We start from the raw sequence: 56183 nt of genomic DNA, 5'->3' as shown, positions 1-56183 counted from the left end.
CCGTCGGGGGGTGAGCACCACCCCCCGGCCCGCCCCCCCCGCCGCCCCCCCCCCCCGGCGGCCCCCCCGCCGGGGGTGCGGGCGACTGCGGCCGCACGGCGAGGAATGAGAGAACCGGCCCGGGGCAACCGCTCGTGAGGCCGACGACAAGGAAGGGGCCCGTGATGGACGGGATCGTACTGCTCCGGGACGACCACAAGACCGTGGAGAAGCTGTTCAAGGAGTTCGAGCGGGCGGACGACGACGCGTACGCCCGGAAGCGGGAGATCGCGGACGAGGTGATCCGGGAACTCACCACGCACGCGTGGATCGAGGAGAAGGTCTTCTACCCCGCCGCCCGGGAGGCCGCCCCGGACACCACGGATCACGTCCTCGAAAGCGTCGAGGAACACCACGTCGTGCTGTGGATGCTCTCGGAACTCGCCGGCCTCGACCCCAAGGACGAGCGGTTCGACGCCAAGATGTCCGTACTCATGGAGAACGTGCGCCATCACGTCGAGGAGGAGGAGCAGGAGTGGTTCCCCGACGTGCGCAAGGCCATGGGACGCAACCGCCTGCTCGAACTGGGTGAGCGGATGGAGGCCGCCCGGAAGGACGCTCCGAGTAACCCGCTCGACGTGCCGAGCGCCGACGAGTAGCGCCCGGCAGCGGGGAGAGTCGCGGCGGGCCGCCCCCGATCGGGGGCGGCCTCGGCGGGTCGCGCTCGATCGGCGGGGCCTCGGCGGGTCGCGTTCGACCGGCGGGGGCACCGGCGCTGATCGGCGGGTCGTCGCCCCGGGCCGCGGGCCGGGCTCAGCGGTCGGGCGCCCGGCTCACCAGGGGATGTCGGCGGCGTCGACGATCCGCCCGCCCATGTTCCGCTCCACCATCCGCAGGGCCGCGTCCGCCAGGTCCTTGTGGATGTGGGCCACCGCGTCACGCGGGATCGTGACGCCGAAGTGCCGGATGTGGGCGTCCAGGGCGGAGTAGAGCACGCACTGCTCGGTGACCTGCCCCGTGAGCACGAGCGCGTCGACGTCCAGGCTGCGCAGCAGGTACGCCAGGGGCGTCTCGTAGAAGACGGAGTGGCGCGCCTTGACCACGAACAGGGACTCGTCGTCGGGCCGGACCGGCTCGACCAGTTCCGGGTGACGGCCGGAGAGCGCCAGGTCGAGGATCTGGCCGTGGTGGGAGCGCCAGCGGCCGAAGTTGTCGTTCGCGTAGACGACCGGAACGTCCGCCGCCCGGGCGCGCCGCAGCAGATCGACGATGGCCGGAAGGGCGCTCTCCACCGACGGGACGAGCTGCTCGGCGTCCTCGTGCCGATAGGTGTTGATCATGTCGATGACCACGAGCGCGTGCTGTGCCATGGCCGACTCCCGGTTCTCCGACCGGCCGCGGCGGTACGGCCCGGTCCGTCCCCCAGGATGTCCACGCTACCGGCCCGCTCGCGACTCGCCAGACGAGAGGCCCGCCGGTACGAGGGCTCCGCGGCCGGCCCGCGGGCGAGGACGGCGGAACGGGGCTGCGGGCCCGTCCCTCATCGCCCGTCCGGACGAGTATCCGGCGAATGGCCCGTTTCAGGCAGGCCCGCCGTGGCAAGTCGCGGGGCATGATGCGTATCGGCTACACGATGATGACCGAGCAGGCCGGACCCCGGGAGCTCGTCGGGCACGTGGTCGAGGCGGAGCGGATCGGCTTCGACTTCTCCGTGATCTCCGACCACTCCTTCCCGTGGCTGGAGGAGCAGGGGCACGCCCCGTACGCGTGGAGCGTCCTCGGAGCGGCCGCGCAGGCGACCTCCCGCATCCCGCTGATGACCTTCGTGACCTGCCCGACGTTCCGCTACCACCCCGTCGTGGTCGCGCAGAAGGCCGCGACCCTGCAACTGCTCTCGGAAGGCCGCTTCCGGCTCGGCCTCGGCTCCGGGGAGAACCTCAACGAACACGTCGTCGGCGAGGGCTGGCCCTCGGCCCGCGTCCGCCTCGACATGCTCGACGAGGCCGTCGAGATCATCCACGCCCTGTTCAAGGGGGAGTACGTGACACGTCACGGCCGGCACTTCCAGGTCGACGACGCCAGACTCTGGGACGTCCCCGACACCCCGCCACCCGTCGGCATCGCCGCCTCGGGCCCCCGCTCCTGCGCGCTTGCCGGACGCCACGGCGACCTGCTGATCGCCACGGAGCCGAAGCGTGAGCTCGTGGACGCGTTCGACGCGCAGGGCGGCGCGGGCAAGCCCCGGATCGGGCAGCTTCCCGTGTGCTACGACACCGACCGGGAGGCGGCGGTGGCCCGCGCCCACGAGCAGTTCCGCTGGTCGCTCGGCGGCTGGCGGCTCAACGCCGAGCTTCCCCTGCCGGCGGGCTTCGCCCAGGCGACGGAGCACATCCGTCCGGAGGACGTGGCGGAGAGCATCCCCTGCGGGGACGACGTCGACGCCGTCGTGGAAGCGGCCCGCCCCTTCGCCGAGGCCGGGTTCACCGACCTCGCCCTCGTCCAGGTCGGCGGCGCGCACCAGACGCCCTTCCTCCGCTGGGCGGAGACGAAACTCCTGCCCGCGCTCCGAGCGATGTAGGACAGCCCGCAGGGCCCCGGGGACACCGTCAGGTCGTCGCGGTCGGTCGCACGTCCACACGGCCGCTCGGCAGTCCGGACCTTCGCACCTCGCAGGGAGATGAACGGTATGACCAGACCGAGCAACGCCGACCCCGACCCCCGGGACTTCCCCGACGGCGGAACGACCCGAGCGGGCGAGACACCGCCGGCGGAATCGGGCACGGGCACCGGGACCGGGCCGTACCGGCCGCTTCGCCGGGGCTGGGGCAAGGGCCCCCTGGTTCTCCTGTGGGTCCTGGTCGTCGTGTGCGCCCTGTTCTTCCTCGCGTACGCGATCATCCTCGCCACCGACTGACGGGGCCCAGGCCCCCCGCCCCCCCCACGACCGAGACGAAAGGGAACATCTTCATGACGAGCAACGAATCCGCACCGGACGAGGCGCGTGGCGACGACGTGTACCAGCCCACCCACTCCGACGCGGACAACCGGCCCTCCGGCGCCCTCGATCCGGACAACGCGATCGTGACGGACCCGATCGACGACCTGTCCGTCCCCGGATACTCGCCGCCCGACCGCCCCCGTGGCGTCAACCGGTACGGCACCACGCAGCGCGAACAGCAGGAGGGCGAATCGCTCGACCGCCGGCTGGCCCAGGAGATCCCCGAGGAGCCGCCGCTCGAGGGCGACGGCATCGGGGACCTCCCGGGCGGGGACGGAGAGCCCGTCGACGAACAGGCCGGCGCCACCCGGGCCGGGCGCCTCGCACCGGTCGACACGCCGCCGGGCGGGGGCGACCACGCGGTCGCCAGGGACGTCGGCCTGGACGACGGCTCCGCGCCCGCCGAGGAGGCCGCGATGCACGTGGACACGGCGGCGGACGGGGCCGAGGACACGAGTCCTTAGGAACACCCTGGAGTGGAGGACCCCATGAGCGAGCGCATGAACGAGCGGGGGCACGACAGCGGGAACGAGCGTGGGAGGGAGCCCGCCGAGCACGCGTCGGACGGCGATGACGTCATGCGGCAGAGCACCCCGTCCCAGGCGGAGGGCGAGCGCGGGAAGGAGGAGGACGAGGAGCAGCAGCCGAAGAGGGGCCACGGCGTGTGAGAGGAAGCGAGACCGCGCCTCCGCGACAAGGACCCCGCCGAGCGGCATCGGCGGGGTCCTTGGCGGACGTCTGCTCGCGACGGCTGTGCCGCCCGCCTCGCTCGGCCTGCGGAGGTGTCGTCAGACGTCACTGACGGACGCAGCCCGCGAGGTCCTCCGTACTGGAGATCTCCTTGTCGAGCGTGTTCAGGTGCGGGATGACCTGGTCGAGCGCGGCCGGAGCGTTCATGTTCCGGTCCAGACGGTCCATGGCGACGTCCAGCTTCTGGAAGGCGGCCTGGAGCGCGTCGGTGTTCACACCCGCGTCACCGGCGGCGTCCCTGATGCTTCCCATGTCGTCCACCATGTCGGCCCGGACGTCCTGGATGCCCTGAACCGTCTCGGACGAATCGATGTTCCGCATCTCGCTGCTGTGGTCGCGGAGGCCGGCCAGTTCCTCGCAGACGGCCGCCGTGGCGTCCGCCCGTTCGTCCGCCGCGCCCTCGGTCCCGCCGTCGCTTCCGGAGCATCCGGCCAGGGCGAGCAAGGCCGCCGCGCCCACGGCCACCACGGTGCCCGACGCCGCCCGGCGCCACCGGCCATGGGGCTCTCGTACGGTCCTGGGGGGCATCTCGCACCACCTCCTCGGTACGCACGTGTCGTGCGTGGGACGTCTCGCGGCGGCGGCTACCCGCTGCCGGGGTCCGCACTCGCCCGGACCTGGGTTCCTGTCCACGCCCCCGTGCCCCCCCCCGCGCCGACGGTGGCCGCGCCGATCTCCCGATCCCCCCGGCCCGCGGCGTCAGCCGCGACTCACGGTGCGAAGAGGATCTTCACGGCTCCGTCCCGCTTCGCCTGGAACATGTCGTAGGCCTCCGGCGCCTGCGCGAGCGGCAGGCGGTGGGTGGCGAAGTCGTCCACGCCCAGCGGATCGTCGTCGGTGAGCAGCGGCAGCAGCTCGTCGACCCAGCGCAGGACGTTCGCCTGGCCCATGTGCAGTCGGATCTGCTTGTCGAACATCGCGAAGAGCGGCATCGGGTCGACCGCGCCCCCGTACACCCCCGCGAGGGACACCGTGCCTCCGCGGCGCACCAGCTCGACCGCCAGATGCAGGGCGGAGAGCCGGTCGACGCCGTAGCGGCGCATCATGGGGCGGGCCAAGGCGTCGGGCAGGTGGCCGACCAGCGTCTGCAGCCCCTGGGCGACCGGCGCCCCGTGCGCCTCCATGCCGACCGCGTCGATGACCGAGTCCGGACCCCGGCCCTCCGTCAGGTCCCGTACCCGCTCGACGAGTCGGCCGTCGGACTCGGACGGATCCAGGGTGTGTACGCCGCGGGCCGCGGCGCGGTCGAGCCGCTTCCGCACCGGATCGATCCCGATGACGAGTCCGGCTCCCTTCAGGAGGGCGATCCGGCAGGCCATGTCGCCGATGGGGCCGAGGCCGATCACCGCGACCGAGCCGCCGGGCGGCACGTCCGCGTAGTCGACGGCCTGCCACGCCGTGGGCAGGACGTCCGAGAGGTACACGAAACGGTCGTCCGGGGGCCCCTCCGGCACGGGTATCGGGAGGCTGTTGCCGAACGGCACCCGCAGGTACTCGGCCTGCCCGCCCGGCACCTGGCCGTACAGCTTGGTGTACCCGAACAGCGCCGCGCCCGTGTCATGGGCGTGCACCTGCGTCGTCTCGCACTGGGACTGCAACCCGCGGGCGCACATCGCGCACGTGCCGCACGAGACGTTGAAGGGCACCACGACACGACTGCCGGGCCTGAGCCGCCGCACCTCGGGGCCCACCTCCTCGACGACACCCATCGGCTCGTGCCCGAGCACGTCCCCCGGATCGAGGAACGGGCCCAGCACCTCGTACAGATGCAGGTCGGATCCGCACAGCCCGGTCGAGGTGATCCGTACGATCACGTCGGTGGGTTCCTGGATGGTCGGGTCCGGCACCGTCTCCACCGAGACCCGCCGCCGGCCCTGCCATGTGACGGCCTTCATCACTGCCACCTTCCCGTCTGTTGCCGGGCCGGGCGCCAGTGCCCCGACGCGCCCGCCCGAAGCCCGGTCGGGCGGTTACCCGAGCCCGGCGGCGCTACTCCCCGGACGGGTACATTTCCGGCGAACCGATCGCGCATGGGTGTTCCGGGGCCGGGCAGCCGCCGGGTGCCGCTGCCCGGCACGCTTCCCCTCCAGCCGGGCAGCGGTCCGACGCGAGCCGCTTCCGCTCCCGGCTCGGCATACGGCCCCGGCGGCACAGAAGTGATGCGCGCCCGCGGAGGGCGGGAGGCGGTGTGAGGAAGGCGAAACAGGGCCCCACGGCTCCGGCATACTTACCATTCAGTAACAACCCCCGTCCGCCACCCGTCCACGTTCGTCCCGCACTCCCGCTCCGCCGCGCCCCGGCCCTCCCCTCGAAGGAATCCGATGCCCTCGCCCGCTCGCTCCGCGCTCCTGCTCGCCGGTCTGCTCGCCTCGGCGGGCGTGGCCCATTTCGTGGCCCCCAAGCAGTTCGACGCCGTCGTTCCGCGCTCCCTGCCGGGCGATCCGCGCACCTGGACTGCCGCCAGCGGCGCGGTGGAGCTCGCCCTGGCCGCAGGCCTCGCGCTTCCGGCGACGCGACCAGTGAGTGCCCAGGCCGCGGCCCTGTTCTTCGTGGGGGTGTTCCCGGCCAACGTCAAGATGGCCTACGACTGGCGGAACCGCCCGGCACCCGCCAAGGCCCTCGCCTACTCCCGGCTTCCCCTCCAGATCCCCCTGATCCTCTGGGCCCGCAGCGCCGGCCGCACGGACAAGTAGACCTCCGTACCCGATCCGTACCTCCCTCGTACGCCCTGTACCCCCGCACCCGTGCACGTCCGCACCCGGTCGTACGCGGCGACCTCAGCCCGCACCGTCGAGCAGCAGGCGCGCCGCCACCGCCGCCCCGTCGGTGCGGACCGTACCGGCCACGGCGGCCACCCGCGCCCGGGTCCCGGGGGCCAGGGCCGTGTCCAGCGCTGCCGACAGGGACTCCACCGTCGGCATCGGGCCGTCGTGCGCCACGCCGATGCCCGCAGCCCCCACCCGCTCGGCCCAGTACGGCTGGTCCGCGCCCTGGGCCACGACGACCTGCGGCACCCCGGCGAGCGCGGCGGTCGTCGTGGTGCCCGCGCTGCCGTGGTGCACGACGGCGGCCACCCGCGCGAACAGCTCTTGATGGTTGACCTCGCCGACCGAGAGGCAGTCGTCCCGGTCGTCGACCGGAACCAGATCGGCCCAGCCACGGGAGACGATCGTGCGCATGCCCCGCGCGCGGACCGCCTCGACGGCCACGCGGACGACATCCTGCAGGCCGCCCGGGGGCATGCTGCCGAACCCCACGTACACCGGTGGCTCGCCGGCGCCCAGGAACGCCTCCAGTGCCGGTGGAAGGGGACGCGCGTCCGGCCGGATCCAGGCGCCGGTCTGCACCACGTCGAGGTCCGTCGACGGCCACGGGCTCAGGGCCGGGTCGGTGGCCAGCCACGGGCGCGCGGTGAACGCGTAGTCGCGGACGTCGTCCACCGGGGGCAGCCCGATCGCGGTCCGGTGAGCGTTGACCTCCGCGCCGAACATGTCGTTCGCGTTCCGCGCGTCCGCGTCCCACAGCGCCCGGTTGTCGCTGACCCCCGGGGGCAGGGGACGGCCCCGCCGCGCCGGCGGCGGCTGGTGCGGCGACGGCAGGATGACCGGCTGGTGGCTCGCGTGCACGTAACGGATGCCCAGTCTCTCGGCCACCGACCGCGCCCCGGCGGTGACGGGCAGAGGACCGGTCGCCACCAGCGCGTCACACCCCTCGGCGGCCGCGGCGACGGTGGTGAACTGAGCGGTGATCAGATCGGCAGCGCGCCGCGCGAGTCCGACCGCGGAGCCGGGTCGTACCGAGGCCACCAGGGGGCGCACCGGCTGTCCCACCGGCACCATCGGCACACCGGCCCCGGCCAGCAACGTCCCGAACTCCTCGTCCGGCGGCGCACACATCCACACGTCCGCGCCGAACTCCCGCAGCCGCACCGCGAGTCCCACCATCGGTTCGACGCTTCCGCGCGACCCGTACGTCGACAACAGCACGCGCACTTCGCGGCCCCCATGTTCGGCATGTCACGACCAGGCCGCCCATTCTGCGCCACGCCCCGGTTCTCCCCGCGAGCGCCCCCGGCCGCGGCCGGTCAGGGGCGCCGCCAGTCGTTCTCCCGCGGGTGGGACCCGGCCATGGGGCCCATGCGCAGCATCCCGCCGTCCACCGCCCAGGACGCGCCCGTGACGTAGGAGGCGTCAGGACCGGCCAGGAAGGCGATCACGGCGGCGACCTCCCGGGCGTCCCCGGGACGCCCCAGCGGGACCCCGGGCCGGGACTCCCGCCGTACGTCCGTGTCCTCCTGACCGGTCATCGGGGTGGCGATCTCGCCCGGCGCCACCGAGTTGACCGTGATGCCGTGCTCGGCCAGCTCCAGGGCCATGACCTGGGTGAGAAGCCCCAGTCCGCCCTTGGCCGCGCAGTACGGTCCCGCGCCCACGCGCGGCTGGTGCTCGTGGACGGACGTCACGTTCACGATCCGGCCACCACCGCCCTGGGCGATCATGCGCCGGGCCGCACGCTGGGAGCAGAGCAGCGGACCGACCAGATCCACGTCCAGGACCTGGCGGACGGTCGCCAGGTCCAGGTCGAGGACCGGCGTGGCGGTTCCGGTCCCCGCGTTGTTGACGAGGACGTCGATGCCGCCGAGTTCCTCGGCGAGCCGGTCGACGACATCCGCCGCCTCGGGGAGCCGGGTGAGGTCCAGATGCTCCACCACGGCGCGGCGGCCGTGCCGCCGCACCTCGTCGGCGGTGGCGTGGGCACCCTCGGCGTCACTGTGCCAGGTGATGCCGACGTCCAGACCCTGCTCGGCCAGCCGGACGGCGACGGCCCTCCCGATGCCAGAGTCCGCACCGGTGACCACGGCGGTGCGGGCCCGGAAGGTGAGATCACCGGGAACGGCGGACCTCGCCTCAGCGTGCTGTGCAGCCATGCCCTGTTCTCCTCCTCCGGTCCTTCCGCCGCCCCTGTGGGCCCTGACCGGCTCAGTGGGTCCAGCAGGTGTCAGAGCGACGCGGGGAACCGCTCCCACACCCGGTGAGCGCCCAGCAGGCCCGTCAGCTCGGACAGCACCTGCCCGGCGTCGTCGCCGACGACGACCCCCGGCGCGTCCACGGGCAACCGGGCCGCCTCCAGGGCCGTCGCCCCCTCGCCCGTCGCACAGACGGCCTTGCCATGGCGGTACGCCTCGGAGAGCAGCAGCACCACCCGCGGGTCCACGAGCGGGGCGTCCGTCGATACGTGACCGGCCTTCGCGTCCCGTACCCCCTGCGCGTCAAGGCCCGGAGCCGGGCAGGCGGCCACGTACAGGGCGTCGAACTCGACCGACCGCGCCGCGGCGAAGGTGCGCTGCACCGTGACCGCCTCGCCGTCGGCGTCCAGGGTGCCGCCGGTCGCGGCGATCACCAGCGGGACCATGCCGGCACTGAGGACGGCCTCGCGGAACGACCGCACGGCTTCCATGCCCCGGGCGTCGGTCTCGTCCGCGACGATGCCGATGACCCGTCCGTCCGGCGGCCAGGTCTCGCCGAGCTGGGAGAGCGCGGGGCTCGGCCGCACGTCGGCGAAGGGCACGGTCGCCGGCGGCACGGGAAGCCCGAGCCCCGTGGCGACGCCCTCGCAGAGAACCGGGTCGATGTTGGCGAGAACGGTCAGCGCCCGTTCCTTCACGGCCTGTTCGAAGCACTTGCTCAGCTCGAAGGTGTAGGCCGCGATGATGTGCTCCCGCTCCGTCGGCGTCATGCTCAGCCAGAAGAGCCGGGCCTGCCCGAAGTGGTCGTCGAACGACTGGGGCGCCTCGCGCACCTTCGTCGACGCCGGCACGGGGACGGGCGTCTCGATGTACGCGCCGGTGTCCGCCCCGGCGAGGAAGGGGCAGCCGCCGTCCAGGGAGTTGGGGTGGTAGGGGGCGACTCCGGTGTGGACGGCCGTCTGGTGCATGCCGTCGCGCAGCATGTCGTTGACCGGGGCGTGCGGACGGTTGATGGGGATCTGACCGAAGTTGGGGCCGCCGAGCCTGCTGATCTGGGTGTCCAGGTAGGAGAAGAGACGACCGGCCAGCAGCGGGTCGTCGGTGACGTCGATACCGGGCACGAGGTGGCCCGGGTGGAAGGCGACCTGTTCCGTCTCGGCGAAGAAGTTCTTGGTGTTCGCGTTGAGCGTGAGCAGACCGATCGGCTGCACGGGGGCGAGTTCCTCCGGCACGATCTTCGTCGGGTCGAGCAGGTCGATGCCCTCGAAGGTCTGCTCGGGGGTGTCGGGGAAGGTCTGGATCCCGAGCTCCCACTGCGGGTAGGCGCCCGCCTCGATGGCGTCGAAAAGGTCCCGCCGGTGGAAGTCCGGATCCATGCCCCCGATGAGCTGCGCCTCCTCCCAGACGAGGGAGTGCACGCCCAGCCGAGGCTTCCAGTGGAACTTGACCAGGGTCGTCCCGCCGTCGTGCCCGACGAGGCGGAAGGTGTGGACGCCGAAGCCCTCCATCATCCGGTAGGAGCGCGGGATCCCGCGGTCGGACATGTTCCACAGGGTGTGGTGGGTGGCCTCGGTGTGCAGCGACACGAAGTCCCAGAAGGTGTCGTGGGCGCTCTGCGCCTGCGGGATCTCCCGGTCGGGATGCGGCTTTGCGGCATGGATGATGTCGGGGAACTTGATGGCGTCCTGGATGAAGAAGACCGGGATGTTGTTCCCGACGAGGTCGAACGTCCCCTCCTCGGTGTAGAACTTCGTCGCGAAACCACGTGTGTCGCGGACCGTGTCGGCCGAACCGCGGGAACCGAGGACGGTGGAGAACCGCACGAACACGGGCGTCTCGACGTCGTCGGCGAGGAACGCCGCCTTCGTCAGGCGGCTCGCCGTCCCGTAGCTCCGGAACACGCCGTGAGCCGCCGCTCCGCGCGCGTGCACCACGCGCTCCGGGATGCGCTCGTGGTCGAAGTGGGTGATCTTCTCGCGCAGGTGGTGGTCCTGGAGCAGCACGGGCCCGCGGCTGCCGGCCTTGAGCGAGTGGTCCGTCTCGTACAGCCGGGCCCCCTGCGCGGTGGTGAGGTACGCACCGCTCTGGGCCGAACGGGCGGGGTCCTCCCCGGTGGCCTGACCCGTGGGGCTGACGGTCTCCGGCCCGCTCTGGTCCGGCTTCGGCGGCAGCGGGCCGTGGGGCTGTGTGGGCTCCTCGAAGGACGAGGGCTGGGCTCCGGGCCGCCCGGGGACGCCGGACTCGGGGGACGACGGGTCCGGGTTCGGGTTCGCTGTCATGGGGACGCTCCTGTTCGAGTGGGTGCCTTGCACTCCCACGTTTGCCCTGTCGCGAATGACCCGAACATACGAGATTGCGCGGATACGAGCGACTCAGCGCGAACGAGCCGGCCGGGGAGCGCGGGGAGACTCGGCAATTACGGACGACACGCGCAGACGGGTGACTCGGCGGCTCGGTCGCGGCACCGTGCGGAACCGTTCGAGGGCTTCGTCGTCACCGCGTCCTCAGCGGAACGGCCGGGATCGCAGCCGACGGGCCGCCAGGACCGGGCGGTGCGAGCGAAGGGCGGCGCGGGCGGCGTTGGCGCCGGGTGCGCCGTGGACACCGCCGCCCGGGTGGGCGGTGGCCGAGGCGACGTAGAGCGCGCGGATCGGGGTCCCCGGCCGCCCGGTTCCGGGGACGGGGCGGAAGACCAGCTGCTGGTGCAGATTGGTGGTGCCCTGGTTGACGGCGCCTCCGACGAGGGAGGCGTTGAGCCGTTCCATGTCGGGCGGCGCCAGGACGCGCCGAGCGAGGATGGACGCGCGGAAGCCGGGCGCGAGACGCTCGATGCCCGCCTCCATGCGGGCCGCGACCACGTCCTTCTCCCGTTCGTCCCACAGCCCGCGCAGGCCGTCGTCCCCGGCGTCGCCCCTGATCTCCTGCGGCACATGCGTATAGCCCCAGGCGGACTCCGTGCCGGCGGGGGAGCGGGTCGCGTCGGCCGTGGTCATCTGGCCGAGGACGGTGAAGGGCACGTCGGGTACGCGACCCATGGCGAGCTGGGCGCCGAAACGGGTGAGCTCGTCCACCCCGTCGGCGACATGGACGGTCCCGGCGCCGTACGCCCCCTCCGCCGTCCAGGGGATCGGACGCGCGAGGGCCCAGTCGACCTTCACCGTGGAGAAGTCCCACTGGAAGCGGCGCAGATCCGCGCGCAGCCCCGGCGGAACGTCCTCCGCCGCCAGCAGGCGCCCGTACAGCAGGGGAGCGGGCACGTCGGCGAGGACGGCGCGGAGCGCGGGTACCTCACTGCCGTCCTCGGTCCGGACGGCCACCGCCCGGCCGCCGCGTACGACGACACGGGTCACCGTACGACCGCAGTGGACGACCCCGCCGCGGGCCTGGAGCCGCCGGACGAGCGCACGGGTGAGGCTCGCCGCCCCGCCGGTCGGCACGGGGAACCCGTACGCCTGGCCGAGCATCGACATCAGCCAGCCGAAGCCGCCGCCGAGAGCGGATTCCGGCCCCAGGTCGGCGTGGAGGGCGTTGCCCGCGATCAGCAGCCTGCCGCCCTCACCGGCGAAATACTCCTCGCCGAAGCGCCGGGCCGGCAGCAGCATGGTCCGGGCCAGCCGGAGACCCCCGGAAGGACCGGTGCGGGCGGCGAGCCGCAGCCCGGAGACGACCGGAGGGAAGGGGGTGAAGAGGCACCCGAGCAGGTCGTCGCCGACCTGCCGCCAGATCCGGTGGAGCCCCTCCCAGGCGGCCCCGTCGGGCGCCGCGAATCCGGCCACGGACGCGATCGTGCTCTCGAGGTCCCGGGAGAGGACCGCGCATTGGCCGTCGGGGAGCGGATGGGCGAGGACGGTCGGGGCGTGCGTCCAGCGCAACCCCTGCTCCTCCAGCCGCATGGCCCGGATCACCGGGGAGGCGGCGGCCAGCGGGTAGAAGGCGCTGAACAGGTCGTGCACGTAGTCGGGATGGACTCCGCGGTCGCTGCGGACCGCTCCGCCCGGCTCGTCCTGGGCCTCCAGGACCACGACCCGCCACCCGGCGTCCGCGAGGACGTTGGCCGCCACGAGACCGTTGGGGCCGGCGCCGACGACCACCGCGTCAGGCGTCGACACGAGACCCGCCCTGACCGGAACCCGCCTCCGCGTCCGAGGGCCCGTGCCCGTGCGGATCCACCCCCGGATCCGACGTCGGTTCCGACTCCACGAGCCGGGCGAGCCGGGCCAGCATGGCGCGGTGCCGCAGCTGGATGGCGGCGTCGAAGACCGTGTTGTGCCAGCGGGCCACCGGCCCGGTCAGCGGGTGCTCGTCGACGATGACGAGGGTGTCCTCTCCCCACGGCTGCACCCGGATGGCGATGCGGACACTGCCCGACCTGCCGCCCATGGACTCGAGTTCGAGACGCTGCCCGGGCTCGAAGACGCGTGAGACCGTGCGGCCCTCGTACGCGAACGGACCCAGCCGAACGGTGTAACCGATCTCCGAACCCACGGCGGGCCATCGTCCGTCCCGGTTCCAGGAGTCATCGGTGCCGATCACCCATCGGGTGTAGAGGTCGCCGTCGCGCAGAACCGACCAGACGTCGGCCGGGGGCTTACGGATGAGCTGATGGCGCGCGGCCATGGGAGGCCTCCTGGTGGCTCGCGGGCGGCGTACCGGTCACCCGCCACGACCACCGCGCGACGCCGCAGCGGCGCCGGACGGGGCGTAGAGGGTGCCGGTCGGGTCGGCGGTCTCGCCGGGGGAGGGCGGTGACGGACAGCGAGGCCTCACAGGACGTCCGACGGACGGCGCGGACGAAGCCGGTGCCCCGCACGCCCTGAAGGAAGACGGAACCGCGCGCGCCGAGCACGACCCGGCCGCCGCACCGGGCGGCAACGAGCGGCACCGCGCGCCGGAGCCCATCCGAAGCGTCGGTGACCACGACGACCGGACCTCGACCCGGCTCCGAGCCATGCCTTCCCATGCCCCGGCGTCTGACCACTCCCGGGGCACTTCATGCACGGGGACAAGGCTTTCCCCGTGAACCGCCGTCTCCGAGCACCTCCGGCGACACCGCTGTCAGGCCCCGGGCACGGGCGTCGCGATCAACCTTCCGACACCGTCCCCGCCGAACTCGTCGAGGGCCACGGGCCGCCCGCAGACGCCGAGGAGCGCCGACTGTCGCCCGAATACCTCACCGACGAACACGCGGAAATCTATGTCGGCCACAGTAGACATTGCATGTCGGTCCAGCTATGGTTTCTGTCGTAGCGCAGAGACACCAGGGCCTGGCAGAGACGAACTGCCGGTCAGCAGTACCCAGCAGTATCTGTAGGAGTAGTTCGCAGGACGGTGCGGCGGTGGAGTTTCGAAGCCAGGGTTGTTGCAGGACGGCGACGAGGCTGACGGCCGGACCGGGTGGCCCGCAGTGATCAGGGGCGACCACGCGCAGGACCAGTGAAGTGAGTGAGCAGTACCTCGGTGCAGGCGCCGTTGCGGGCGCGGGCACCGGAAAGATGGGGACGGGGTCCGCTGAGCAGTTCGCAGTACCCCGTTCAGCAAGTAGTGGATAACCAAGGGAAGAAACGGAGGAGCCGAGCGCCATCAGGATCGCCCGGGTGGAGGTCAGAGCCCGGGTACCGCAGGACATCGACAGTGAGGTGGTCTCCGGTCAAGCAACCGCGATCCCCGCACTCCCGACAGCATCTGGGTCGGGTCTGCGGAACAGGAAGCCGGCGCAGCAAGCAGGACCGGCAGATGGTGTAGCAGTTCCTTCGGGGCCCTGGTGCCGTACGGCACCAGGGCCCCCTGTCGCGTTGCACGGAGAGATGCAGATGACTGCAGACGACTCGTACGGCCGTCTCGATGACGACGACTACCCCGCCTTCACGATGGGCAGGGCCGCCGAGATGCTCGGCACCACCCAGGGCTTCCTCCGCGCCATCGGCGAGGCCCGATTGATCACCCCGCTGCGCTCGGCGGGCGGTCACCGCCGCTACTCCCGCTATCAACTGCGCATCGCGGCCCGCGCCCGGGAACTCGTCGACCAGGGCACCCCGATCGAGGCCGCCTGCCGCATCATCGTCCTGGAGGACCAGCTCGAAGAAGCCCAGCGCATCAACGCCGAATACCGCCGCGGCACCGAAGCCACCGACCAGCCGACCGACGGCTGACCCGGTGTGCCGTTCCACGCTCACAGGGACGGCGACGGCCAGACCCCCAGCCTTCACGTACTGAAGGTGAGAACCAGCATTCGCGCGGGCGGTGAGGGGACCTTCGGGGCGGGCGTTGCCGCGGTGTTCGTACTGCGCGACAAACTCTGGCGGCCACTACGGAGCGCCGGCAGCGGAGCCGCACGCCGACTCATCTCGCCACACCGAGGCGCCTCCCAGGTCGTACGCCGCATTCGAGCCCATCACCCGGGCCTCCCGAGTCGATCGCGCAGCGGGACCGGTCCAGCTCGCCGTGGGCACCGAGCTCGTCGAGGGCCGGTCGGTGGAGGCCGACTCACACCCGAGCCTTCGATCACTCGCTGAACCGCCGATGAGGGATTGCCCTCACAACCGAAGGGCGAGGTCGGCAGTTGCCGGCACCTACAGCCTGATGTGGCTACGCATGCGATCGCCGCCAGCCTCTCCCGGTCGCCATGTCGACGCCGACCGCCGCCCTGAGGTCGCGCGGGCGTCTCCGGAACCGCCCGCTGGAACAGCTCCCAGGGCTCATCCGGCACCAGCCCCCAACCATCCTCATGAACTGCCGTCTACGCCTTGCTGGAGCAGATGGTCTCGATCCAGGTCGCCCGGAGGTCACGGCAGACAATGGTGAGCGTGCCGTCCCAGCAGGCGACCTCATGACGGCAGCCGTTCCTGTGTGGCAGGATCTCGTCGAGAATCACGGGCCCGAGGTCCGTTCCTCGGTCCTCGTCGGCGGGATCGATGATGAAGCTGGACACCCCTGCGTAGCGGATCAGCAGGTCTTGGTCGTGCTTCCAGCAGTTGTGCTGGAATTCGACCTCCATCTCCTCACCGTCGGCGCCCTGGACAGCCCGGACAGACCGGAGCGTCAGGTCCTTCACACATTGCCTACTGCGGAAGTCGTAGTGGTCCGTGTCGGTGGCGAAAGCCCGGGCGCCTGCCGGCAGGTCACCGGAGATCGAGGGGAGGTGGCTCAGGTAGCGAGCCGGGTCCAGGACCCCTGAGAGATCGCCGAGCTGTGCGTCGAGAGTGACGTACTCCATCGACCTTCACCCCCGCTCATGGTTTCCCACCGGCCGACGAATCGTCGCACAGACTCACCGAACGAGATGACGTCCAAGAGGTCACCGGACAAGCCCTCGGAGAAAGCGGCGCTGCGGGTGACGCAGAACCGGCGTCGGCATCCGCCGCGTACGGCTGAGGTACTACGCACATTGTCCCGGCCTCCCCGGGTACGCGAACGGCACCAGGCCCATCAAGGAGGAACCATGTCCGGACTGATCTCCCGTATCAAGCAGTTCACCCGCAGCCCCCAGGGCCGGCGGACGGTCGCGTCGGCCCGGCGCGCCGCCGCCGACCCCCGCAAGCGGAACCAGGCGCGCAGCCTGCTCGGGCGGCTGCGCGGCCGACGGTGACGGGCAGGCCGGAGGGCAGGCACTCGGCCGGGAAGGGGCTCTCGCGATGGGAACGAGCCCTGGAGCGCTGGCAGAAGAACCTGTTCTCCAAGGACCGCCACCGGGAGCACGTCGAGCTGCTCGATGCCTTGCACCAGGAGTGCGACGGCCACGCCGTGGTGTGCAGCGAGAGCAGAGTGGTCGTGCCGAACGCCTACGAGGTGGAACTGGACACCCAGGTGCACGAGGAGCTGATGCGTCGCGGCCGGGGCGACGTGGGCGCGGCCCTGACGGACGACCTGGCCCGTCACGGGGAGCGGAACGGCTACGAGTGGGCGGGACCGCTCACCATCCGTGTCACCCCGACCGAGCGCCCGCCCGGCGATCCGTACCGAGTGAGCAGCAGCCCCATGCCCCACGTACGGGCCGATGCCTTTCCGGCGGAGAACTGAACGGGCGCCGGGCAGGCGTGATCGTGAAGTACCGACCCGCTGCAGAGGGTCGCGGAGGGAAAGGAGCCGGGCAGGCCGCTACCGTACGGCCGCCTCTCGGCCGCTGATCGGCGACCCGGCCGAGCGCGTCACGACGGGTGCTCCGGCGAACCCGTCCTTCGTGCCATCCGCGACGTCGACGCGACGCGATACAGCTTTCCTGTCGGCGCCGCCCGCACGCTTCGGCACCGGGGCCGAGCCATGACCAGAGCCCACCGTGCGGACGTCGTCGGCTCGTCGGAGTCACCGGCCAGAACTTCTCCCTTGCTCCAGGGCTTCCGCCGCCCGAGCGGGGGCGATACTGATCGTGGCAGTCACCCCGCCGCCCCACCGGCTCCGGACGCGAGCCGGGCGGTGGGGGCGCACCATTGACGATGTCTCCGAGGGGAGCCGTTCATGACCACGGCGAAAGACCTGTTCATCATCGCCATGGACCCGAGCCCGGACCGGGCCGTGGGACAGGGGGACCTGTCGCTCGCGCTCGCGGCAGCCGAGCTGATCGACCTCCTCGGTACGGGCGTCATCACCGTGGACGGCGACCACATCGTGCCGGGTGGGCAACCGGCATCGGACGACCGGCTCCTCGAACAGGCTGCGGCAGGGCTCACCCGGCAGCTTCCCTACGAGCGGATCGAGGACTGGCTGTGGCGCCGGGGCCGCGATCTCTCGGCCGCGTACCAGGCCGCACTGGAGGAGGACGGTGAGCTGACGCGTAGGCGCAGCGGCCGGTTGCCCTTCGGCACGGAACGCGTGGAACCGGTCGACACGCCCACTCGCCGTCGAGCAACCGACCGCTGGGACGAGAGGGAGCCCGTCCTGGCCGCGCTCGCCGCGGTCGTGGGCATCGACAGCGGACGATCCGACGAGGAGCCCGGCCTCGATGACGAGGCGGTGACGACCGTGGTGGCCGCGGCCCATGACGCGGTGATGGAGCTGGAAGCCGTACGACAGAGGCGGACCATCGAGAGCGCGGCCTTCGCGAACCTCTGGCGCGGACCGTGAGTCGGGTCCGTGGCGAAGCTGCATTGCAGGAGTGGTGTTTCGTCCTCCTGCGGGCGGGGCCGTCATCCGCCGAGCCGGATGCGGACCGGAGGCCGTTGAAGTCGCCCGACCGGGGAGAGGCGGGGCGCGGTGTCCCAGGAAGAACGTGACGCCGGACTGGGCCTCACGGGTTTGACAGGGGCAGACAGAGAAGCCCGAGTACGGCTGCTGGCAGAGCAGTTGGAGCGGAAGGCCGCTGCGGCGACAGCAGCGCTGCAAGTACGGCGGGAAGCGCCCCGAGTGTCACAGAACGCTGCAGCGGCCTTCGAATCGCCGCCGCCGGGCGGAACTCCGGAGACCTCATGAAGCACGTCGGCAGCATCTGAGGAACAGCCCGCGGCCGGCACCGCCGCGGGCCTGCGGACGACCGCAGGAGCTGCCGCGACGGCCAGGTCAACCCCGTGGCCCACGGGCCGCGCAATCGAGCAGGCACGTCCCGTATACGGACTCAGCGCGATGAGTGCGACCCAACGAGACCTACCCGACCCCCGACGGTCGTTGGACTCCCGCCGGTCGGACATGACCCCGGCTTGAACGTGATGGCCGATGCTCCTCGGCGCGCCGCCCACCGAAAGCGACAATTCATCGCATAAGGTCCGAGCTCGGCAGGTTTCCCCACGAGCGACTCATGTCGAGTCCGATGACTGGAGATATTGTGCGCAACCTTCGCAAGGCCGCTGTCGTGGCTGTCATTGTCGGGAGTGTCGGCATGTTCGGGGCGGGTATGGCTTCCGCTGCCACCGACTCCTCCTACGGGAACGGCAACGGTGCCGACCCGGCGCTGTGTCACCAGGAGATCCACCAGGGGACGGTGCAGAACGGTCTCATCAACATCGGTGATCTCGGGCTGGGTCTCCTCGGCAACGGGTCGACGCCCGCAAAGGCGAACCAGCAGATCTGCGCCAACGGTCCCGTCATCGCCGGAGCCGGAGCCGACTCCGGGTCGAACGAGAACGGCCTCCTGCTCGACCTCCTGTAAGCACCCGCGCCCGATCCCTCCCGTCGGCAGGACCGGGCGTCTGTAAGCAGGTCCCTCGGGGCGCCGCACCGGATCCGGTGCGGCGCCCCGAGGCATTGGCCTCAGGGGGTGCGTCCGCATGCTGTGGCAGGCCCCACACGTGAGAGCCGCCTCCCACCCTCATGCCCGGCTGGCCGTTCATGGCAGGCGGATCCTGGTCGAACGTGTCCTGGGGGGTCCGTCCGGTCGGGCGCGTGGCGACGGATGGCGGACCCCACGAAGACCTCCGTGCACGGTGGGGAGCCTCGACATCTCCACCACACCGGAGGTCTTCGCCGTGATCAAGAGCAGACAGCGTGAAGGCGCTCGTGATCAATACATCTAGTTCTTGCGTGCGGTCACCAGAGCGAAGGAGAGAAACTCTCCGCCGTCCGCGGTGAGCATGTCGATGACCGGCTGGTTGGCGCTCCGGCCGTCCGGCTGATGCTCGGCGCATGCCTGGGTCCACAGCAGCCAGTCCTGCCAGGCACCGTGCTGTAGCCGCGCGGACGTGACCTCCACCAGTTCGGTGATCGCCCAGTGGAAGTGCCACCACTCCGCCGTGTGCCAGGCGACCGCTTCCCAGCCCACCACGTCCTTGATGTGGGACGGGATGGCTCCGAGTTCGCGGACGTCCCGTGTCATGGCGGGGGTCGCCATGGCCAGTTGTCCACCGGGGCGGAGGAACCGGACCAGGTAGGGCAGGTAGCTGTCTGCCGTACCGAAGTACTCGAACGCGTCGACGCTCACGATGGCGTCGAAGCTCTCCTCCTCGAACGGCAAGGCGTGTGCCTCCGCTCGCACAGCCTCCACCTGATCACCGACACCCGCGTCGGCGAAGACGGCGGCCGCCTCCTCGGGGGCGATCCACAAGTCGGCCGCGACGACCCGGGCGCCGTACTCGCGGGCCAGGAACACCGACGTGGCGCCCTTGCCGGAACCGAGATCGAGAATCCGCATCCCCGGGCGCAGATCAAGGTCCTGGGCGAGGTCCTCCAGCATCCACAAAGGGTTCGGCCCCATGGCGAGGTTGAGCAACCAGCCCGGGTCATAGCGGGAGGAGCGCGGGTAGCGGTCCGGACGTACGAGATCATTCAAGGCAGTCACGAGCACGAACCCAAGCCGATCATCGCTTCAGGCACAACCCGGTTTCCTCTCACTGCTCCGACTCCCCGCCCCTGTGCAGGCGCGGCAACGGTCGATTCCGGCCCTGAAGGACTATTCGGAGGAGGGCGGACCGGCGAGAGACAGCCGGTTTCGCGGCGCCGATGGAGACCTCGCGTGAGCCGGACCGGCGTGTAGTGGCTAGGCGGCGGGCTTCTTCAGGACCTCGATCAAGCTGGTCGCGCTGTCGTCGGCGTGGCCGGCTGCTGTGCCTCGCCGGAAGATCTCCAGGACCGCCGACGGCAGCGAGGTGTCGACCCCCGCATCCCTGGCCGTCTGGAGGACATGGCCGACGCTCGCCACACCCATGGCGAGCCTTTCGATGTCTCCCGGGTATGCCCCCGCGTCGATCCGCCGGGTGTAGAAGGCCAGGAAATCCGGCATTCCCGAGATGATGGATGATGCGGACGGCAGGATCTCCTCGGCCGAGACGCCGTGGGCGTCCGCCAGTGCGAGGGCGTGCAGCCAGCCGAGCACCATCGTCCAGAACAGGTCCATCCCGACCTGGTAGTACAACGCCGCCAGCCCCGGGTCCTCGCCACGGTAGTCCGTGCCGGTAAGCACCTCCAGAGTCTCCCGATGCGCGTCGAACACCTCCTTGGGTCCGCTGTAGAAGGTGGAGAACCCGGCCTGCCCGATATCCGGGGGTGACGCCTGCACACCTCCGGTGAGGTAGCGGGCACCGCGTCCTGACGCCCACCGCGCAGCTCTGCGGGCACTCTCGGGCGTGTCCGAGCTGAGATTGACGAGGACCCGTCCGGCCAGCGCCTCGGTGGCCGACTCAAGGACGGCGTACATCGCGTGGTCGTCGGTCAGGCTGAGGATCACCAGTTCGTTCGCCGTGAGCGCGTCGTGGACCGTGGCGGCCCGGTGCACTCCCGCACCCACCAGCTCGTCCGCCTTGCCCGCCGTCCGATTCCAGACGGTGACCTGATAGCCCTTGCCGAGGAACGCGCTCGCCATCGCACGTCCCATCGGCCCGAGGCCGATGACCGTTACCTCGTGCTTGCTCATGAAACCCCTTGACATCACATCGAAGCCTGAACGTTTTTACGGGCGAGGTGTGAACGGGCCGTTCCCTCGCCGAAGAACCCGTCTCGACACCTTCGAGGCCGGATGGCCGCCGCAGCCTGCCGCGGTCGGCATGACGGTGACCGAGACCCTGGACGCATCCGCGGGAACGTGCGCCTAGGAACAGTCGTCGCCTTACGCCTTCTGTGCCGGCTTCCTGAGTACTTCGGTCAGGGCCGAGATGCTGTGGTCGCCGTGACCCGCCGCAGCCGCCCGCTCCAGCAGGTCGTGCAGGGGTGCGAGCCAGGCCATGTCGACGTTCGCCTCCTCGGCCAGTTCCGTGTCGTGGGCCGCGCCCGCGAGGAAGAGGTTCACGGAGGAGGCGGCATCGGTGTAGTCGCCTCTGTCGATCTCCGGGGCGTAGACCGGCAGCAGAGACTTGATCATGTCCAGCCACTTCCCGGCGAACCGCACCATGCTGCCTGCCTCCAGCCCACGCGCCTGAACGGCCGCGGCCCCCTGGAAGAAACCGACGAGCGCGGGCAGCAACATGGCACCCACGGCCATCTCGTACAGGGCGGCGAGGTCGGTCTCCTCTCCGAGATGGACGGTGTCGCCGCCCAGTACCTTCAGCGTCGTCTCGTACTCGTCGAACACCGCCCTGTCTCCGCTGTAGTACAACAGCGTGTCCGGCGCTCCGACGGCCTCCGGTACGTTCTTGACCGCTCCGGCCAGAAACCGGGCGCCGCGGCCGGTCGCCCAGGCAGCCATGGCGCGGGCGCCGGCGGGGGAACCGCTGTTCAAAGTGACGAGGGCCCGCCCGGACAGCGCCTCCGCGGCCGGCTCAAGGGCCGAGTGAGTGTCTTCGAAGGTGGTCAGACACGTGATGATCAGCGGGCTCGCCTCGACCGCGGCCTCCACCGCCCGGGCATGGACGGCGCCCTTGGCCACCAACGGTGCGGCCTTGGCCGGCGTGCGGTTCCACACCGTGGTCGGGTGCCCCGCGTCGGCGAACGCTCCGGCCAGCGCCCGGCCCATCGACCCCAGCCCGACGACGGTCACGGGTGTGGGGGCATCCTTGGTCATGAGTCACTCCAGTCAGCAGTCGGATGGTCGAGCAGCACGCAATCGCCGATCAGCGCGTCAGGCGCAGCTGCCGATTCCATTCTGGAAGCCCCACATACATGTGATCAAGTACCTACAATTCTGTTCGGTACCCACACTTTTGTCAGGAGGAGTTCTGATGACCAAGCGGACCTATACCTGTGGGCTCGATGCCGCCATCGCCGTCATGGGCGGTAAGTGGAAGGGGTTAATCCTGTTTTCGCTGGGTGAGGACGGGCCTTTGCGTTTCGGTGAGTTGAGGCGGGCGGTGCCCGGTATCAGCGAAAGAATGCTGATTTTGCAACTCCGGGAGATGGAGGGCAGCGGACTGGTGCACCGCGAGGTCTACCACCAGGTCCCGCCCAAGGTGGAGTACTCGCTGACGGAGTTCGGTACCTCCCTCAACGCGGCACTCGCGCCGTTGGGGGAGTGGGGTGAGGAGCATTTGGAGCGCATTGAGGCCATCCCCTAGCCGGTGTTGGTGTACTCCCGAACCTGAGACTCATCATTTCCTGTACGGAGTCAGGATCTGGGCTTTGCGTTTCCTCACAGTCACTCATGGAACCAGCACGGGTGGCGCTACGCTGCTGTGTCGTGCAGGAAACGCGTCTCGACACTGCTCGGATCCGAGCGGCTCGCCAGGTAATCGACCCGGTCTTTCTCGACACTCCGCTCTACCGCTGCGAGGCACTGGAGCCCGTCCTCGGGTGCACGTTGAGCATCAAGTTGGAAACGGCGAACCCGGTCCGCAGCTTCAAGGCCCGCGGCACCGAGGTAGTCGCGAGCCTGCTGACCGACGAGGGCTCGCGAGCCGCGGTGTGCGCGAGCGCCGGCAACCTCGGCCAGGCCCTTGCGTGGTCCGGGCGCGGCCGTGGGCTCGACGTCACAGTCGTGGCATCCCGTTCCGCGACTCGGGCCAAGCTGGATCGCATCCGTGCGTTGGGCGCCGGGTTGGAGCTGGTGGACGGAGACCACGAGATGGCGCGTGAGCGGGCGGCGGCCATGGCGCGGTACGACGGCATACGGCTGGTCGAAGACAGCCTGGACATCGAAACCTGCGAGGGCGCGGCGACCATCGGCCTGGAGCTGGTGGGCACCGAGCCGTCGTTCGATGCCGTCCTGATCGCTCTTGGCGGTGGGGCCCTGGCCACCGGTGTGGGGCATGTGATGAAGGCCCTGGCGCCCCAGGTCGAGGTGATGTGCGTCCAGCCACTGGGTGCACCGGCGATGACACACTCGTGGCGGATGCGGCGAGTGGTCACGACCGAATCGACCGACACGATCGCTGACGGCGTCGCCGGCCGACGTCCCATCCCGGCCGTCCTGGACGACTTACTCCTCGTAGTCGACGACGCCGTTCTGGTCCAGGAGGCATCGATCGTCGCCGGTATGCGGATGCTCCTCGACCACGCCGGCCTCGTTGTCGAACCGTCGGCCGCGCTCGGCGTCGCGGCGATCCTCGAAGACCGTGACCGCTTCGCCGGACGACACGTCGCCACCATCGTGTGCGGCAGCAACGTCGACGTGGACGCCTACCACCGTTGGGTCGGCCCGGCTCCCCTCCACAAGTCCTGACAAGCACGCGGACCGAGGTGGAGTCGACGTTGCTCCCCCAGCCGAAGCCGTATGGGCTTCGGCAACGGCTCGAACGGGCTGGACCAGCGCCTGGGCGAGCACCGCACCGCACGACAACGCCCCTCATCGACAGCATGCAGCGACGGCGGTGGGGTCCTGGAGGGCAGCGCTTCCAGGACCCCACGCAATCAGCGCAGAGGGCGGTCCGGGTTCGAGACCCTGAACGTGACTACGTTCTCCCCGGTCGTCCAACGGCGGAAGCCGGCCTTCTCCAGTACTCGGACTGAGGCCGGGTTCGACATTTCCACGTCGGCGGACACCGTGTGGACATCCGGCAAGGTGAGCGCGAAATCGGCGAGGGTCCGGGTGGCCTCCGAGGCATAGCCTCGGCCACGCCGGGAGACTACGATGCCGTAGCCGATCTCGAGGATCCCCTCGCCGGGCGGCCAGAACAGGCCGATGGAGCCCACCACCAGGCCGCTGTCGCGCTCGATGACCAGACGGTGGCCGTAGGGGCCGAGCCAGTCGGGATACTGCTCGAAGAGGCCCGCGACCACACGATCGCCTTCGGCGGGAAAGTCGTCCGCCCAGTGTGAGGGCCGGGTGTCGTCGAGGACCGCGACGGCCTCGCTCCCGGTCCAGGGCCGCAGGATGAGGCGCTTGGTGACCACGTCGGCGTGGACGGGGGAGGAAGAGGAAGACATGTGTCTCTCCTGGTCGTTGAAACGACCGGCCGCGCTCTGTTATCGCACGAGCCGGATGAGGGCATGCTGATGACGGCCAGCGGCAGCCATATTCATCAACCTCCTCATCCCGAGATCACGCGTCTGTCGCGCTGGCGTGAGCGTAGTAGCCCCTCCTCTGCCCGGACAACTCCTTTACGTGCCGCGGACCGGAACCCTCGCTCGCTGAAGGCTGTATCCCTTCGCGCGGCAGCTCCGGGTGCGGGCGGCACGGGGCTCAAGGGTGTTTCCGCACGATGCGCTGGCAGGGCGGGCAGGCGACGGGGTCGGGTTCGTCCAAGCGGTCGACGTTCCGCTCTTCGAACTTGTTGTCACGTGCGGTGTGCACGAGAAGCCGGGGGCGTGGTGGGTTTGCTGCTGTGCTGATCCGGCGCTCGGGACCGCACGCCACGGGGGCCCTGCCCGGCCAGGGCGGTGAAGCATCAGGCGAGGGAAGCGCCGGGCGTACCAGTCTCCGCAGGCAGAGTCCCGCCCCACCGTCCATGCGACGGGCGGGCGGCACCTTCCGAGGCGACGGGGCTGACGGGGCACGGCCTCCGCCAGACGCCTGACCGGTCACGGCATCACGCCGTCGCCTCGCGGACATCCTTTCCCTGCTCGGCGAACGCCTTGAAGTCCTGCATGTGCTGTTGCGACTGCTGACGAAAGGCGCCGGGCATCAGAAGTCCCACCAGCTTCATGAGAAAGCCGCTGAACCGGTATTCGCTCTCGCTCTCCCAGAGCGTCGTCTCCGGACCGGCTTCGGTCAGCCGGTCTCGCACGGTGCTCCACATACCCTCGCCGACGATTTCGCGGTCGAAGTGAACGACACTCGTTTTCGGGATCACGCGCAGGTCTGCCGGTTCCCGGCGTGTGATGGTCTCGGTGCACTCGATCTTCCGCCGGCCCATCTGCATCACGACCCGCGACGTGGTGCCGAGCTGCCCGTGCTCCCCGTCCAGCCGCTCGTGCAGCACCAGGCCCCGCAGCCATTGGGGCAGGAGTGCCGGGTCGGCGAGCAGTTGCGCCACCTTCTCCCGCGGCAGGGCGATCTCGGTGGAGACGGTGTATTTCATGGTGCGCATCATTTCCTTTGGGGCAACGTGCTTTTGTACTGCTCGTCGTGCTCCTCGGCTGCGGGCACCGCATTCCTGCGCCCGCGAAGTCGAGGGTAGCGCGGTACGAGGCGAATAAAGGGGCGCAGCGGGGTACCGGTGCGCGCGGGGGTGGTGCTCCCGGCCCACTGATACGAGGGGGTTTACCTCTGCATAACGCCACCCCCAAGATTCAGACCGAGCGCTGCCTGCGCACCGAGCACTATCAGGACGGCGAGGCCGAACTGGCCCCGGTCGCGGTCACCCACTGATGCAAGTACAAGGGCGGCGACGAGGAGTGGCACTACGCCGACTGTGACGTCCAGGGCACCTACCGCCCCACTTCACCTTCCGGCACCCAGTACTCCGGCCCCTACCCGCAACTGACGAATGTCCGCGACCTGGTGGGCGAGGCCTACCCGTGCGAGACCGGGACCTGGACCCTTCGCAACTACCTCACCTACTCCCTGTCCATCACCCGCGTCGGCGGCAGTGTCAGACAGCTCGGGAGCGTCGAATCCCGCAAGCAGAGCCGGCTGGACATCACGACTGCTCCTGAAACGGCGCCGGGCAGGCAGAGGCCCCAGGCGGTACCTGAGGGCTTCTGCCTGTGGTGTCGACGGGCGGATGCCCGCGCTGGTCATGCTGTGCTGCGGGCGGCATCCGCTCGGCGTGCGGCTGGACCCGGAGCTCTCACCAACGGTGCGCACCCTGCCAACGCGATCAGGTCTCTGTCCAGGTCGTCTTGGGCATGCGGCAGGCCCTCACCCGTCGACCCGTGCACATCCTGCCGACCACGCGCGAACGCGCCCTGCCCGCTGCGCACCACCCCCGCCCCGGTCCGCGCCCGCGGGCCGCGCGGGCTGGTCTGCTTGCCCTGTTACCGCACATCTCACCGCCGTCCCGCCACATGCCCGGGCCACGACGGCGAGCGGGTGTGGATCGCCCCAAAGCACGGCCGTCCGAACCTGCTGCCCATGCGGCGGTCGTGACACACGGCGTCCACGTCATCGTGGGTCAGCGGCCAGCGGGCGGCAAGGAGGTCGGTCAGGAGCCGGGCGGAGTGCAAGCGTCGAATGCAGTCCAGCACCGTCCCCGGTTGTCCGCACTCCGCCTCCGCTCCACCCATGCTGTCCGCATCCGCTGTGCACTGTTCAGCCGCCGAGCGGGGCAGGGCGCCGAGAGGGTGTCCAGTTGGGCAAGGGGGTTACAGCGGGCCGCACAGTCCGCGGACCGTGCGGAAAGCGGGTTGCCGGAGCGTGGGCACGCGTACGGGGCTCGCGGAACACAGCCGCGAGCATCTCTAGGACGACGAACACACGATCGTGCAGCAGACGTTGCTCGGGTGAGGGCGAGGCTGGACGAGATGGAGACCGTTGAGGCCTCCCGCCAGGCAGTCAGCTGTCATCCGCTCGGGAGGTCCCGTTCTTGCGGCGACGAAGACGGAGAACGATCATCATCACGACAACTGCACTGACGATGGCGATGAGCAGCCAGGTGGGCGCAATGTCTGCACCGCGGTATGCCAAGGTCTGTAGGTTGTGCGTCATGTGGGTACCCCCTTCTGTGTACGGCCGGGTTGGAAGCTGCGGGGACGGTGATCCCACAATGGTCAAGCCGTAGGCCTGCTCCGGGACGTCTAGACCATCGGTTTCACTGAGACCAGCCGGTCACCCCAGGGGAATAACCTGGCCGAACGGCCGAGGACTCTTTGCCTCGCAGGGGACTGGCGCAGCGCTTGTTGCTGAGTTGTCCTGCGCCGTGAGGGCTGTCGGCGCGGAAGTACGCCCTCGTGCCCGACCCCGTGGGTGACCTACCGTCATAGTCCTCACGTGCCCATGAGCTTTCAGTCCAATCTCCCCCTCATGCCCGCGACTCTTGAGCGAAGGGCTGAGAAGGCCATCTGCAAGGTGTCCGAGGCCAGGGTTACCAGGTTGAAGCCGACACCGTCCGCGCCACCCGATCTGGGACGGGAAGAACGCCTGGCGTCGATGTCGCACACCTCGCGGTAGTGGATCCGGGAGCAGGAGCGGATCGCCGCCGACCCGGCCTGGGCAGCCCGGAAAGTATGGCGGCGGCTGGGGCGGCAGGAGTAGCAGACACTCGCCGGGGCGTTGGGCAACCCCGACGGCGACCGGCGAATGCCGTGCGGTTTCCAGGGTCCCTTGCGTATCAACCGATACAGCGCGTTTGCCGTTCGTCCTCTTGGCCCCTGACGGATGGGCCGGAGGAGCCGCGCGGGCGCGTCGCAGGGGATCGGTCCGCGATTCCTGGTAGGACGGCAGCCGTGAACTGGAATGACAGAACGGAAGCCCAGAACCGGACCCTGGCCGAGGTGGGCGCCCTGCTCGTCGAAGCCCGCCGCAAGGCCGCGGAACTCGTACGCGCCTCGGGCGCATACCTGTCCCCCGAAGAACGCGACTGGGTCGGCCGCCCCTGCCAGGCCGAACTGGACCCCCCACCGAACCCGCATTTTTGCGGCTGCGGCGACTACGGCGGCTCAGGCGGCGAAGAACCCTGCCTCAACACCTGGATCGACTTCACGGGACCGGACTTCGGCACGGGTTCGCCCACCAGGACCTGTGAGCACACGGAATCCGAGCACGCCCAGATCTGACCAGTCAGGAGGACGCAGATGTCCGAGTCGAAGCGGAACGACAGGTCTGACGCGCAGTCGCGGATGCTGGCCGAGGCCGCTGCGCTGCTCGTCGGAGCGCAGGACAAGGCCGCGGCGATGATCCGCGAGGCGGGGTTGGAGCTGAGCCCGGCGGAGCGGAACTCGCTCGAATTCGCGTGTTCCGGAGAGCTGCCGCCTCCGCCGACCCCACACTGGTGCCGCTGCCGACGCTACAGGGGTTCGGGAGGCGACGATCCCTGCCGGACGGAGTTCCCCGACCATGGCGGCGTGGGCGGAGACCAGTGGGTGAGATGCGGGCATCCCAAGGAGACGCACGGCGTGTTCTGAGTCGCTCGTCTACCGGAACGCCGACGCCGACGCCGACGCCGACGGCTCCGGGGACGGCTCCGGGGACGGCTTCGCGCCGGAGCCGTCGACCGGAGCGGCTCCGCCGGTGAAGTCCGTCAAGGCGTGGCCCGTGTCCGACGCCGCCACCGTCGGGTTCGCCGGCAACGCGGTGGATAGGTTCGGAGACGCGGACCGGCGCGTTCGGCGGCGCATCGCGCCGGCTTCACCTCGATGCCACCACTGCCCGCGCCATCAACCTGAGCCGAGGCCACGGCCGGCCGTCGCCGGCGCTTCCGTCTTCCGCGGAGAGGGCGGGCCCGCCGGCGTTCAGGACCGGTGCCGTACGAAGCTCACATAGGCGAAGCCCTCGCCCGCGCGTGGCGCCCGGGTCCAGGACCGGGTGGTGAAGGTACAGAGCCTGCCTTGGGTCAACGCGAAGCGGGGGAGTGAGAGCCCGAGTTCGGTATGCAGGGCCTCCAACACCCGCAGTTCGTTGTCCAGCTCAGTGCTCTTCGGGCGGAACAGCCGTGCGGGGTCCAGGGCTTCCGGTATCGCGCCGGAGCGCCGGATCTCCGTACCCCGCATGGTGAAGGCGTAGAGCTCCTCGCCACGTTCGGCCACCGACACATGGAAGACCGCCGGATCGTCCGGGGACGGGCGCCTCGGATCGCACCACACCACCACCGCGCGGCCGGACGAGGAGGCGGCCGCCGCCGGAGACAGGAACCGGTCGTGCAGGTGACGGTGCGAGGGCCCGTCGAAGGCGAAGGCCCACCCTTCAGCCGTGCGGCCGACGGCGACGACGGCCCGGTCCTCCCAGAGTTCCACGCCCTCCCGCTCGTGCGGCTGGGGCGCCCGCCGGAAAGACCTCGCCAGATCGACGGGCGCGCTCAGTTCGGCGCCCTCCTCACCGATCAGGGCGGGCAGGTCGGCGGGACCGGCCCCCTCGACCCAGACGCAGCGGTAGCCTTCGAGCGGCTGTCCGTACCTGAACGGCTCCACCAGCCAGGCGAGACCCGGCGGATCGAGATCGGGCACAGGCTCGGGAGCGGGTCCCGTCTCCCCTGCCCGCGGTGTCGCGAGCGTCTCCCGTCCGCGCTCCGGAGTGAGCAGTGGCCCCAGGACCGGGTCGGCGAGCAGGCCGAGCGGGACGACCATCAGCGGCCCCGGCGGCTCCCACAGCGGCAGCGCGTCCCGGAGCACGTGCCACGCGGCGTCGGTCGCACCCCAGCGGGCCTCCTCCCGGGCGTCGGCGACGGCCCGGCCCCACGGGCCGGGAGGCGCGTACTGGTGGGTGCCGTCTCGCACGGCGCCCAGCACGGCCTCGGCGACCTCCGGGGCGGTCCCCCGCGCGACCATCATCCGCAGCCACTGCTCGTCCCCGCCCGACCACCCCCGGCCGTTCGCCTGATCCATGGCCTCCAAGGGCAGGATCTCCGGCAGGTACAGCGGGTCCGCCACCAGGTGTCCGTAGCCTTGGGAGCGGCTCGGAGCGAGCAACTGCCTGAGCTGGTTCAACAGGACGGCGCTGCGCGGCCTCCCGAAGGCGAATGCCTCTTCCAGCAGGGGCAGGGCCTCCTCGTACCGTCCACGCAGGGCAAGCAGGCGCGCCTCGTCCACGTGGGCGTCCTGGGTGCGCGTGGTCGCGTTCACGAAGTCGGGTTGCGCCGCCCGGTCGGCGTGGAAGCCGCGGTACATGGCCTCCATGTACGCGCGGAACGAGGGGTAGCGGTCGGGCACCTCACCGCTCCAGCCCTTGTAGACGTAGAGCGCCCATTCGCCGTCCTCGTCGCTGTCGCCCGGGTCGAGAAGGGCGTGCGACATGTCGGAGTCCGTCTCGAGGCGCAGTGCCCGCCGCCACATTCCGGCCAGCAGGACCTCCTGCTCGCTCGGGTTGGCGCCCGGATCCGGCTCGTACATCGAGGTCATGCCGTACGGATCCCGAAACCAGTCGATGTCCGAGGCGCCGCCGAGCCGGTGGATCGCGGCCGTCTGGTCGACGTGCCACCCATCGCTCGCGGCCAGGAACTCCCGGTACGAGGGCGGCAGCCGCCGCCCCAGGCGCTCCTCGGCCACGGCGATCGCCGCCTCGTCCGCCCCGGGCAGGCCCGGGCGGACGAGGGTCTGTTCGCCGTCCTCGTCCTCGTCCGTGTCCGAGCGCGTAACCCACTCTTCCTGCCACCGTCCCAGGAACTCGTGCCAGTTGAAAGATTCGCTACTCATGGCCGGATGATGTCATCCGGTACTGACATAGCGGCGCCCTGCCCGGAAGGGCAATGCGTGGACGGTCCGACTGCGTGGAGAGAGTAGGACAGCCGCCCCCTTACGCCCGAAAACACTCGACAGATTCTGCCGCGGGCGCACGGCCCGCTCGACTTCGCCCGTCCGGAGACGTACCCAGCGTCGTTCCCGTGCTGCATGTCCTCCGGGGTGCAGGGGAACTTCCTTTTCGCGAAGCACAAGCGCCGAGCGCGGACCAGGCAATGTGTTGAGAGCGGTCTCCCCGGCACGCTCGTCGAGTTGCAGATCATGGCGATTCGCTGTCGGAGACAGGCCGTCCAGCCGGCCGTTGCACCAGCGGGCTGATCTCGCCCGGACGGCAGGGGGGGGCGCGCCGGTGGGACCGTTCAGGAAGGGGATCGGTCAGGCGCGGGGGGCGGTGGGCAGAGCTGTGGGGTCCACTCCTGACAGTTCCACGATGCGGTGGGCCGGTACGCCGGCGGCGAGGGCCTTGTGCAGCAGGGCGTCGCGACCCTCTTCGCTGTCACGATAGGACAGCAGCTCCTGCTCGACGACCGCCACCGGATCGGTGCCGCCGGCCCGGCGCACCAGTTCCAGCTCCTCCTCGCTCAGCGGGACCGGCAGGCGCTCGACTCCGTCGGGGATCATCCCGGTCTGCTCGGGCGGCGCGATGCGCAGTGCCGGAGAGGCCGCGTCGGTGTGGTGGGCATCGAGCCAGGCCCGTACGGCCGGTGTCTGCAGGCACTCCAGCTCTCCGGTGAGGGAGACGGGCGTGCCCTGCCAGCCTGAGCCAGGGACGGTGTCGGCGAGGAAGAGGTAGGCGTCGTCGGTCATGGTGGATCACTTTCCAAAGTCTGTCGTGCCGTTGTTGTGCTCCCGCCTACCCGCTTTCGCCCCGCCCTAGCCGACCTCGTACTGGACCGGGTCGACCTGCTCGGTCTGGATGAAGGCGACGATCCCGATCGCCTTCGCGGTCGGCAGCGGCATCCCCGCGAGGACCTCATCGGTGGTCGCCTTGACATGGTCCTTGCCGGCCTCGAACCACTGAAGCAGACGTGCCGCCCGTACCGGCGTGAACGTCGATCAGACGTCTGGCGGCGTGACGTGTCGATCTTCCCCTTTGCCCGTGGGCGACCTGTCGGTGGATCACCTGCCCGTGGGTGACCTGTCAGTGGATCACCTGTCCGTGCAGGACCTGCCCCGTGCGCGGCCGTCGGGGCAAGCTCCACCGGCGCTGCGGCGGCTGCCCGGCTCGCGGACGCCCTTCAGCGGACCGCCGCCCCGTCCCAGGGGCGGCCACGCCTCCCCGGTACCGATGGACCGCCGACTTGCCTACTGGGAAAGTCAGGGGCTACTTTCCCCACAGGAAAGTAATCGGGGGTGGAGGGCGATGACCGTGAGCACGTCGGTGGATGCCGAACAGGCATGGAAGGATCTCCAGCGCATCCGAGTGCCGCAGGAGCGGGTGGACGACGAGTTCGAGCGCTCCGCGTCCGGCGGACGCGGCGTGACCTACGGCACGGCCGCACTCATGTGGATGTTCCTTGCCGGCGTCGGCATGGAACTTCCCGGGTGGGGTGTCGGACTGTTCGTGGCCGCGTACGTCTGCCTGCTGAGCGTGCTGATCGTGATGAGCAGCCGCAGGAGCCGGATGCAACTGCACCACACCCGCTGCCCCGGGCGCATGTGGGCCGCGTTCGGTGCGGTGGCGGTGCTGGTCGGCGGGGCGATCGTGCTGGCGGACCACCTCACCGAACCGCTGGAACCGGTCTACGCCGGCCTCATCCAGGCCACGGCCGGAGTGGCCGTGTACCTGCTCTCCCTGGCCCCCGCCAACCGCTGGGCGGCCGACGCCGTGCGGAGCGGCGGCGTTCCGGCGGACGACGAGGATGCGGGCCGATGAGCACCCCCGCCGGCTTCGACGAGCTGATCCACCCCTCCACCCGACTGTCGGTGGTCGCGCTGCTCGCCGTCACCGAGTGGGCGGACTTCGCGTTCGTCCGCGACAGCCTCTCGCTCAGCGACTCCGCGCTCTCCAAGCAGCTCCACACCTTGGAAGGGGCCGGATACCTGGAGATGCAGAAGGAGGGCGGAGGCCGCAACCGCCGTACGAAGGTACGGCTGACAGACCGCGGTCGCACCGCCTTCGAAGGACACGTGGCGGCACTCCGCGCCATCGTCGACAGCGCCGCACCCGCGACCGGGGCGGCACAACAGCAGCCCCACGCGGAGGCGGGCCGATGACGACGGTCGAGCGCACCGACGGCCCGCTCGCGATCCAGGTACGCGATCTGACCATGGCGTACGGCGATGTCGACGTCCTGCGCGGCGTCGATCTGGACATCCACCGTGGCGAGGTCTTCGCGCTGCTCGGGCCCAACGGCGCGGGGAAGACCACCACCGTCGAGATCCTGGAAGGCTTCCGGAAGCGCTCCGGCGGTGAGGTGAGCGTCCTCGGGACGGACCCCGAGCGGGGCGGCGACGCGTGGCGAGGCCGGATCGGCCTGGTCCTGCAGTCCTGGCGCGACCACCGCCGCTGGCGGGTCGCCGAGCTGCTGACCCACTTCGCGACCTACTATCCCGACCCGCGCGACCCGGCCGAACTGCTCTCCCTCGTCGGCCTCACCGACCAGGCCGGCCGCCAGGTGGACCGGCTGTCCGGTGGCCAGCGCCGGCGCCTCGACGTCGCGCTCGGCATCGTCGGCCGCCCCGAACTCCTCTTCCTCGACGAGCCGACCACCGGCTTCGACCCGCAGGCGCGGCACGAGTTCCACATCCTGGTCGAACGGCTGGCCCGCGACGAGGGCGTCACCGTCCTGCTCACCACCCACGACCTGGCGGAGGCCGAGCGCCTCGCCGACCGCATCGCCATGCTGGTCGGCGGCCGGATCCGGGCCTGCGGCACACCGGTGGACCTTGCCCGGAGGGCCGCCGCCCAGGCCGAGGTCCGCTGGACGTCCGACGACGGGACGCCCCGCCGCGAACGCACGGAAGACCCCTCACGGCTGGTCTGGGAACTCCACCGGAACGCGGACGGCCCCATCGCCGACCTGGAGGTCCGCCGCCCGACGCTGGAGGACACCTACCTGCACATGGTGCACCGGGAGGCCGACGGAACTGACGGTACGGACGGCACCGGCGGCACGGACATGGACGCGGACCGGAAAGCACCGGCCGCATGAGGGGGCACACATGGCGGACATGACGAGCAGGACGATCAGCGCGATCGGGACGAACAGTTGGCGTGCCGGGCTCCAGCGCGGCGGAATCGAGCTGCGGCACCTCCTGCGCAACGGCAAGGAGATGTCCGGCCACCTGACCAACGTGGTCGTCGCGTTGCTCGTCGCCGGCTACCTCAGCGACGACGTGCCCGGGACCCGAACCCCGATGACCCATCTGGTGCTGGCGGGCTTCGCCGCCTACCTGCTGTTCCAGGTCGGGCTGATCAACCTCCCGCAGATCCTCGTGACCGAGCGGGAGGAGGGCACCTTGCTGCGATTGCGCGCCACGCCCGGCGGCATCACGGCCTACCTCGTCGCCAAGTCCTTGCTGGTGGTCGTCCTGGCGGTCGGCACCCTTGCGCTGCTCCTGGCCGCCGGGGCGCTGCTGGTCGACGGACCGCTGCCGCACGGGCCGGGCGACTGGCTGACGCTGATGTGGGTCACCGCACTCGGGCTGCTCGCCGTCGTACCGCTCGGCGCGGCCATAGGCGCCGTACTGCCCAACCCCCGCGAGGCTCTGGCGTTGGTCATGCTGCCGACGATGGGACTCCTGCTGACCTCGGGAACGGTGTTCCCGATCACCGCCCTGCCCGTGCCGGTCCAGCAGGTGGCCGCGGTCTTTCCACTGAAGTGGATGGCGCAGGGACTGCGTTCGGCGCTGCTCCCGGACTCGGCACGGACCGCCGAGGCGGCCGGCTCCTGGGAACTGCCCATGGTCGCCCTGGTCCTCATGGCGTGGGCGGTCCTCGGGTTCCTCCTCGCGGTACCGCTCCTGCGCCGCGCCGCCCGCCGCGAGTCCGGCTCGCGGCTGACCGCCCGCCAGCGCAGGGCGGCACAGAGCGGGGCACCGGTCGCCTAGAACGTGCCTTTCTGATGGGCTGATCAGTTGATGATCGGATGTCTCTGTCCGGTCAGTGACCGCTGAAGCAAGGACCGGATCGAGCCGCAGATGCCGACCGATCCGGTCCATGGACGAAGTGGCCGGCCGCCGGCGAACCCTGGAAGCCATCGGGCGGAAGTGCCGCATCTGCTCGCCTCGGCGTGACCCGCCGGAGGAGTTCGGGTCTTTCAGCCGCGGCGCCCCATACGGTCACTCGCCTGGTCGCCGCGCTCGTCATCGCCATCGTCATCGCCGTGCAGATCCAGGTGTGGACGGCCTCCCTGCCCGCGGCAGGCCGGGGGGCGGTCGACTCACGCGAGCGGCTGGGCACCGGTGTGTGCTGCGGGTCGCTCCGTACGCACTCTGCACCCCCCTGCGTGTACCTGCACTGCGAGGGCGTGCACTTCCGCGGGCAGCGCGTCGTGGAACGCTCGCACTCTGGCGTGTTCTGATATCCCTCTCGCGCCCAGCGCCCCGCCCGCACGGGATCACCGAGCGCGCCTGATCCCCTTGTCCGTACAACGCTCGGGTACTGACTCCTGCTCCGGTTGGGTGTCGGCCCGGCCAGAGGGAGCGGGGCGTGAATCCCTCCTTCGTAGTGATCGCCCTTGTGTCATCTCGGCGAACCACCACGTACCCGCCACCACGCACCCCAGCAGCAATCCGTTCCCTATGGCCGTCGGCCAAGGAGCGTGCTCCGCCCAGCGCCCCATGGCGGTCAGCGCCCCGCAGCTGACCAGCAGGACGCATGCAACCCTTACACGTCGATGTCTGAACATGTCGGCCCGGCTACCCGAGGCAGCAGCGCTCACACCGCTCCCGCGCACCCGAGTGGGAGGAGGGGGCACCTTGTCTGCACTGTCGGCCCGACGCGTAGGGGCAACCCGCGGGGACAGCGTAAGAACTGGACACAAAGCCCAGCCCGGAGACACCGAGCGCGGGAACGTAGGGGAGTCGATGACGCCTCGGCATTCTCAGGACGGTACCGGCGTACCAGTCGGGCTTCTGGGGGTCAGGCCAAGGCATCCATATTTCCGCAGGAATGTGCGGTGCGCGGTCGGGAACGGGGCACGCAACGGATGCAGGACTGCAGGACAACCGATCCGCTTCGATTGACCAGGAGAACCTTGAGCGCCAGCGCGATCAGTCTCGGGCGGGGCGAGCTCGGCGGGGGAGTGGATCTCGTCCGCAGTGCAGCGCGCCGTTTCCCGCGGTGAGGTTTACGTAGCTCCTCAACGGCGCCGGCAGGTGATCAACGGGATCTTGTTCCGGGTCCGCACCAGATTGCCGTGGCGTGATCTGCCCGAGCGTTTCGGAGGCGGGAAGACCGTCTACGAGCGGCATCGGTACTGGTCCGCGGACGGGACCTGGAACAGGATCCTCCATGCGGTCCTGGCCGACGCCGATACCCGCGGCCGGGTGGACGGGAGCATGGTCAGCGTCGACTCGACCTCGTGCCGGGCCCACCAGCCACGGCCGGGGCCCCACGGAGAACGCTGCGAGTCCCGAAAAGTGATCGACGCCTCGGCAGCACCGCCGAAAGACTCGGACGCTCCCGGGGCGGCCTGACCTGCAAGATCCGCCTTGCCGACGAAGGCGGACGCCGGCTTCTGGCCCTGCTGATCACGCCCGGCCAGTGCAGCGACAGCCCGCAGCTGATCCCCGTGCTCAACCGGATCCGGGTCAAGCGGCCCGGCGGCGGGCACCCGCGCACCCGCCCCCACCACGTCGGCGCCGGCGTCGATGGGGCCTACAGCTCCAGCCGGAACCGGCGTCATCCGCGCAGACGCCAGATCAAACACACCAGCCCCGAGCCGAAGGACCGGAGAACCAACCGCCGACGTGGAGGCAGCCGAAGCGGCAGACCGGCCGGGTTCGGCCGGTAGACGTACAAACGCCGCACGATCAGCGCCGCCCCGGGCCGGGGCTCCTCAGCTATCCCCTGAGCCTTGTACTTGGCCAGAGCCGTCCGAGGGTGGTGCCCCGCCGATCTGTTCGGTTGCAGCATCATGGGTTTCCCGCTACTCCACAGCGCGGTCGATGAGTTTGTGGCTCCCGGCCGGTCCAAGCTCGTGACACCCAGGAAAGGACACCGCCATGTCGGAGCTTCTCGTCGACTTCATCACCTCCCTCGACGGCCACGCGTCGGGAGAGGGGTGGCCCGGGTTCTGGGGTCTCGAGGGCCCGGAGTACCTCGCATGGCTCGGCGCGCAGCCCGAGGCCACCTACCTGATGGGAGCTAACACCTACCACCTGATGTCGGGCTTCGCCGCAGGCGAGGTCCCCCATGGCCAAGACGAGTTCAGGCCCGAGGAAGAGGCGTCCGTCGACGAGCTCACGCAAGCCTCCAAGGTGGTGTTCTCCTCCTCACTCGAGGAGCCCCTGACGTGGGCCAACTCCACACTCGTCCGCGACGACGCCGTCGAGGCGGTCCGCGCCCTGAAGTCGAGCGGCTCGAAGCTCCTCAGCACGATCGGCAGCCTCAGCCTGTGCCGGTCCCTGCTACGAGCCGGACTCGTCGACCGCTTCCGGGTCGTGATCTTCCCGGTGATCACCGGGAGCACGGGCGCGGAACGCATCTACGATGGTTATCCGGACGTCGCCCTCGAGATGATCGAGCACCGCACCTTCGACGGCCGCATCCAGCTGGTCGAGTACAAGCCCCGCGTGCTTGAGCATCCGCCGCTCGCCGTCCCTGCGTGACGTCGCCCCGACCGCCCCGACCGCCCCGACCGCCCCGACCGCCCCGTCCGCCCGGTCTGGACGGCCGCCGGTCCGGCGTCGGCGGAGGCGAAGCTGACCTCGTCGGGCCCAGCCCACGTCAGGACGCCTAGGACCTGTCCGGCGGATCATGCTGGACAGGCACCGGTCCGGGCAGCCGGGCGGCGCGAGCGGTGATCCGGGGCCGCCCGCCCGGATCAGTGGTGCCACGCGGCACCCTTCACGTTGTGGATCATGCGCTGGAGGACCTTGAGAGTGCGGGCGTACTCTTCGTCCGGAATGCCCTCGTGTACCTGGCGGCGCAGTTCCGACTGCCGCGCCGCCGCACGGGAGTACAGTTCCGCGCCCGAGTCGGTCCGCAGCAGGTGCCCGTCCTCGTTCTGAAAGACCAGGCCCCGGGCGACGAGGCTGTCGATGTCGCCGGGCAGGTCATCGTCGGGGCCCGGGTAGTAGCTGAGGAAGCGGGTCAGTTCCGCGCGGCCCCAGCCCTTCGGGCGCTCGCTGAGGTGGTGCAGGACCCACCAGGCGGGCTGGGTCAGGCCGAGGACGCCGAGCGCGGTCCGGATGTTCTGGACGACGGCTTGGCCGGCCGCGTTGGCCCAGTATCCGATGGGCTGGGCGATGAGGCCGGTGTCGTCGTGGGAGGGGGCGAAGGGGGTTGAGTTGCTGCTCGAAGTGGTCATGGGAAGAACGTAGAATCTCAACTTAACTTGAGGTCAAGCGCCTTGGGGTACCGAGTCGGGCCGGACGGCCGACGGGCGGACTTGTCCGGTCGCTCATGTTCGGAGCCAGATCATGAGGGCTGCGGCTGTTGCGGTGCCGAGGAAGACGTAACCGCGCTTGTCGTATCTGGTCGCAACGGCTCGGTGTGGTTTGAGCCGGTTGATCGCTCGTTCGACGGTGTTGCGTTTCTTGTAGCGCTCTTCGTCGAAGCCGGGTGGTCGTCCGCCGCGTGAACCTTTGCGTAGGCGGGCGGCCTGGCTGTCGGTCCTCTCCGGGATGGTGTGCCGGATGCCGCGTCGTCGCAGGTACTCGCGGCAAGGCCCGTTGCTGTATGCCTTGTCCGCCGCGACGCTGTCGGGTTCTTGCGGGGCCGGCCCGGGCCCCGCCTGAGGACGCGGATCTTCTCCAGCGCGGGCTCGAACTGCGTGCAGTCCGCACGCTGCCCCGGTGTGACGATCAGAGACAACGGGCGGAAAGGCCGTCCGCGCTCAAGTGCAGCTTGGTGGTCAACCCGCCGCGCGAGCGGCCCTGGCCCTCACCTCCCGCACCACTTTCATCAGCCGGGCGCGGAGGTTCTGCCACGCGGTTTCGCCCTGGTGTTCTGGGCCTTGGCCCCCCTTTGAAGCGGGGATGGGCGGCGGGTCGATGCGGGCGCCGGCGGCGTGCTGATGCGCCCGCGCGATGGTGGAGTCGACCGATACGGCCCAGTCGATTTCGCCGGCCACGTCCGCCGCGGCCTGGACCTGCTGAAGCAGACGCTCCCAGGTCCCGTCACCGGACCGCAGTCGGTGCCGTTCGAAGACCGTCTTCCACGGACCGAACCGTTCAGGCAGGTCACGCCACCGAACACCCGTTCGCACCCGGTGCGGATTCCCGTCGATCACCTGCCGGTGGTCCCGCCGATGGCCACAACGCCTGTTGCTGACCGGCAGGAACGGCCGCAGCCGTTCCCACTCGGCATCACTCAGATCACCCCGCCCCATGTCCACATCAACGACCCGGACATGAAGTAGTCACATGATCGACCGGACAAGCCCTAGCCGTCGCCGGTCGCCGGGGCCGCCGTCTATCCCGAGGCCCAGTCGGCACGGAGCGTCAATCCATTCGCGCGATACTCGGAGCTCCGGGCCGCGCCCAGTCGCTGGCCGACGGACGGCGCGGCCAGGACGCCGGAGCCCCCCTCCGAGGTGCTTGATCAGCTGTCCGCCGGCTGGGATATCTTCCTGGCGCGGCATGTCGAGACTTTTCTCCGTGCCGCGTAAGGGAGGGAATCCATGCGCAACACTCTGCTTCAGCGCGTGGCCGCGTTGGCCACGACGTTGGGGCTCACATCGATGGGGCTGCTCGGAGCCGGCGCGACGCCCGCGCAGGCGGCGATCAGTGACTGCCCCCGGGGCTACTTCTGTGGCTGGGCGAACAGCGACGGCACGGGCTCGATGTTCAAGACGAGGACGAGCGTCGCCACCCTGGGGAGCTGGGACAACAAGATCCGGATGCGGTACAACCGCACCGGCCTGAACGTCTGCATGTACGACCAGCAGAACTACGGACTCGCGAACGGGTATTCATGGGATACCCCCGACCAGGACTATCCGACCAGCGGCGGTGCCGCTGACACCAGCTCCATCCTGCTCGTGCCCACGCTTCGCGAGTGTGAGGCGAAGCCTTATCCCTACTGGGAGACGGCGACGTCGCCGAAGGTCGGCGGGTTCGGCGACATGAACGGCGATCGGCGCGCGGACGCCGTGCTGCGTGACGAGGCCGGACGTCTGTTCTTCATGCCCGGCAACGGCACCGGGCGCCTGATCGGCTCCGGTGGCTGGAATGCCATGAGCGCCCTCGTGCGGCACGGTGACTTCAGTCGCGACGGCCGCGAGGACGTGATCGCCCGTGAGAAGGTCACCGGCAGGCTCTGGCTCTACCCGGGCACCGGCAGCGGGAGTCTCGGCGTTCGCAAGCTCATCGGCTCCGGTGGCTGGAACACCATGGGCATGCTCGCCGCGTTCGGTGACCTCTCCGGCGACGGCCGCTCCGACCTTCTCGGGGTGGAGAAGTCCACCGGCAGGCTCTGGCTCTACCCGGGCACGAGCAGTGGGGGCCTCGGCGCCCGCAAGCTCATCGGCTCCGGTGGGTGGAACGGCATGAACGCCCTCGTCGGTGCTGGTGACATGACGGGCGACGGCCGGGCCGACCTGGTTGCCCGGGAGAAGGCCACAGGGAAGCTGTGGCTCTACCCCGGCACCTCGCCCCGGACCCTCGGCGCCCGCAAGCTCATCGGCACCGGTGGCTGGAACGCCATGGATCACATCCTCGGCGTCGGCGACACCTCCGGCGACGGACGACCCGACCTGGAAGCGTCCGACGGCTTCTCGCTCTACCAGTACCAAGGACTCGCCACCGGCGGCCTGCGCAAGATCGACAACTACAACGGATCCTGGTGGGGCCTGGAAGACGCCACCGCCTTCTGACCCGCCCTTGAACGGCTTGTCCACCCCGTGCGACCCGCTCGGGGCAGGCCTGGCTCTCTCATCGCAACTGTGCCCGACCAGACCGCAGGCGCGGTCTGGTCGGGCACAGCCGTCAGCACAACGATGCGAACCACCCAAGGAATCGACGTCTCAGCCCGGCGGAACTGAACGTTCTTCCGGTGAACCTGTTCCTCCACCGGGGAGGCGGGCGGGAAAGTGATGGCCGGGCATGTGCGCCGACCGGTACGCCGACGTCGGGTGGCGAGTCCGTCGACGACGCGTGCGTCCCAGTTGTCCAGGACCGCGGCCGGGGGGTGGAAGAGGATCAGCGGTACGCCGTCGTGCGGGCCGAGCTGCGGTAGACGAAGTCGAGGCCGCGCACGGGCACGGAGCGGGTCGGCGTCCTCTGGTACGACGACGGGGTGGGGGTGGGAGAACTCCGCTGCGCACCCATGACCGGGTCCTGGGAAGAGAAGCGGTGTGGGGGCCTTCCGGTTGCCAGGGAGGAGAAGCAATGTGTGCGTCTTCCGCTTGCCTGGGAAGGTCTGCACGGCTCGTTCCGGTGCGGGTCTTCCCTCACTTCATCGTGACGACGACCTTGCCGGCCCTGGCGAGCCCCTTCTCGACGTACTCCATGGCCTCCCGGGTCTGATCGAACGGGAAGACACGGTCGACGACGGGACGGACCTTCCCGGACTCGACGAGGGCGGTGAGTTCGCGCAGCTGGTCGCCGCTGGCCTTCATGAACAGGAACGAGTACGTCACGTGGCGGCGCTTGGCGCGGCGCCGGATCCTGAAGCCCAGCACGCTGATCGCCAGGCGGAGGATCGGGTTGGCGCCCGACTCGCGGGCGAAGGCGGCGTCGGGAGGGCCTGCGACGCTGATGACCTTCCCGCCGGGCTTGAGTACCCGCAGGGACTTCTCGAGAGTCTCACCGCCGAGGCTGTCCAGGACCACGTCGTAGTCGTGGAGGACCGTCTCGAAGTCCTGCTTCTTGTAGTCGACGACGATGTCCGCGCCGAGTTCCTTCACCAGGTCGACCTTGGCTGTGCTCGCGGTGGCGGCCACGTGCGCGCCCAGCGCCTTCGCCAGCTGGACGGCGATGGTGCCCAGGCCGCCGGAGCCCGCGTGGATCAGGACCTTCTGGCCTGGCCGCACCTGCGCCCGCTCGACGAGGGCCTGCCACGAGGTGAGGGCGACCAGCGGGAGGGAGGCGGACTCCTCCATGGTGAGCGTGGCCGGTTTGATCGCAAGGTCGTCCTGGTGGGCGGCGATGAGCTCGGCGAACGTGCCGATGCGGTCCTTGTCGGGCCGGGCGTAGACCTCGTCGCCCACCGCGAACCGTGTGACGGCCGATCCGACGTGCACCACCGTCCCGGCGAGGTCGTTGCCCAGGATGAGCGGGAGTCGGTACGGCAGGATGGCCTTGAGGGCCCCGTCGCGGATCTTGAGGTCCAGCGGGTTGACGCTCGCCGCGTGGACCCGGACCAGGACGTCGTCAGCGCCCACCTGCGGGGCGGGCGTCTCGGCGGCGCGTACGCCAGGCTTGTCGCCGTACCGCTCGATCATGAAGGCCTTCATCGTCGTCTCCTCAGGCCGCGTGCGGCGCGGCGGCCAGGCTCTGCCTGACGTACCGGGTGATCTCGTCGGCGAGGATCTCGGGAAGTCCCGTCTCGATGCCGTCCAGGGCCTGTGCGGCGACGTCGGCGGGATCGGTCTTCTGATCGGCGGGTACGGCCGCGGCCATGTCGGTGTCCATGTAGGCGACGTGCAGCGCGGAGACGGCGATGCCGCGGGGCGCCAGTTCCTCCCGGGCCGCGTCGGTCAGTGCCCACGCGGCGGCCTTGGCCGCGGCGTAGGACCCGAGGCCGGCCGGGTGCAGCCAGGACAGGACGGACAGGACGTTGAGCACGGCGCCGCCGCCGTTGCCCTCGATGACGGGGGCGAAGGCCCGCGTCACGGCGAGCGGACCGAAGAAGTTCGTCTCCATCTCCAGGCGTATCGCGTCCAGGCCGCCCGCGATCAGTGGCGTGGCGGTGGAGATGCCCGCGTTGTTCACCAGCAGCGTCGCGTCGGCCGCGGTGCGGGCCGCGGCACGGATCGACTCCTCGTCCGTCACATCCAGTCGCAGCGGAATGACTCCGGGCAGGTCCACCGTCTCGGGGCGGCGGGCCGCCGCGTACACCGTCGCTCCGCGCTCCACGAGCTGGGCGGCGAGGTGCCGCCCGAGCCCTCGGTTTGCGCCGGTGACGACTGCGACCGCGTCCTTCAGTTCCATCGAAACTCCCGGTGTTGCGGGCCTCAAAAGACCCCGCTGATTAGATGATGGTTGCAATCTAACCTCTGCCCTATGATAGATGTCAAACGACATCCAATCGGGAGGTGGCTGATGGGCCGCGTATCGCAGGCACAAGCGGAGGAGAACCGTCGGCGGGTCGTGGAAACGGCCTCCCGGCTGTTCCGGGAGCAGGGCACCCACGTGAGCGTCGCCGACCTCATGCAGGCGTCCGGCCTCACCCACGGCGGCTTCTACAAACAGTTCGCCTCCAAGGAGGCACTCGTCGACGAAGCCACGGCCCACGCGTTCGGCGAACTCACCCGGCGTCGCCATGCCGGACTCGAACAGCACGCCGGACGGCGCGACGCCGCCCAGCGTGCGCTGATCGACACCTATCTCTCCGTCGAGCACCGGGACGGCGCGGCGGACGGGTGCCCCGCCGCCGCACTCGCCGGCGACATGGCACGCGCTCCCGGGGACCCCGAGGCCCGCCGCGTCTACGCCGAGGGAGTGGCCGACTTCGCCGAGTGGCTCACCACGGAGGACCAGGACGGCATCACCCGGCTGTGCACCATGCTCGGCGCTCTCGTCCTGGCCCGGGCCACCAAGGGCTCCCCGCTCTCCGAAGAGATCCTTACCACCGCGCGGGCGGCATTGAGGGAAACCACCTGATCACGGACACACTGACGGGCGGGACGCAGGAACGTGCCGGCCGATGTGCTGCCCTTCGGGGACGAGGGAGCCGTCCAGCACTACAACCCCGCCCTATCAGCCGGGGCCGAAGGGCGAGCGGCAGTCGGACCGTCGCTTACGTAAGGGAGACGCCGGCCAGTGTTGTGTACAGCGTGGGGTGGTGACGGGAGCGGCTCAGTGGACCGAGCGGCGGCCCGCCACGGAGCACGCACCGAGGTGGAGCGCTGTACTGCAGATCAACGTTGCCTTGGCGCCCCACTGGCCCGACGACATCGCCCCTCGTGACCGCAGAGCGGGCGAGCCACACACCGGCGCCTGGAACGCCGCCCCCGACACCTGCGCCAAAAACCTCGCTGCGTTCCTCGAGCGAACCACAGGGGTGTGTCGGCCGGTGACGGGGTGGCCGCCATGTCACCAGCCGTTTGGGCCGCGGTTCAGAGTGCGGCGAGTTCCTCGGCGACCGCCATGAGCGCGTCGCCGGGCAGGGCCTCGGCCGCCACTGCCGCGACCTCGATCAGCGGCATGGGCCCCAGGAGCTGGAGCGGTTCGAAGTCGAACAGGCCGGGCCGATGCCGGTCCCGTAGGACCGAGGTGAGCGTTTCCGATGGGAGGGTGGGCGGAGACCGTGAAGGTCCTGGGATCACCCGTTGGCGTACGCCGCCATCCGCACACCACGTGGCGCAGTGAGGCGGGGCCGGGCCGGGAAGCAGCCCGGGCACCCGTCGGCCGTGTCAGGACTCGTCGTCGTAATGGTCCCGGCTGCCGGACTTGGCCAGCCCGCGGCTGATCATGTAGCCGACGGTGAGGATCACGATGTACAGCCAGGCCTTGTCGGCGCGGAAGTAGTCGAGGTGGCCCTCTTCGGTGCCGACCAGCATGGAGGCGATCAGGACCGCGATCACGGAGGCGACGTAGACGAAGAACTCCGTCGTCTTCAGCGCCGACTTCGTCTCGGTCGACAGCCTGCGTGTCCGGTGTCCGGAAACGTCGGTACTGCTGGTCCGGCGACCTGCGGGGGTACCGCCCGGGTTCGCTGTGGTCATGGCAGCTGTCCAATCCATTGTGCGAAGCACGGAAGTGCTCCGCGGGCCGGGGTCACGCGTAGATCGACGGTGTCCCATCCGGCGGCTACCCCAAAAAACAGCAATAAACGTCAGGTAAAGGATAAATCGGGCCGCTCAGTTAGCCGAGCGGCGTCTGGTGGGATCGACGGCGCCAGCCGCTCATCGCCCGCCGTCGTTGCCCCTGAGATGTGCGTATCCACCTCACCCACCGCCGGCAGCGACATCACGGCCCTGCAGGACTGCCCGTGGCGGCGCGTCCTTCGTCGGAGGCGGGTCGGCACGGGAATGAGTGGCGTCCGTGCGACGTGAGCGAGGAGCGGGTTTCGGGTCGCCGGCGGCTGGGGGCGAGCCGGGCCTGTAGCGGTACCGGCACTCGCGTCTGCCGACGCTGGTGGTTGCGCTGCGGAGGCAGCTGTCGGCGTACTGAGAAAATTGCGCGGGCACGTACAGACGAACGTGCTGAGTCGTGGGGCCGGGACGGCAACCCTGCGGAGGGGTGTCCGTAAGCGTGCATGACTCCTCGGCGGTCTGAACCTGGAGGCGGCGGACGTAGGCTCTCCAGGATGCGGATAGGCGAGTTGTCACAGCGCACGGGCGTGAGTCCGCGCTCACTGCGGTACTACGAAGACCAGAGACTGCTGACCAGCTCACGCTCCGACGCGGGGCAGCGTCACTATTCCGATGCCGCGGTCCAGCGCGTGTCGCTCATCCGGCAGCTGTTCGACGCGGGGATGTCCAGCCGGGTGATCGCGACTGTGCTGCCGTGTGTGGACATCCCGGGTGACTTGGACGTCGCCGAGGAGACGTTCACGGCGATGCTGCGCGAGCGCGACCGGATCGACGCCGACATCGCGCACCTGATTGAGACCCGGAATGCACTCGACGTGCTGATCAGGGCCAACAGCAGGCATCGGGCGGAGCTTTCCGCGGCTCCGCAATCGGTGGCGCAGTCGACCTGATGCTGTGATCTGCATCTCAGCCGGTTGCCCCTGACATCAATGTCAGCGGTGAGGATGGCGACAGCACCCGGAGTCACCGGGTTGGCCATACGAGAGGCGGCTGAAGATGGGTCAGGCATGGGGTTTTCACAGGTATGGCGGGCCCGGGGTGCAGGAGTTCTTCGATCGTCCCGATCCCATACCCGGTCGCGGCGAGGTGCTGATCCGGGTCGATGTCGCCGGCGTGAATCCCCTCGACCACCTTCTGCGCTCAGGTCTGGTCGACGGGCTCGACGGCGGGCGTCCGTTTCCCCGCGTGCTGGGCATGGAGGCTGCCGGAACCCTTCTTGCCCGGGGCGAGGACGTCGACGGGCTGGAGGTGGGCGACGCCGTCTTCGGCTTCGCACTGACCGGGGGCGGCACCTACGCCGAGACGACGGTGCTGTCCGCACCGAACGCCGCGCGCATCCCGGCGGGTCTGTCCGCGGCCGTGGCGGCAACGCTGCCAGTGGCCGGGACGACCGCGGTGGACGTGCTCGACCAACTCGGCCTCCCGGCCGGCGCCACCGTCCTGGTCAACGGGGTCGGGGGCGGGGTAGGCCTCGCCGTCGCCCGACTGGCGATCGGGCGCGAGCTGCGCGTGATCGGCACCGGAAGTGCGGCCAAACGTGAGCACGCCGAGGGCATTGGGGTGCGGTTCATCGACTACACCGCCGAGGACGTCGCCGCCGCGGCACGCGAGCTGGTTCCGGGCGGCTTCGACGGGATCGTCGACCTGGTCGGAGGCACCTCGCTGCGGACGGTCGCTCCGCTGGCCCGGGAGCCCCGCGATGTCATTGCTGTGGGTGATACGTCTGTGTCCGATCTCGGTGGGCGTTTCGTCGAGCGTCGCGTCGACCGCGAGAACCTGGAGCGGTCGGCCCGGCTGGCCCTCGACGGAGTCCTCGCACCCGTCATCACGGCGGTCCATCCGCTCTTCGAAGCCCCGGCCGCCCTCGCCGCCGTCGAGAACGGTCATGCCTCGGGCAAGGTCGTCATCAAGGTGGCATGAAAGTGCCCGGTTGCCTGCCGCCGTCGACAGTCCTTAGCGGGCTGACGAGAACCACTGGTCAGCGCACCATCAACTGAGCACGTTCACCTGTACGGGGTTGAGCACGTTCAGGCGTACGCCGACAGCTGCACAGTCCGGCGAAACGCACCAGGTGCGCACCAGATGGAAGGTGTCGTACCACGCCCCCGGTCGGGCCCCCAGAACGCGTCGATCTGCTCCAACTCCTCGCGCCGCTCGTCCGACCGCGCCGGCCGACCACTGAACCGACAGCCCTCGGCACGGCGCTGTGCCCCGCCGATCGGACCAGCGAGGAACAGCAGCAACGTGCGAAGCGGCTGGGCACCGGCGACAACCTCGACCGGTAGCCGTGGGCACATGCTGGGCGTGCGTACGCCAGAGGGGTGCTGGCCTCGCGATGCGTGCTCCGTGCGCTGGTGCTTCGCGCCTGGCCCGGGCCCCGCAGATGGGCGAGCATCGAAGGGGGCCGCAACTGGCGCTGTAACCGCGTGAGTTAAGAGGCCCCTTGCACTGCCCGATGGTCCGGTCGAAGCTGCCGCGCCTTCTGCGGAGAGCCAGCACGGGATGGGAGAGGTCGTCATGGAAGAAGCATCTGGTGCTGAGGAACGACGTCGGTGGGATCGGGACTGGGACCGGGACCGGGACCGGGCCATGCCGGGGGACGGGGACTGGTTGATCTCCTTGCCGCCGTCGGGACGGGGCGGTAGAGCCGGCAGCGCGGAGGAGGCGGACCCCGTTGACATGCCGGCGAGGCCCGCGACGCCCTCGTCCGAGTCTGCGCTCAGCGCAGAGGAGACGCGTCGTGTCCTGTCAGCCTTGTCGGACGGACCCGGGTTCGCCGTCCTGCGGGGTCTTGCTGTGCAGGGTCTCACCGATCAGGCGTGCGCCGACCTGTGCCGGTCGGTCATCTCCGTAACGGGATCCCCCCGTCCCAGGGAATCCGCCGCGACGATGGACGATCTCCTCACCACGCCCCGAGCCCCGTCCTCAGCCCCAGCCGTCGGAGAGGGAAGTTCTCGTGCTGGTGTGGAGGTGGCAGCGCTGGCCCCGCACACCGACCGGGCCGGTCCGCCCGGACCACCGCGTTTCCTTGCCCTGCTGTGCGTCAGACCCGCTCCCGCGGGCGGGGAGACCGTGCTGATCAGCGGCCACAGTCTCCATCAACGGCTGATGGACTGCCGGCCCGCGGTCTTGCCGGAGCTCTACCGGGACTTCCGCTTCGGCGCGGAGCCCGTTCTGGCCCGCACCGCCCCTGTCTTCACCCGGACCGGCACCCGTATCACCGTGCAGTACAACCGGTATCAGATCGAGCGCGGTCACCAAGCCGCCCGCCGCCCGCTGACACCGGCGCAGACCGACGCCCTCGACGCATTCGACGAAGCACTCAGCGACCAGGCCCCGCTCCTACATCTGCAACTGCGCCGCGGGGACCTCCTCCTGCTGAACAATCACACGGTCCTGCACGGCCGGACCGCCTACACCGACCCGCACCGGCAACGCTGCCTCACCCGAGCCTGGGCCGACTGACGCAGCACCGCGGCAACGACCATGCGGGTCGCCGCTCCAAGCCGACACCCCGGGACCGCGTCCCGCGACTCCTCGCACTGACGAGCTCACCGCTCACCATCCCAAGGCCGAACACGAGTCGGCACAAGGCGCACCTTGTGGAGGCCACCAGAGTCCTGAACATCCCCATGGTCCTGGCCTACGGCCCCCGAACGCCCTCACGCCCCCATCCATGAGGCCAGGCGGACTCCCTCCCCATCCGCGCCGCCGTAGCCGGGGCAGCTCACCGAGCTCCTCGAATCAGCCACGGTCAACGGCGGCCGCTCCGCGAGCCGAGAGCGGCGCCCGGCCGACATGTGCCGGGGTAGGCCATACGGGTGGAATGGGATTTGCCACTCGATTCCGGGGCGGGGAACGATCTTGTGCTGTGGAGAAACTGAAGCGGGACGATGCCGGCCTGATCGTTGAACTGGAGCCGGAAGTATCCAGGTTGCTGGATCGTCATGTCGCGGCGGCACGCGAGTGGTTTCCGCATCAGTACGTGCCGTGGAGCATGGGCCGGGACTTCGACGGCCCGCTCGACGGCGAACCCTGGCGGGAGGGCCAGTCCCGGCTGGACCCTGCGGCGCGCTCGGCGCTGGTCGTGAACCTCCTGACCGAGGACAACCTGCCCGGCTACTACCACGCCCTGGCGGTGAACTCGACTCGGGACGGGGCGTGGGGGGAGTGGCTGAACCGGTGGACCGCGGAGGAGGACCGGCACGCGTCTGCCATCCGCAGCTACCTTCACGCCACGCGCGCGGTGGACCCCGTCTCGCTGGAACGGGCCCGGATGGCACAGGTCAGCACGGGCTTCGAATCCCCTGCGGCAGGATGCCTGAGCGGAATTGCGTACGTGACGCTGCAGGAGCTCGCGACCCGGATCAGTCACCGCAACACCGGCCGCTTCAGCGGGGACCCGGTGTGCGAAGGGCTGATGACGCGGATCGCGCAGGACGAGAACCTGCACATGGTCTTCTACCGCGACGTGCTGCGCGCCGCCCTCGAGCTCGCCCCGGACCAGGCCTTGATGGCTGTGGAGGAGAGCGTGCGGTCGTTCCGCATGCCGGGCCACGCCATGCCGGGCTTCGCCTCGATGGCGGCCCAGATCGCCATCGCCGGCGTGTACGACCCGCGCATCCACCACGACGACGTCCTCGTCCCACTCCTGCGCAGCCTCAGGATCTTCGATCTCGAGCGGCTCGGCCCCCGGGGCGAACAGGCCCGCGACAGCCTGGCCGCGCACCTCGAGCGCCTTGAGGCCCGGGCCGGGCTGTTCGTCGAGCGCCGCGCCCAGGCACTGGCCGCTCGTCAGCGTCGCGGCCGCGGAGACCGGACGCCGGCCCCGGCAACGCCGGTGACCACGTGAGGGGGAAGCAGGCCGACCCCGGCACGGCACCACCTGCCCCGCCCTCCGGTCGGTTCTCCGCGCAGAAGACGGGTGAAGCGTCCCGTCGACGGGCATGGACGAGCACCACGGTGGTGTGCTCGGCCCTGTTCCTCCTCGGGCTGGACTTCACCGTCCTGAACGTCGCGATCCCCGCACTCCAGGAAGACCTGGGGCCTTCGATGGCCCAGACACAGTGGATCGTCGACGGCTACGCCCTCGCCCTGGGCGGTTGTGTCCTGGCCACCGGCACTCTGGGCGACACCTACGGCCGTCGGCGCGCCTTCGTGGCCGGACTGCTCCTGTGCGGTCTCGCATCGCTGCTCGGTGCGTCGGCCGACGCTGTGGAACAAGTGATCGTGGCGCGCTGCGGCATGGGACTGGGCGCCGCGCTGTTCATGCCCGCGACCCTGGCGACGATCGTCCACGTCTTCTCCGACGACGCTGATCGCCGACGGGCGATCTCACTGTGGGCGGCCGTCGCGGGCATCGGCGCACTCACCGGCCCGCTCGCCGGCGGTTGGCTCGTGGAGCACTCCACGTGGCGGGCCGTGTTCTGGATCAACATCCCCCTCGCCCTGGCCCTGGCCGCTGTGGCCCTGCGGGTGGTTCCCGAGTCCCGCCACGTGAGGCCGGGCAGACTCGACTGGCAGGGTGCTGGCCTGTCGTGTGCCGGGCTCCTGGTCCTGGTCTGGGCGGTCATCGAAGCACCCGGCCGGGGCTGGACCAGTGCCACGGTGCTGGGCGCCTTCGCCGGGGCGGCAGTGCTCCTGGGACTGTTCGTCGCCTGGGAGGCCCACAGCGCCCGGCCGATGGTCCCGCCCGCGCTCTTCGGACGAGGTCCGGTGGGGCCGGCCTGCGTCGCACTCGCGGCGATGTCGTTCTGCGGGATGGGCGCCATGTTCATCCTCACCCTCTACCTGCAGCAGGTACGCGGACACAGCCCCTGGGAGGCGGGAGTCCGTACGATCCCGCTCTCACTCGCGCTGGCGGTCGGCGCCGCCCTCTCGCCCACGCTGCTCGGGCGCTTCGGCGCCCGCGTGCCGGTGACGGCCGGTCTGGTGCTGGTCACCGGCGGGTTCGCCGTCATGGCCGGTCTGGAGACCGGGTCGAGCTACGCCCGGATCCTGGCGTTCGAGGCCCTGATGGGGCTGGGCAGCGGGCTGGTGGCACCAGTGGCGACCGAACTCGTGCTGATCGCCGTGCCCGCGGCGAAGTCCGGTCTCGGTTCGGCCCTCAACGACGCCACCCGGCAGGTCGGCTCCACCCTGGGCGTCGCGGTCCTCGGCTCGATCCTGGCCACGGTCTTCACCTGGCGGATCGAAGACCGACTCCAGGCCGACCCGGCCGCGCAGGTCCTTCTCCGGGATCAGGGAGGCTCGGGTCTGCTGGCCGGCGCCAGCCAAACCGGCCCGGGCACCGGAGCCGTCCTGGCCCAAGAAACGAACGCGGCGTTCGCCCACGGCATGACGGCCGCCGCGGTCGCCGGCGCGGGCGCGGCGCTTCTGGCCGCCGCGCTGTCGTGGCGCACGCTGCCGACCTGTGCGCGCCCACGTGTCGGTCTGCCCCGGGCCGCCGCCGAACCCTGCGAACCGGTTGCCGCGGAACCGGCGCACGCCGCACCTCACCGCTGACCGAACCTCCCTGCCCGACCCGCGCCCCGTGCTGCACGGACGGGTTACTCCTATCGCGAAGGCTCTGACGATGACTCAGACGTACCAGATCATCACCGACTGCCTTGTCCAGGACTTCGAAGTCCCGGCCGACCGCGTCACCCCCGGCGTCACCCTGGACCAGCTCGACCTCGACAGCCTCTCCCTCGTCGAACTCTCCCTGATCGTCGAAGAGCGGCTCGGCCTGGCCGCCACCGACATCCGTCAGGACATCACCCTCGCGGAACTCGCCACCCTCGCCGAATCGGCCACAGCCGGTCAGGCCGTTACCCAGCCCGCCGTCGCCCCCGGTGGGCAGCTGTGAGCGGCCAAGCGATCGCCGTCACCGGCCTGGGCCTGGTGACACCCGCTGGAATGGGCACGGCCGCTACCTGGGAGCACATGTGCACCGGCGCCCCGACCGCCACGAGTGATCCCGAACTCGCCGGTCTCGCCGTGGATTTCTCCTGCCGGGTGCGCGACCTGGATGGTCGCCGGCGCCTCGGCGGCCGCCTGTGCATGCGCCTGGACCGCTTCGGACAGATGGCGATCATTGCCGCACGCGAGGCTGTCATCCACGCGCGCCTGGACTCCAAGGACTGGGACGCCCCTCGGGTCGGCGTCGTCCTGGGCGTGGGCGCGAACAGCCTGAGTACCTATCCGGTGGAATTCGGACGCCTCCGAGACGGCCACGCCGACAAGGTCTCCCCCTTCGCCCTGCCCCGCAGCGTGCCGAACATGGTGGCCGGCGCGGTCAGCCTGGACCTGGGGGCGCAAGGCCCGAGCTTCACCACCAGCAGCGCCTGCGCCTCCGGCGCCACCGCCCTGGCCGTAGCGTGCGACCTGCTGCGCAGCGGCGCCTGCGACATCGTGATCAGCGGTGGCAGCGAGAGCGCGAGCTCCGTCATGTGCTCGGTGACGTTCGGGCAGATGCAGGCCCTGTCGAAGCGCTGCCACGACCCGGCCGGCGCGTCACGCCCCTTCGACGCGGACCGCGACGGCTTCGTCCTGGGCGAAGGCGCAGGCATCCTCGTCCTGGAGCGCACCAGCCACGCCCGGGCCCGCGGTGCCCGCACTCTCGCCTACCTGGCGGGCTATGCCTCCTCCTGCGACGCCTACCACTACACCTCACCCCACCCCGAAGGTGAGGGCCTGGCCCAGGCGATCCGCTCGGCGTTGGCAGACGCCGACCTGGCCCCCCACGACATCGGCCATGTCAACGCCCACGGCACTTCCACCGAACTCAACGACGCGACCGAGGCCCGGGCCCTGCACCAGGTCTTCCGCCGTCCGCCGCCGGTGACCGCCAACAAGAGCGTCATCGGACACTCCATGGGCGCGGCCGGTGCGATCGAAGCCGCCATGACCGTCCTCACCCTCCAGCACCAGTTGATCCCCCCCACCGCCAACCTCGACCGTATGGACCCCGCCATCGACCTCGACATCGTCACCAAAATCCCGCGCCCCGCACGGATCGACGCTGCGCTCTCCGCCTCCAGCGGCTTCGGCGGCCAGAACGCGGCCCTCGTCCTCACCCGAGCCTGACCCATGTCCGCGTGCCGCCCCCGACTCCGCGGCTCCGGACGTTGCCCCGCGGGCACGCCTCGGCGCTCGCACCGCTCCTCGACTCGGGGCGCGCCGCCCGCACCGCCTCTCTGCCAGCCCCGTCGAACCTCTGAAAGGGCTCTCTCGTGCTGAAGCACTCCACAGACTGGCTCACCGAACTGGAACCGGTCGTAGCAACCCTGCTCGACCGCCATCTGTCGAGGGCCCAGGAGTGGTTTCCCCACCAGTACGTCCCCTGGGGCCGCGGCCAGGACTACGACGGCCCTCTCGACGGCATGTCCTGGCAGGACGCGCAGTCGGCGCTCAGCCCCGTAGCGAAGTCAGCTCTCGTCCTGAGTGTTCTGACCGAGGAGAACCTGCCCGTCTACCACCACAGGCTCGCCGCCAACGCCCCCCGATTCGACGCCTGGGACGAATGGATCCACCGCTGGACCGCAGAGGAGGACCGGCACGGATCGGCGATGCTCTCCTACATCCACACCACACGTGCCGTCGACCCGATCGCACTGGAGCGCGCCCGCATGCGGTTCATGTCCACACCGCCCCGCCCCGACGATCTGCCCTCCGACCCGCTGCACGGCCTCGCCTACGTGATGATCCAGGAACTCGCCACCCGCGTCGCCCACCGCAACACCGGCATGCAGTGCGGCGAGAGCGTGTGCGCCCGGCTCTTCGCCCGCGTGGCACAGGACGAGAACCTCCACATGGTCTTCTACCGCGACCTGTACGCCGCCGTCCTCGACCTCATGCCCGACCAGGCCATGGCGAGCCTGTGGCGTGCTGTGAAAGGTTTCCGCATGCCCGGCCAGGCGATTCCCGGGTTCGCCGAGATGAACGCCCGTATCGCCGCTGCCGGCTGGTACGACCTGGAGATCTTCTACAACGACGTTCTCACACCCCTCCTCAAGACCCTGCGCATCCATGAGCGCACCGACCTCGGCCCTCAGGGCGAGCAGGACCGCGCTGACGTCCTCGCCTACACCGAACGCCTCCACCGGACATCCGTCCGCTTGCGGGAACGGCGTCCTGCCGCACTGCTACAGGAGTGCTGATGACCTACCCCCGAAGACTTCGCCGGCTGACCCGCGCCACGCGGCGGATCGCCGCGGACCTCATCGCACGCGCGCTCCTGAGCAACGGCTTCCGCCCCCACCACCACAAGACGTTCCCCATCGCCGACGGCAGCTACGGAAACCACGACGGCCCCGCCCTCTCCCTGCTCATCCTGGGCGACTCCATCGCAGCCTCCCTCGGAACCTCCGCCGTCCACGAGACCCTCGGCGCACAGTGCGCCGCCACCCTCAGCCACGCCACTCGCCGCCCCGTACACCTGCGCGTCCTCGCACGGCCCGGCACCACCACCGGGTTCATGAAGCACCAACTCCGCAGAGCCCTCCGCCACCCTCACCCCCCGGGAATCGCCCTGATCATCGTCGGCGGCAACGACATCGTCGCCGGGACCCCCCTCCGATACGCCGCGAAGAACCTCGCCCAGCACGTCACCCGACTCCGCCAAGCCGGCTGGCACGTACTGGTCGGAACCTGCTGGGACGTAGGCCACGTACCAGCCGTCCGCCGCTGGCTACGCACCCCCCTCTCCCGCCGTAGCCGCCGCCTCGAACGTCTCCAGACCGCAGCAGCCCGACAAGCCGGAGCCGTCGCCATCCCCCTACGAGACCCCCGGTACAGCACAGAAGCGAAACTCTTCGCCGCCGACCGCATCCATCCCTCCGCTCACGGCCACGCCCTACAGGTGCAGGTCCTCGCGGGCGCCCTCACGGCACAACGCCGGTCCGGTGACACCTCGCGTGTGCCGACACGGAGCTTGTAGCTGACGACGGTGCGCGGTACGGAGGCGCGGCGTGCGGCTCACGGCCTGATCTCCGGGGGAATGAGGCACGAATGTCGCTCAGGCCCGGGGGTCAGGCAGTCGGCCGCGGCCGTGGTGTGGGACTGCCGCCACGGCTTGCGGACCTCGACCAGCCGCCGGCACCCCCTCGGCAAGGCCACCGAGACCGCGCCCGAGGGTAAGGGGATCCGCCAGCTGGGCAAGCGGGCTGCGCCCGGAGCCTGAAGAGCTCCTCGCCGCCCGGCACGAAGGACGCAAGGGCGCCCGGCGTCCCCAGGCGAACATGGACGAGCGCATCAGCTGTGAAGACTCACACTGACAAGCCGCCAACAGGGCCGCACACTTCCGGCGATCACCTGGCCAGGGCCAGAAATCCCCTCCTGGACAACACGGGCGCCGATGAGTGGATGGGGCAGCTGCGCCGCACCATCCTGAGCCCGCACGCGGGGCCGTCGGGTCGGCGCGGCGGGGTCTTGAGGGCGCTGTGCGGATCGCGCAGCATCGCCGCCCGTCGGCTACCTCCTGCGGCACGCCGAGCCCCATGCCGACGGTGCCGAGGAAGCTGGCGGCCACGCGCATGTCCGCAGCGCAGCGGTTCGCCTCCGACGGACGAGTAGGCGGGGCACAGCTCAGCGCACGAAGTCCGTCACTGTGCCGTGGTTGTCGGGGGCGGTCAGGCTCCAGAGGATCAGGCCCACGATGATGGCCAGCAGGATCAGCCCCGGCACGTTGTCCGCCGCCCAACTGACGGGCTGCCGAAACGGCGGGCCGGATGTGGCGTCCTCGCGTGCAGAGTCGGAGTCGGCGCGCTGCCAGGGCGCGACCTCGGCCTCACCCCGGGCGATCCGTGCGGCCACGTGGCGCACGTCGGCCGCGTGGTACGTCGGCTCCCGGGTCAGGTCCGGGGAGGGCGCACCCGAGGTGCGTACGCTGTTGGCCCGCGCCACGGCCCTGATGCTGCTCGGCCTGATCTGCGGCCAGATCTCCCGGACTTCGGCCTTCGTCAGCCAGCCTTCCCCGTCCTCAAGGTCCTGCTCGTCCGCTGCCCCCATCCGAAGTCCGCCCCCTCGCTCGCCGACCACGCTTGGCCTGCTACCCAGAGCTTGATACCCAGACCGTCGAAAGATCACCCGGCCGGGCAGTCACATTCGAAACTCACGCCCACCGCGAGCGGTAGAGAAATGGCTTCTCACGTGTCTCGGCACGACAGCGGGAAAGCCCATGGGGATGCGGTCGCGCGGCCCGGGAAAGCCCATGAGGGTGCGGTCGCGCGGCCCGGGTCCGCGCCCCTGGCCCGGGCAGTCCTCCCGCGGTGCGATCCGGAACCCCGTGTACGCACGCGCGTGGAGACGCGCCCGACATGCCGAAGCGGGGCCCCCCCCAGGCCGGGGCGCGGCGGGGGGGGGCGGCGGCTTGGGCGGACCCCCCGGACCGGCCCCGGCGGGGGGCGTAAAGCCCCAGCCCCGC

Annotated in this window: 54 protein-coding genes and 3 pseudogenes; 32 read left to right on the top strand and 25 right to left on the bottom strand. The window is 70.3% G+C overall.

Annotated elements, in window-relative coordinates:
• The first annotated feature begins 164 nt into the window (after positions 1-164).
• A complete protein-coding gene (locus tag ACFWV2_RS28710; RefSeq protein WP_384409239.1) occupies positions 165-638 on the top strand; it encodes a hemerythrin domain-containing protein in 474 nt (157 codons plus the stop codon).
• 174 nt (positions 639-812) lie between these two features.
• Here ACFWV2_RS28710 and ACFWV2_RS28705 read toward each other — a convergent pair whose 3' ends face one another.
• Complete coding sequence (locus ACFWV2_RS28705) at positions 813-1349, bottom strand: isochorismatase family cysteine hydrolase (RefSeq protein WP_384409237.1); 537 nt, start codon at positions 1347-1349, stop codon at positions 813-815.
• Positions 1350-1591: 242 nt separating this feature from the next.
• On the opposite strand from ACFWV2_RS28705, the gene ACFWV2_RS28700 reads away from it, so the two are divergent.
• The 4 genes from ACFWV2_RS28700 (at position 1592) to ACFWV2_RS28685 (ending at position 3645) form a co-directional block, all read left to right on the top strand.
• Positions 1592-2557 carry an LLM class F420-dependent oxidoreductase gene (locus tag ACFWV2_RS28700; RefSeq protein ID WP_384409249.1) on the top strand — a complete coding sequence of 322 codons (966 nt, stop codon included), beginning with the start codon at positions 1592-1594 and terminating at the stop codon, positions 2555-2557.
• 108 nt (positions 2558-2665) lie between these two features.
• Entirely contained in the window at positions 2666-2893 is a 228-nt protein-coding gene (locus tag ACFWV2_RS28695; protein WP_384409235.1) for a DUF6480 family protein, read from the top strand.
• Positions 2894-2946: 53 nt separating this feature from the next.
• The gene (locus tag ACFWV2_RS28690; protein WP_384409233.1) at positions 2947-3441 is read left to right on the top strand and encodes a DUF5709 domain-containing protein; all 495 of its coding nucleotides are present in this window, start codon (positions 2947-2949) and stop codon (positions 3439-3441) included.
• A 24-nt stretch (positions 3442-3465) separates the two neighbouring features.
• A complete protein-coding gene (locus ACFWV2_RS28685) occupies positions 3466-3645 on the top strand; it encodes a hypothetical protein (protein WP_384409231.1) in 180 nt (59 codons plus the stop codon).
• A 127-nt stretch (positions 3646-3772) separates the two neighbouring features.
• Here the strand turns inward: ACFWV2_RS28685 and ACFWV2_RS28680 are convergent, their stop codons facing one another.
• On the bottom strand, positions 3773-4255 hold the full coding sequence (locus ACFWV2_RS28680; protein WP_384409229.1) for a hypothetical protein: 483 nt from the start codon (positions 4253-4255) through the stop codon (positions 3773-3775).
• 182 nt (positions 4256-4437) lie between these two features.
• Positions 4438-5622 (bottom strand): alcohol dehydrogenase catalytic domain-containing protein, encoded by a 1185-nt coding sequence (locus ACFWV2_RS28675; protein ID WP_384409227.1) that lies wholly within the window; start codon positions 5620-5622, stop codon positions 4438-4440.
• Between the two features lie 426 nt (positions 5623-6048).
• Between ACFWV2_RS28675 and ACFWV2_RS28670 the strand changes: the two genes are divergently transcribed.
• Positions 6049-6420, top strand: coding sequence for a DoxX family protein (locus ACFWV2_RS28670; protein ID WP_384409225.1), 372 nt, complete (start codon positions 6049-6051; stop codon positions 6418-6420).
• A gap of 84 nt (positions 6421-6504) precedes the next feature.
• Here ACFWV2_RS28670 and ACFWV2_RS28665 read toward each other — a convergent pair whose 3' ends face one another.
• From ACFWV2_RS28665 to ACFWV2_RS28640, 6 genes are all read right to left on the bottom strand, one after another.
• Entirely contained in the window at positions 6505-7713 is a 1209-nt protein-coding gene (locus ACFWV2_RS28665; protein ID WP_384409247.1) for a glycosyltransferase, read from the bottom strand.
• A gap of 98 nt (positions 7714-7811) precedes the next feature.
• A complete protein-coding gene (locus tag ACFWV2_RS28660) occupies positions 7812-8654 on the bottom strand; it encodes an SDR family oxidoreductase (protein ID WP_384409223.1) in 843 nt (280 codons plus the stop codon).
• Between the two features lie 71 nt (positions 8655-8725).
• On the bottom strand, positions 8726-10972 hold the full coding sequence (locus ACFWV2_RS28655; RefSeq protein ID WP_384409221.1) for a catalase: 2247 nt from the start codon (positions 10970-10972) through the stop codon (positions 8726-8728).
• A 225-nt stretch (positions 10973-11197) separates the two neighbouring features.
• Positions 11198-12802, bottom strand: a complete 1605-nt coding sequence (locus tag ACFWV2_RS28650) for a phytoene desaturase family protein (protein WP_384409219.1) — start codon at positions 12800-12802, stop codon at positions 11198-11200.
• Positions 12789-13310: an SRPBCC family protein gene (locus ACFWV2_RS28645; protein WP_384409217.1), complete on the bottom strand. Its 522-nt coding sequence runs from the start codon at positions 13308-13310 to the stop codon at positions 12789-12791. The genes ACFWV2_RS28650 and ACFWV2_RS28645 overlap by 14 nt, the downstream gene beginning before the upstream one ends.
• A 438-nt stretch (positions 13311-13748) precedes the next feature.
• Entirely contained in the window at positions 13749-13898 is a 150-nt protein-coding gene (locus ACFWV2_RS28640) for a hypothetical protein (protein WP_384409215.1), read from the bottom strand.
• 605 nt (positions 13899-14503) lie between these two features.
• Between ACFWV2_RS28640 and ACFWV2_RS28635 the strand changes: the two genes are divergently transcribed.
• On the top strand, positions 14504-14842 hold the full coding sequence (locus ACFWV2_RS28635; RefSeq protein ID WP_384409213.1) for a MerR family transcriptional regulator: 339 nt from the start codon (positions 14504-14506) through the stop codon (positions 14840-14842).
• 256 nt (positions 14843-15098) lie between these two features.
• Here the strand turns inward: ACFWV2_RS28635 and ACFWV2_RS28630 are convergent.
• Both ACFWV2_RS28630 and ACFWV2_RS28625 read right to left on the bottom strand, forming a co-directional pair.
• A pseudogene (locus ACFWV2_RS28630) lies at positions 15099-15402 on the bottom strand (transposase); the annotation flags it as partial.
• A 27-nt stretch (positions 15403-15429) separates the two neighbouring features.
• Positions 15430-15906 carry a hypothetical protein gene (locus ACFWV2_RS28625; protein WP_384409211.1) on the bottom strand — a complete coding sequence of 159 codons (477 nt, stop codon included), beginning with the start codon at positions 15904-15906 and terminating at the stop codon, positions 15430-15432.
• Positions 15907-16131: 225 nt separating this feature from the next.
• On the opposite strand from ACFWV2_RS28625, the gene ACFWV2_RS28620 reads away from it, so the two are divergent.
• From ACFWV2_RS28620 to ACFWV2_RS28605, 4 genes are all read left to right on the top strand, one after another.
• Positions 16132-16278, top strand: coding sequence for a hypothetical protein (locus ACFWV2_RS28620; protein WP_384409209.1), 147 nt, complete (start codon positions 16132-16134; stop codon positions 16276-16278).
• Positions 16275-16709, top strand: a complete 435-nt coding sequence (locus tag ACFWV2_RS28615) for an FhaA domain-containing protein (RefSeq protein WP_384409207.1) — start codon at positions 16275-16277, stop codon at positions 16707-16709. Before ACFWV2_RS28620 ends, ACFWV2_RS28615 begins: the two co-directional genes overlap by 4 nt.
• Positions 16710-17144: 435 nt before the next feature.
• A complete protein-coding gene (locus ACFWV2_RS28610) occupies positions 17145-17750 on the top strand; it encodes a GPP34 family phosphoprotein (RefSeq protein WP_384409205.1) in 606 nt (201 codons plus the stop codon).
• A 763-nt stretch (positions 17751-18513) separates the two neighbouring features.
• Complete coding sequence (locus ACFWV2_RS28605; RefSeq protein WP_384409203.1) at positions 18514-18768, top strand: hypothetical protein; 255 nt, start codon at positions 18514-18516, stop codon at positions 18766-18768.
• Between the two features lie 360 nt (positions 18769-19128).
• On the opposite strand, the gene ACFWV2_RS28600 is transcribed toward ACFWV2_RS28605, so the two are convergent.
• The 3 genes from ACFWV2_RS28600 to ACFWV2_RS28590 form a co-directional block, all read right to left on the bottom strand.
• Positions 19129-19893, bottom strand: coding sequence for an SAM-dependent methyltransferase (locus ACFWV2_RS28600; protein ID WP_384409201.1), 765 nt, complete (start codon positions 19891-19893; stop codon positions 19129-19131).
• Between the two features lie 198 nt (positions 19894-20091).
• The gene (locus ACFWV2_RS28595; protein ID WP_384409199.1) at positions 20092-20964 is read right to left on the bottom strand and encodes an NAD(P)-dependent oxidoreductase; all 873 of its coding nucleotides are present in this window, start codon (positions 20962-20964) and stop codon (positions 20092-20094) included.
• 192 nt (positions 20965-21156) lie between these two features.
• Positions 21157-22047, bottom strand: a complete 891-nt coding sequence (locus ACFWV2_RS28590; protein WP_384409197.1) for an NAD(P)-dependent oxidoreductase — start codon at positions 22045-22047, stop codon at positions 21157-21159.
• Positions 22048-22204: 157 nt separating this feature from the next.
• Here ACFWV2_RS28590 and ACFWV2_RS28585 point away from each other — a divergent pair, with 157 nt between their 5' ends.
• Together ACFWV2_RS28585 and ACFWV2_RS28580 are read left to right on the top strand one after the other, a co-directional pair.
• On the top strand, positions 22205-22537 hold the full coding sequence (locus ACFWV2_RS28585) for a winged helix-turn-helix transcriptional regulator (protein WP_384409195.1): 333 nt from the start codon (positions 22205-22207) through the stop codon (positions 22535-22537).
• Between the two features lie 122 nt (positions 22538-22659).
• Entirely contained in the window at positions 22660-23640 is a 981-nt protein-coding gene (locus ACFWV2_RS28580) for a threonine/serine dehydratase (protein WP_384409193.1), read from the top strand.
• A 188-nt stretch (positions 23641-23828) separates the two neighbouring features.
• On the opposite strand, the gene ACFWV2_RS28575 is transcribed toward ACFWV2_RS28580, so the two are convergent.
• A complete protein-coding gene (locus tag ACFWV2_RS28575) occupies positions 23829-24344 on the bottom strand; it encodes a GNAT family N-acetyltransferase (protein ID WP_384409191.1) in 516 nt (171 codons plus the stop codon).
• 602 nt (positions 24345-24946) lie between these two features.
• Positions 24947-25438, bottom strand: coding sequence for an SRPBCC family protein (locus ACFWV2_RS28570; RefSeq protein ID WP_384409189.1), 492 nt, complete (start codon positions 25436-25438; stop codon positions 24947-24949).
• Positions 25439-27743: 2305 nt separating this feature from the next.
• Here ACFWV2_RS28570 and ACFWV2_RS28565 point away from each other — a divergent pair.
• Both ACFWV2_RS28565 and ACFWV2_RS28560 read left to right on the top strand, forming a co-directional pair.
• The gene (locus ACFWV2_RS28565; RefSeq protein WP_384409187.1) at positions 27744-28073 is read left to right on the top strand and encodes a DUF6422 family protein; all 330 of its coding nucleotides are present in this window, start codon (positions 27744-27746) and stop codon (positions 28071-28073) included.
• An 18-nt stretch (positions 28074-28091) separates the two neighbouring features.
• Entirely contained in the window at positions 28092-28421 is a 330-nt protein-coding gene (locus ACFWV2_RS28560) for a hypothetical protein (RefSeq protein WP_384409185.1), read from the top strand.
• Between the two features lie 327 nt (positions 28422-28748).
• Here ACFWV2_RS28560 and ACFWV2_RS28555 read toward each other — a convergent pair whose 3' ends face one another.
• Entirely contained in the window at positions 28749-30644 is a 1896-nt protein-coding gene (locus tag ACFWV2_RS28555; protein ID WP_384409183.1) for an SMI1/KNR4 family protein, read from the bottom strand.
• Positions 30645-31064: 420 nt separating this feature from the next.
• The gene (locus ACFWV2_RS28550; RefSeq protein ID WP_384409181.1) at positions 31065-31496 is read right to left on the bottom strand and encodes a DUF6003 family protein; all 432 of its coding nucleotides are present in this window, start codon (positions 31494-31496) and stop codon (positions 31065-31067) included.
• A 556-nt stretch (positions 31497-32052) separates the two neighbouring features.
• On the opposite strand from ACFWV2_RS28550, the gene ACFWV2_RS28545 reads away from it, so the two are divergent.
• From ACFWV2_RS28545 to ACFWV2_RS28520, 6 genes and pseudogenes are all read left to right on the top strand, one after another.
• Complete coding sequence (locus tag ACFWV2_RS28545; protein WP_384409179.1) at positions 32053-32565, top strand: hypothetical protein; 513 nt, start codon at positions 32053-32055, stop codon at positions 32563-32565.
• Positions 32562-32906 (top strand): transcriptional regulator, encoded by a 345-nt coding sequence (locus ACFWV2_RS28540; protein WP_384409177.1) that lies wholly within the window; start codon positions 32562-32564, stop codon positions 32904-32906. Before ACFWV2_RS28545 ends, ACFWV2_RS28540 begins: the two co-directional genes overlap by 4 nt.
• Positions 32903-33844, top strand: coding sequence for an ABC transporter ATP-binding protein (locus ACFWV2_RS28535; RefSeq protein ID WP_384409175.1), 942 nt, complete (start codon positions 32903-32905; stop codon positions 33842-33844). Before ACFWV2_RS28540 ends, ACFWV2_RS28535 begins: the two co-directional genes overlap by 4 nt.
• Before the next feature lie 10 nt (positions 33845-33854).
• Entirely contained in the window at positions 33855-34742 is an 888-nt protein-coding gene (locus ACFWV2_RS28530; protein WP_384409173.1) for an ABC transporter permease, read from the top strand.
• A gap of 1163 nt (positions 34743-35905) precedes the next feature.
• Positions 35906-36646 (top strand): annotated as a pseudogene (locus ACFWV2_RS28525) (IS5 family transposase); the annotation flags it as partial.
• A gap of 214 nt (positions 36647-36860) precedes the next feature.
• Positions 36861-37466 carry a dihydrofolate reductase family protein gene (locus ACFWV2_RS28520; RefSeq protein WP_384409171.1) on the top strand — a complete coding sequence of 202 codons (606 nt, stop codon included), beginning with the start codon at positions 36861-36863 and terminating at the stop codon, positions 37464-37466.
• Between the two features lie 215 nt (positions 37467-37681).
• Here ACFWV2_RS28520 and ACFWV2_RS28515 read toward each other — a convergent pair whose 3' ends face one another.
• Positions 37682-38167 (bottom strand): MarR family winged helix-turn-helix transcriptional regulator, encoded by a 486-nt coding sequence (locus tag ACFWV2_RS28515; RefSeq protein WP_384409169.1) that lies wholly within the window; start codon positions 38165-38167, stop codon positions 37682-37684.
• Between the two features lie 93 nt (positions 38168-38260).
• Positions 38261-39190 (bottom strand): annotated as a pseudogene (locus tag ACFWV2_RS28510) (IS5 family transposase).
• A 291-nt stretch (positions 39191-39481) separates the two neighbouring features.
• Here ACFWV2_RS28510 and ACFWV2_RS28505 point away from each other — a divergent pair.
• Positions 39482-40675 carry an FG-GAP-like repeat-containing protein gene (locus tag ACFWV2_RS28505; protein WP_384409167.1) on the top strand — a complete coding sequence of 398 codons (1194 nt, stop codon included), beginning with the start codon at positions 39482-39484 and terminating at the stop codon, positions 40673-40675.
• Between the two features lie 325 nt (positions 40676-41000).
• Here the strand turns inward: ACFWV2_RS28505 and ACFWV2_RS28500 are convergent, their stop codons facing one another.
• From ACFWV2_RS28500 to ACFWV2_RS28490, 3 genes are all read right to left on the bottom strand, one after another.
• Complete coding sequence (locus ACFWV2_RS28500) at positions 41001-41129, bottom strand: hypothetical protein (RefSeq protein ID WP_384409165.1); 129 nt, start codon at positions 41127-41129, stop codon at positions 41001-41003.
• Between the two features lie 122 nt (positions 41130-41251).
• A complete protein-coding gene (locus ACFWV2_RS28495) occupies positions 41252-42256 on the bottom strand; it encodes an NADP-dependent oxidoreductase (RefSeq protein WP_384409163.1) in 1005 nt (334 codons plus the stop codon).
• Between the two features lie 10 nt (positions 42257-42266).
• Positions 42267-42953 carry an SDR family oxidoreductase gene (locus tag ACFWV2_RS28490; protein ID WP_384409161.1) on the bottom strand — a complete coding sequence of 229 codons (687 nt, stop codon included), beginning with the start codon at positions 42951-42953 and terminating at the stop codon, positions 42267-42269.
• A gap of 111 nt (positions 42954-43064) precedes the next feature.
• Here ACFWV2_RS28490 and ACFWV2_RS28485 point away from each other — a divergent pair, with 111 nt between their 5' ends.
• On the top strand, positions 43065-43625 hold the full coding sequence (locus ACFWV2_RS28485) for a TetR/AcrR family transcriptional regulator (protein WP_384409159.1): 561 nt from the start codon (positions 43065-43067) through the stop codon (positions 43623-43625).
• Positions 43626-44377: 752 nt separating this feature from the next.
• Here ACFWV2_RS28485 and ACFWV2_RS28480 read toward each other — a convergent pair.
• Positions 44378-44689, bottom strand: a complete 312-nt coding sequence (locus ACFWV2_RS28480) for a hypothetical protein (protein ID WP_384409157.1) — start codon at positions 44687-44689, stop codon at positions 44378-44380.
• Between the two features lie 584 nt (positions 44690-45273).
• On the opposite strand from ACFWV2_RS28480, the gene ACFWV2_RS28475 reads away from it, so the two are divergent.
• From ACFWV2_RS28475 to ACFWV2_RS28435, 9 genes are all read left to right on the top strand, one after another.
• Positions 45274-45669, top strand: coding sequence for a MerR family transcriptional regulator (locus ACFWV2_RS28475; RefSeq protein ID WP_384409155.1), 396 nt, complete (start codon positions 45274-45276; stop codon positions 45667-45669).
• 148 nt (positions 45670-45817) lie between these two features.
• On the top strand, positions 45818-46699 hold the full coding sequence (locus ACFWV2_RS28470; protein WP_384409153.1) for an NADP-dependent oxidoreductase: 882 nt from the start codon (positions 45818-45820) through the stop codon (positions 46697-46699).
• 582 nt (positions 46700-47281) lie between these two features.
• Positions 47282-48244 carry a TauD/TfdA family dioxygenase gene (locus tag ACFWV2_RS28465; protein WP_384409151.1) on the top strand — a complete coding sequence of 321 codons (963 nt, stop codon included), beginning with the start codon at positions 47282-47284 and terminating at the stop codon, positions 48242-48244.
• Positions 48245-48650: 406 nt separating this feature from the next.
• Positions 48651-49631: an acyl-ACP desaturase gene (locus ACFWV2_RS28460; protein ID WP_384409149.1), complete on the top strand. Its 981-nt coding sequence runs from the start codon at positions 48651-48653 to the stop codon at positions 49629-49631.
• A 110-nt stretch (positions 49632-49741) separates the two neighbouring features.
• Positions 49742-51283: an MFS transporter gene (locus tag ACFWV2_RS28455; RefSeq protein ID WP_384409147.1), complete on the top strand. Its 1542-nt coding sequence runs from the start codon at positions 49742-49744 to the stop codon at positions 51281-51283.
• A 70-nt stretch (positions 51284-51353) separates the two neighbouring features.
• A complete protein-coding gene (locus tag ACFWV2_RS28450) occupies positions 51354-51626 on the top strand; it encodes an acyl carrier protein (RefSeq protein ID WP_384409145.1) in 273 nt (90 codons plus the stop codon).
• The gene (locus ACFWV2_RS28445) at positions 51623-52846 is read left to right on the top strand and encodes a beta-ketoacyl-[acyl-carrier-protein] synthase family protein (protein ID WP_384409143.1); all 1224 of its coding nucleotides are present in this window, start codon (positions 51623-51625) and stop codon (positions 52844-52846) included. The genes ACFWV2_RS28450 and ACFWV2_RS28445 overlap by 4 nt, the downstream gene beginning before the upstream one ends.
• Before the next feature lie 146 nt (positions 52847-52992).
• Positions 52993-53919, top strand: coding sequence for an acyl-ACP desaturase (locus ACFWV2_RS28440; protein WP_384409141.1), 927 nt, complete (start codon positions 52993-52995; stop codon positions 53917-53919).
• The gene (locus ACFWV2_RS28435; protein ID WP_384409139.1) at positions 53919-54698 is read left to right on the top strand and encodes a GDSL-type esterase/lipase family protein; all 780 of its coding nucleotides are present in this window, start codon (positions 53919-53921) and stop codon (positions 54696-54698) included. Before ACFWV2_RS28440 ends, ACFWV2_RS28435 begins: the two co-directional genes overlap by 1 nt.
• A 647-nt stretch (positions 54699-55345) precedes the next feature.
• On the opposite strand, the gene ACFWV2_RS28430 is transcribed toward ACFWV2_RS28435, so the two are convergent.
• On the bottom strand, positions 55346-55768 hold the full coding sequence (locus ACFWV2_RS28430; protein WP_384409137.1) for a hypothetical protein: 423 nt from the start codon (positions 55766-55768) through the stop codon (positions 55346-55348).
• Between the last annotated feature and the right edge of the window lie 415 nt (positions 55769-56183).

Origin of the sequence: Streptomyces sp. NPDC058671, assembly GCF_042716475.1 — a bacterium.
GTDB lineage: Bacteria > Actinomycetota > Actinomycetes > Streptomycetales > Streptomycetaceae > Streptomyces.
This window is presented reverse-complemented; position numbering and strand designations above follow the sequence as displayed.

Coding starts and splice junctions, on each gene's coding strand:
- ACFWV2_RS28710 (WP_384409239.1), top strand. CDS start 165: ATGGACGGGATCGTACTGCTCCGGGACGACCACAAGACCGTGGAGAAG.
- ACFWV2_RS28625 (WP_384409211.1), bottom strand. CDS start 15,906: ATGGAGTACGTCACTCTCGACGCACAGCTCGGCGATCTCTCAGGGGTC.
- ACFWV2_RS28670 (WP_384409225.1), top strand. CDS start 6,049: ATGCCCTCGCCCGCTCGCTCCGCGCTCCTGCTCGCCGGTCTGCTCGCC.
- ACFWV2_RS28685 (WP_384409231.1), top strand. CDS start 3,466: ATGAGCGAGCGCATGAACGAGCGGGGGCACGACAGCGGGAACGAGCGT.
- ACFWV2_RS28530 (WP_384409173.1), top strand. CDS start 33,855: ATGGCGGACATGACGAGCAGGACGATCAGCGCGATCGGGACGAACAGT.
- ACFWV2_RS28700 (WP_384409249.1), top strand. CDS start 1,592: ATGATGCGTATCGGCTACACGATGATGACCGAGCAGGCCGGACCCCGG.
- ACFWV2_RS28450 (WP_384409145.1), top strand. CDS start 51,354: ATGACTCAGACGTACCAGATCATCACCGACTGCCTTGTCCAGGACTTC.
- ACFWV2_RS28620 (WP_384409209.1), top strand. CDS start 16,132: ATGTCCGGACTGATCTCCCGTATCAAGCAGTTCACCCGCAGCCCCCAG.
- ACFWV2_RS28590 (WP_384409197.1), bottom strand. CDS start 22,047: ATGACCAAGGATGCCCCCACACCCGTGACCGTCGTCGGGCTGGGGTCG.
- ACFWV2_RS28480 (WP_384409157.1), bottom strand. CDS start 44,689: ATGACCACAGCGAACCCGGGCGGTACCCCCGCAGGTCGCCGGACCAGC.
- ACFWV2_RS28520 (WP_384409171.1), top strand. CDS start 36,861: ATGTCGGAGCTTCTCGTCGACTTCATCACCTCCCTCGACGGCCACGCG.
- ACFWV2_RS28495 (WP_384409163.1), bottom strand. CDS start 42,256: ATGAAGGCCTTCATGATCGAGCGGTACGGCGACAAGCCTGGCGTACGC.
- ACFWV2_RS28430 (WP_384409137.1), bottom strand. CDS start 55,768: ATGGGGGCAGCGGACGAGCAGGACCTTGAGGACGGGGAAGGCTGGCTG.
- ACFWV2_RS28560 (WP_384409185.1), top strand. CDS start 28,092: ATGTCCGAGTCGAAGCGGAACGACAGGTCTGACGCGCAGTCGCGGATG.
- ACFWV2_RS28535 (WP_384409175.1), top strand. CDS start 32,903: ATGACGACGGTCGAGCGCACCGACGGCCCGCTCGCGATCCAGGTACGC.
- ACFWV2_RS28585 (WP_384409195.1), top strand. CDS start 22,205: ATGACCAAGCGGACCTATACCTGTGGGCTCGATGCCGCCATCGCCGTC.
- ACFWV2_RS28575 (WP_384409191.1), bottom strand. CDS start 24,344: ATGTCTTCCTCTTCCTCCCCCGTCCACGCCGACGTGGTCACCAAGCGC.
- ACFWV2_RS28680 (WP_384409229.1), bottom strand. CDS start 4,255: ATGCCCCCCAGGACCGTACGAGAGCCCCATGGCCGGTGGCGCCGGGCG.
- ACFWV2_RS28465 (WP_384409151.1), top strand. CDS start 47,282: ATGGGAGAGGTCGTCATGGAAGAAGCATCTGGTGCTGAGGAACGACGT.
- ACFWV2_RS28435 (WP_384409139.1), top strand. CDS start 53,919: ATGACCTACCCCCGAAGACTTCGCCGGCTGACCCGCGCCACGCGGCGG.
- ACFWV2_RS28545 (WP_384409179.1), top strand. CDS start 32,053: ATGACCGTGAGCACGTCGGTGGATGCCGAACAGGCATGGAAGGATCTC.
- ACFWV2_RS28490 (WP_384409161.1), bottom strand. CDS start 42,953: ATGGAACTGAAGGACGCGGTCGCAGTCGTCACCGGCGCAAACCGAGGG.
- ACFWV2_RS28540 (WP_384409177.1), top strand. CDS start 32,562: ATGAGCACCCCCGCCGGCTTCGACGAGCTGATCCACCCCTCCACCCGA.
- ACFWV2_RS28515 (WP_384409169.1), bottom strand. CDS start 38,167: ATGACCACTTCGAGCAGCAACTCAACCCCCTTCGCCCCCTCCCACGAC.
- ACFWV2_RS28655 (WP_384409221.1), bottom strand. CDS start 10,972: ATGACAGCGAACCCGAACCCGGACCCGTCGTCCCCCGAGTCCGGCGTC.
- ACFWV2_RS28705 (WP_384409237.1), bottom strand. CDS start 1,349: ATGGCACAGCACGCGCTCGTGGTCATCGACATGATCAACACCTATCGG.
- ACFWV2_RS28595 (WP_384409199.1), bottom strand. CDS start 20,964: ATGAGCAAGCACGAGGTAACGGTCATCGGCCTCGGGCCGATGGGACGT.
- ACFWV2_RS28475 (WP_384409155.1), top strand. CDS start 45,274: ATGCGGATAGGCGAGTTGTCACAGCGCACGGGCGTGAGTCCGCGCTCA.
- ACFWV2_RS28660 (WP_384409223.1), bottom strand. CDS start 8,654: ATGGCTGCACAGCACGCTGAGGCGAGGTCCGCCGTTCCCGGTGATCTC.
- ACFWV2_RS28505 (WP_384409167.1), top strand. CDS start 39,482: ATGCGCAACACTCTGCTTCAGCGCGTGGCCGCGTTGGCCACGACGTTG.
- ACFWV2_RS28485 (WP_384409159.1), top strand. CDS start 43,065: ATGGGCCGCGTATCGCAGGCACAAGCGGAGGAGAACCGTCGGCGGGTC.
- ACFWV2_RS28570 (WP_384409189.1), bottom strand. CDS start 25,438: ATGAAATACACCGTCTCCACCGAGATCGCCCTGCCGCGGGAGAAGGTG.
- ACFWV2_RS28500 (WP_384409165.1), bottom strand. CDS start 41,129: ATGGGTGCGCAGCGGAGTTCTCCCACCCCCACCCCGTCGTCGTACCAG.
- ACFWV2_RS28690 (WP_384409233.1), top strand. CDS start 2,947: ATGACGAGCAACGAATCCGCACCGGACGAGGCGCGTGGCGACGACGTG.
- ACFWV2_RS28610 (WP_384409205.1), top strand. CDS start 17,145: ATGACCACGGCGAAAGACCTGTTCATCATCGCCATGGACCCGAGCCCG.
- ACFWV2_RS28675 (WP_384409227.1), bottom strand. CDS start 5,622: ATGAAGGCCGTCACATGGCAGGGCCGGCGGCGGGTCTCGGTGGAGACG.
- ACFWV2_RS28695 (WP_384409235.1), top strand. CDS start 2,666: ATGACCAGACCGAGCAACGCCGACCCCGACCCCCGGGACTTCCCCGAC.
- ACFWV2_RS28635 (WP_384409213.1), top strand. CDS start 14,504: ATGACTGCAGACGACTCGTACGGCCGTCTCGATGACGACGACTACCCC.
- ACFWV2_RS28550 (WP_384409181.1), bottom strand. CDS start 31,496: ATGACCGACGACGCCTACCTCTTCCTCGCCGACACCGTCCCTGGCTCA.
- ACFWV2_RS28645 (WP_384409217.1), bottom strand. CDS start 13,310: ATGGCCGCGCGCCATCAGCTCATCCGTAAGCCCCCGGCCGACGTCTGG.
- ACFWV2_RS28605 (WP_384409203.1), top strand. CDS start 18,514: ATGGCTTCCGCTGCCACCGACTCCTCCTACGGGAACGGCAACGGTGCC.
- ACFWV2_RS28555 (WP_384409183.1), bottom strand. CDS start 30,644: ATGAGTAGCGAATCTTTCAACTGGCACGAGTTCCTGGGACGGTGGCAG.